This window comes from Arthrobacter sp. AG258 (genome assembly GCF_004364695.1).
Classification (GTDB): Bacteria; Actinomycetota; Actinomycetes; order Actinomycetales; family Micrococcaceae; genus Arthrobacter.
Genome location: NZ_SOBI01000007.1, coordinates 172,623 through 229,669, shown reverse-complemented (window position 1 = coordinate 229,669; position 57,047 = coordinate 172,623). Strand labels below are relative to the sequence as shown.

At 65.0% G+C, this 57,047-nt stretch carries 49 protein-coding genes, 7 tRNA genes, 2 pseudogenes and 1 riboswitch (2 of these 59 cut by a window edge); of the genes and pseudogenes, 24 read left to right on the top strand and 34 right to left on the bottom strand.

Features of this window, described 5'->3' with window-relative positions; translation table 11 throughout:
- The 7 genes from DFO47_RS16115 to DFO47_RS16085 all read left to right on the top strand — a co-directional run.
- Positions 1-962, top strand: partial view of an MFS transporter gene (locus tag DFO47_RS16115; RefSeq protein ID WP_166651737.1) — the 3' portion only. 418 nt of this gene lie to the left of the window's left edge; 962 of the gene's 1,380 nt are visible here — the last part of the coding sequence; its start codon lies off the left edge, out of view; it ends in the stop codon at positions 960-962.
- Positions 959-1,297 (top strand): nuclear transport factor 2 family protein, encoded by a 339-nt coding sequence (locus DFO47_RS16110; protein WP_056391280.1) that lies wholly within the window; start codon positions 959-961, stop codon positions 1,295-1,297. Before DFO47_RS16115 ends, DFO47_RS16110 begins: the two co-directional genes overlap by 4 nt.
- Positions 1,298-1,681: 384 nt before the next feature.
- Positions 1,682-2,551, top strand: a complete 870-nt coding sequence (locus DFO47_RS16105) for a LysR family transcriptional regulator (protein ID WP_133832282.1) — start codon at positions 1,682-1,684, stop codon at positions 2,549-2,551.
- 248 nt (positions 2,552-2,799) lie between these two features.
- Positions 2,800-4,386, top strand: a complete 1,587-nt coding sequence (gene mdlC, locus DFO47_RS16100; RefSeq protein WP_243835505.1) for a benzoylformate decarboxylase — start codon at positions 2,800-2,802, stop codon at positions 4,384-4,386.
- 159 nt (positions 4,387-4,545) lie between these two features.
- Complete coding sequence (locus tag DFO47_RS16095) at positions 4,546-5,907, top strand: aromatic acid/H+ symport family MFS transporter (protein WP_056391274.1); 1,362 nt, start codon at positions 4,546-4,548, stop codon at positions 5,905-5,907.
- Between the two features lie 34 nt (positions 5,908-5,941).
- On the top strand, positions 5,942-7,435 hold the full coding sequence (locus DFO47_RS16090) for an aldehyde dehydrogenase family protein (protein WP_082581738.1): 1,494 nt from the start codon (positions 5,942-5,944) through the stop codon (positions 7,433-7,435).
- Between the two features lie 19 nt (positions 7,436-7,454).
- A complete protein-coding gene (locus DFO47_RS16085; protein WP_056391271.1) occupies positions 7,455-8,363 on the top strand; it encodes a 2-dehydropantoate 2-reductase in 909 nt (302 codons plus the stop codon).
- A 142-nt stretch (positions 8,364-8,505) separates the two neighbouring features.
- Here DFO47_RS16085 and DFO47_RS16080 read toward each other — a convergent pair whose 3' ends face one another.
- From DFO47_RS16080 to DFO47_RS16060, 5 genes are all read right to left on the bottom strand, one after another.
- Entirely contained in the window at positions 8,506-8,772 is a 267-nt protein-coding gene (locus DFO47_RS16080; RefSeq protein ID WP_056391300.1) for an HPr family phosphocarrier protein, read from the bottom strand.
- A gap of 41 nt (positions 8,773-8,813) precedes the next feature.
- The gene (locus DFO47_RS16075) at positions 8,814-9,644 is read right to left on the bottom strand and encodes a PRD domain-containing protein (RefSeq protein ID WP_133832281.1); all 831 of its coding nucleotides are present in this window, start codon (positions 9,642-9,644) and stop codon (positions 8,814-8,816) included.
- 42 nt (positions 9,645-9,686) lie between these two features.
- Positions 9,687-11,138, bottom strand: a complete 1,452-nt coding sequence (locus tag DFO47_RS16070; protein ID WP_133832280.1) for a family 1 glycosylhydrolase — start codon at positions 11,136-11,138, stop codon at positions 9,687-9,689.
- Positions 11,125-13,011 carry a beta-glucoside-specific PTS transporter subunit IIABC gene (locus tag DFO47_RS16065; RefSeq protein WP_056391259.1) on the bottom strand — a complete coding sequence of 629 codons (1,887 nt, stop codon included), beginning with the start codon at positions 13,009-13,011 and terminating at the stop codon, positions 11,125-11,127. The genes DFO47_RS16070 and DFO47_RS16065 overlap by 14 nt, the downstream gene beginning before the upstream one ends.
- Before the next feature lie 436 nt (positions 13,012-13,447).
- On the bottom strand, positions 13,448-14,035 hold the full coding sequence (locus DFO47_RS16060; protein ID WP_082581737.1) for a TetR/AcrR family transcriptional regulator: 588 nt from the start codon (positions 14,033-14,035) through the stop codon (positions 13,448-13,450).
- A gap of 121 nt (positions 14,036-14,156) precedes the next feature.
- Here DFO47_RS16060 and DFO47_RS16055 point away from each other — a divergent pair, with 121 nt between their 5' ends.
- The 5 genes and pseudogenes from DFO47_RS16055 to DFO47_RS21350 form a co-directional block, all read left to right on the top strand.
- A complete protein-coding gene (locus tag DFO47_RS16055; RefSeq protein WP_133832279.1) occupies positions 14,157-14,510 on the top strand; it encodes a cupin domain-containing protein in 354 nt (117 codons plus the stop codon).
- 57 nt (positions 14,511-14,567) lie between these two features.
- Positions 14,568-15,872: an NAD(P)/FAD-dependent oxidoreductase gene (locus DFO47_RS16050; protein WP_133832278.1), complete on the top strand. Its 1,305-nt coding sequence runs from the start codon at positions 14,568-14,570 to the stop codon at positions 15,870-15,872.
- Between the two features lie 48 nt (positions 15,873-15,920).
- The gene (locus DFO47_RS16045) at positions 15,921-17,441 is read left to right on the top strand and encodes an APC family permease (RefSeq protein WP_056391249.1); all 1,521 of its coding nucleotides are present in this window, start codon (positions 15,921-15,923) and stop codon (positions 17,439-17,441) included.
- Between the two features lie 22 nt (positions 17,442-17,463).
- Positions 17,464-18,861: an aldehyde dehydrogenase family protein gene (locus DFO47_RS16040; RefSeq protein ID WP_133832277.1), complete on the top strand. Its 1,398-nt coding sequence runs from the start codon at positions 17,464-17,466 to the stop codon at positions 18,859-18,861.
- Positions 18,862-19,423: 562 nt separating this feature from the next.
- Positions 19,424-19,519: pseudogene (locus tag DFO47_RS21350) on the top strand (recombinase family protein); the annotation flags it as partial.
- Positions 19,520-20,075: 556 nt separating this feature from the next.
- Here DFO47_RS21350 and DFO47_RS16030 read toward each other — a convergent pair.
- Positions 20,076-20,157: transfer RNA gene (locus tag DFO47_RS16030), tRNA-Leu, on the bottom strand.
- Positions 20,158-20,360: 203 nt separating this feature from the next.
- Here DFO47_RS16030 and DFO47_RS16025 point away from each other — a divergent pair.
- Entirely contained in the window at positions 20,361-20,966 is a 606-nt protein-coding gene (locus DFO47_RS16025; RefSeq protein WP_009358190.1) for a response regulator, read from the top strand.
- A 132-nt stretch (positions 20,967-21,098) separates the two neighbouring features.
- Here the strand turns inward: DFO47_RS16025 and pyk are convergent, their stop codons facing one another.
- From pyk to hisI, 11 genes are all read right to left on the bottom strand, one after another.
- Complete coding sequence (gene pyk, locus DFO47_RS16020; protein ID WP_043423794.1) at positions 21,099-22,589, bottom strand: pyruvate kinase; 1,491 nt, start codon at positions 22,587-22,589, stop codon at positions 21,099-21,101.
- Between the two features lie 64 nt (positions 22,590-22,653).
- Positions 22,654-24,111 (bottom strand): glutamate synthase subunit beta, encoded by a 1,458-nt coding sequence (locus DFO47_RS16015; RefSeq protein ID WP_133832276.1) that lies wholly within the window; start codon positions 24,109-24,111, stop codon positions 22,654-22,656.
- Positions 24,104-28,717, bottom strand: coding sequence for a glutamate synthase large subunit (gene gltB / locus DFO47_RS16010; RefSeq protein ID WP_109863998.1), 4,614 nt, complete (start codon positions 28,715-28,717; stop codon positions 24,104-24,106). The genes DFO47_RS16015 and gltB overlap by 8 nt, the downstream gene beginning before the upstream one ends.
- A 260-nt stretch (positions 28,718-28,977) precedes the next feature.
- A complete protein-coding gene (gene lgt, locus DFO47_RS16005; protein ID WP_133832275.1) occupies positions 28,978-30,159 on the bottom strand; it encodes a prolipoprotein diacylglyceryl transferase in 1,182 nt (393 codons plus the stop codon).
- A 3-nt stretch (positions 30,160-30,162) separates the two neighbouring features.
- Positions 30,163-30,975: a tryptophan synthase subunit alpha gene (trpA, locus tag DFO47_RS16000; RefSeq protein WP_133832326.1), complete on the bottom strand. Its 813-nt coding sequence runs from the start codon at positions 30,973-30,975 to the stop codon at positions 30,163-30,165.
- Positions 30,976-30,986: 11 nt separating this feature from the next.
- Complete coding sequence (gene trpB / locus DFO47_RS15995; protein ID WP_133832274.1) at positions 30,987-32,306, bottom strand: tryptophan synthase subunit beta; 1,320 nt, start codon at positions 32,304-32,306, stop codon at positions 30,987-30,989.
- 127 nt (positions 32,307-32,433) lie between these two features.
- Entirely contained in the window at positions 32,434-33,252 is an 819-nt protein-coding gene (gene trpC / locus DFO47_RS15990; RefSeq protein WP_109864001.1) for an indole-3-glycerol phosphate synthase TrpC, read from the bottom strand.
- Positions 33,252-33,539, bottom strand: coding sequence for an HGxxPAAW family protein (locus DFO47_RS15985; RefSeq protein WP_018761156.1), 288 nt, complete (start codon positions 33,537-33,539; stop codon positions 33,252-33,254). The genes trpC and DFO47_RS15985 overlap by 1 nt, the downstream gene beginning before the upstream one ends.
- A 104-nt stretch (positions 33,540-33,643) precedes the next feature.
- Positions 33,644-34,315: a Trp biosynthesis-associated membrane protein gene (locus DFO47_RS15980; RefSeq protein ID WP_208294422.1), complete on the bottom strand. Its 672-nt coding sequence runs from the start codon at positions 34,313-34,315 to the stop codon at positions 33,644-33,646.
- Positions 34,315-35,877 (bottom strand): anthranilate synthase component I, encoded by a 1,563-nt coding sequence (locus DFO47_RS15975; RefSeq protein WP_109864003.1) that lies wholly within the window; start codon positions 35,875-35,877, stop codon positions 34,315-34,317. The genes DFO47_RS15980 and DFO47_RS15975 overlap by 1 nt, the downstream gene beginning before the upstream one ends.
- Before the next feature lie 114 nt (positions 35,878-35,991).
- Positions 35,992-36,444 (bottom strand): phosphoribosyl-AMP cyclohydrolase, encoded by a 453-nt coding sequence (hisI, locus tag DFO47_RS15970; RefSeq protein ID WP_109864004.1) that lies wholly within the window; start codon positions 36,442-36,444, stop codon positions 35,992-35,994.
- Positions 36,445-36,555: 111 nt separating this feature from the next.
- Between hisI and DFO47_RS15965 the strand changes: the two genes are divergently transcribed.
- Positions 36,556-37,200, top strand: a complete 645-nt coding sequence (locus tag DFO47_RS15965; RefSeq protein ID WP_026264411.1) for a TIGR03085 family metal-binding protein — start codon at positions 36,556-36,558, stop codon at positions 37,198-37,200.
- A gap of 67 nt (positions 37,201-37,267) precedes the next feature.
- On the opposite strand, the gene hisF is transcribed toward DFO47_RS15965, so the two are convergent.
- The 14 genes from hisF to DFO47_RS15895 form a co-directional block, all read right to left on the bottom strand.
- Positions 37,268-38,044, bottom strand: a complete 777-nt coding sequence (gene hisF / locus DFO47_RS15960; protein ID WP_109864005.1) for an imidazole glycerol phosphate synthase subunit HisF — start codon at positions 38,042-38,044, stop codon at positions 37,268-37,270.
- A 41-nt stretch (positions 38,045-38,085) separates the two neighbouring features.
- Entirely contained in the window at positions 38,086-38,946 is an 861-nt protein-coding gene (gene hisG / locus DFO47_RS15955; protein ID WP_109864006.1) for an ATP phosphoribosyltransferase, read from the bottom strand.
- An 85-nt stretch (positions 38,947-39,031) separates the two neighbouring features.
- Positions 39,032-39,295: a phosphoribosyl-ATP diphosphatase gene (locus DFO47_RS15950; protein ID WP_009358176.1), complete on the bottom strand. Its 264-nt coding sequence runs from the start codon at positions 39,293-39,295 to the stop codon at positions 39,032-39,034.
- A 105-nt stretch (positions 39,296-39,400) separates the two neighbouring features.
- Positions 39,401-39,886: a 6,7-dimethyl-8-ribityllumazine synthase gene (gene ribH / locus DFO47_RS15945; RefSeq protein WP_133832273.1), complete on the bottom strand. Its 486-nt coding sequence runs from the start codon at positions 39,884-39,886 to the stop codon at positions 39,401-39,403.
- An 18-nt stretch (positions 39,887-39,904) separates the two neighbouring features.
- Complete coding sequence (gene ribA, locus DFO47_RS15940) at positions 39,905-40,639, bottom strand: GTP cyclohydrolase II (RefSeq protein ID WP_133832272.1); 735 nt, start codon at positions 40,637-40,639, stop codon at positions 39,905-39,907.
- Complete coding sequence (ribB, locus tag DFO47_RS15935; protein ID WP_166651740.1) at positions 40,636-41,298, bottom strand: 3,4-dihydroxy-2-butanone-4-phosphate synthase; 663 nt, start codon at positions 41,296-41,298, stop codon at positions 40,636-40,638. The genes ribA and ribB overlap by 4 nt, the downstream gene beginning before the upstream one ends.
- A gap of 80 nt (positions 41,299-41,378) precedes the next feature.
- Positions 41,379-42,041 carry a riboflavin synthase gene (locus DFO47_RS15930; protein WP_133832270.1) on the bottom strand — a complete coding sequence of 221 codons (663 nt, stop codon included), beginning with the start codon at positions 42,039-42,041 and terminating at the stop codon, positions 41,379-41,381.
- Complete coding sequence (ribD, locus tag DFO47_RS15925; RefSeq protein ID WP_133832269.1) at positions 42,041-43,180, bottom strand: bifunctional diaminohydroxyphosphoribosylaminopyrimidine deaminase/5-amino-6-(5-phosphoribosylamino)uracil reductase RibD; 1,140 nt, start codon at positions 43,178-43,180, stop codon at positions 42,041-42,043. The genes DFO47_RS15930 and ribD overlap by 1 nt, the downstream gene beginning before the upstream one ends.
- A 170-nt stretch (positions 43,181-43,350) precedes the next feature.
- A riboswitch (FMN riboswitch) is annotated at positions 43,351-43,499 on the bottom strand.
- Positions 43,500-43,538: 39 nt separating this feature from the next.
- On the bottom strand, positions 43,539-44,216 hold the full coding sequence (gene rpe / locus DFO47_RS15920; RefSeq protein ID WP_133832268.1) for a ribulose-phosphate 3-epimerase: 678 nt from the start codon (positions 44,214-44,216) through the stop codon (positions 43,539-43,541).
- Between the two features lie 70 nt (positions 44,217-44,286).
- Positions 44,287-45,912 carry a transcription antitermination factor NusB gene (locus DFO47_RS15915; protein WP_133832267.1) on the bottom strand — a complete coding sequence of 542 codons (1,626 nt, stop codon included), beginning with the start codon at positions 45,910-45,912 and terminating at the stop codon, positions 44,287-44,289.
- Positions 45,909-46,829: a methionyl-tRNA formyltransferase gene (fmt, locus tag DFO47_RS15910; protein WP_133832266.1), complete on the bottom strand. Its 921-nt coding sequence runs from the start codon at positions 46,827-46,829 to the stop codon at positions 45,909-45,911. The genes DFO47_RS15915 and fmt overlap by 4 nt, the downstream gene beginning before the upstream one ends.
- On the bottom strand, positions 46,826-47,416 hold the full coding sequence (gene def / locus DFO47_RS15905; RefSeq protein ID WP_018761141.1) for a peptide deformylase: 591 nt from the start codon (positions 47,414-47,416) through the stop codon (positions 46,826-46,828). The genes fmt and def overlap by 4 nt, the downstream gene beginning before the upstream one ends.
- Positions 47,417-47,493: 77 nt before the next feature.
- Entirely contained in the window at positions 47,494-48,357 is an 864-nt protein-coding gene (locus tag DFO47_RS15900; protein WP_133832265.1) for a cytochrome, read from the bottom strand.
- Between the two features lie 104 nt (positions 48,358-48,461).
- Positions 48,462-48,533: transfer RNA gene (locus DFO47_RS15895), tRNA-Val, on the bottom strand.
- Between the two features lie 395 nt (positions 48,534-48,928).
- On the opposite strand from DFO47_RS15895, the gene DFO47_RS15890 reads away from it, so the two are divergent.
- The 7 genes from DFO47_RS15890 (at position 48,929) to DFO47_RS15860 (ending at position 51,266) form a co-directional block, all read left to right on the top strand.
- Positions 48,929-49,001 (top strand) — tRNA-Gly (locus DFO47_RS15890).
- 47 nt (positions 49,002-49,048) lie between these two features.
- Positions 49,049-49,119, top strand: a tRNA-Cys gene (locus tag DFO47_RS15885).
- Between the two features lie 37 nt (positions 49,120-49,156).
- Positions 49,157-49,228 (top strand) — tRNA-Val (locus tag DFO47_RS15880).
- A 57-nt stretch (positions 49,229-49,285) separates the two neighbouring features.
- Positions 49,286-49,358: transfer RNA gene (locus tag DFO47_RS15875), tRNA-Gly, on the top strand.
- Positions 49,359-49,389: 31 nt separating this feature from the next.
- Positions 49,390-49,461, top strand: a tRNA-Val gene (locus DFO47_RS15870).
- Positions 49,462-49,608: 147 nt separating this feature from the next.
- Positions 49,609-49,872, top strand: a complete 264-nt coding sequence (locus DFO47_RS15865) for an antitoxin (RefSeq protein ID WP_026264404.1) — start codon at positions 49,609-49,611, stop codon at positions 49,870-49,872.
- Between the two features lie 161 nt (positions 49,873-50,033).
- Positions 50,034-51,266 (top strand): benzoate/H(+) symporter BenE family transporter, encoded by a 1,233-nt coding sequence (locus DFO47_RS15860; RefSeq protein WP_208294421.1) that lies wholly within the window; start codon positions 50,034-50,036, stop codon positions 51,264-51,266.
- On the opposite strand, the gene zapE is transcribed toward DFO47_RS15860, so the two are convergent.
- Complete coding sequence (zapE, locus tag DFO47_RS15855; protein WP_133832264.1) at positions 51,263-52,300, bottom strand: cell division protein ZapE; 1,038 nt, start codon at positions 52,298-52,300, stop codon at positions 51,263-51,265. The genes DFO47_RS15860 and zapE overlap by 4 nt on opposite strands.
- 215 nt (positions 52,301-52,515) lie before the next feature.
- Between zapE and DFO47_RS15850 the strand changes: the two genes are divergently transcribed.
- The 3 genes from DFO47_RS15850 to ybaK are packed head-to-tail and all read left to right on the top strand — an operon-like array spanning position 52,516 to position 54,457.
- On the top strand, positions 52,516-53,439 hold the full coding sequence (locus tag DFO47_RS15850) for a sulfurtransferase (protein ID WP_133832263.1): 924 nt from the start codon (positions 52,516-52,518) through the stop codon (positions 53,437-53,439).
- A gap of 30 nt (positions 53,440-53,469) precedes the next feature.
- Positions 53,470-53,931, top strand: coding sequence for a SufE family protein (locus tag DFO47_RS15845; protein ID WP_133832262.1), 462 nt, complete (start codon positions 53,470-53,472; stop codon positions 53,929-53,931).
- Positions 53,932-53,944: 13 nt separating this feature from the next.
- A complete protein-coding gene (ybaK, locus tag DFO47_RS15840) occupies positions 53,945-54,457 on the top strand; it encodes a Cys-tRNA(Pro) deacylase (protein ID WP_133832261.1) in 513 nt (170 codons plus the stop codon).
- 25 nt (positions 54,458-54,482) lie between these two features.
- Here ybaK and DFO47_RS15835 read toward each other — a convergent pair whose 3' ends face one another.
- Positions 54,483-56,261, bottom strand: a complete 1,779-nt coding sequence (locus DFO47_RS15835; protein ID WP_133832260.1) for a multicopper oxidase domain-containing protein — start codon at positions 56,259-56,261, stop codon at positions 54,483-54,485.
- Positions 56,262-56,320: 59 nt separating this feature from the next.
- Positions 56,321-57,047: pseudogene (locus DFO47_RS15830) on the bottom strand (SDR family NAD(P)-dependent oxidoreductase) (its annotated part continues 8 nt past the right edge of the window); the annotation flags it as partial.

The following is a 57,047-nucleotide window of genomic DNA, read 5'->3' as shown; positions in this document are numbered from 1 at the left end:
CCCAGTGGTTCCCACGCAAACGCCTCGCCCAGGCCCTGGCACTGCTGGTTATCGCAGGGCCCATCGGCAGCATGTTCGTCGGCCCCCTCTCCGGCTGGGTCATGTCCAGCCTGGGGGGACTCGCAGGTATCGCAGGCTGGCAATGGCTCTTCGTGATCCAGGGCATTCCGGCAGCCCTCCTTGGCATTATCTTCTTCTTTGCCGTCGCCAGCACACCGAAGGACGCCGCGTGGCTCACCAATGAGGAAAAGACCGCCATTGCGGCAAGCCTCGGCCCGGCCGGCGCGCGTGAGAAAGCAACAACGCAGTTCAAGAAGGCCATCACCAACAGGCGGGTCTGGCTCCTCGGCGTCATCCTGGCAGCCAACTACATAGGCATCTACGCCGTCGTCTTCTGGATACCAACCATCATCAAGAACACCGGCGTAACGGATGTAATGACGATCGGCTATCTGTCCTCCGTCCCGTTCGCAGTCGCTGTCGTGGCGACCATCGCCCTTGGCATCTACTGCGACCGCAGCCAGGCCCACCGGCGGGTACTGGTCACGGGCATGGTACTGGCCGCACTGGGACTGGTCGCCAGTGTGGCCACCGGCGATCAACTGGTCCCCACCCTCATCGGAATATCCCTCGCAAGTGCACTCTTTACCGCCACCGGCCCCATTATTTGGGCGGTCACCAACCTCCAACTCAAGGGCATGACGGCGGCCGCCGCAGGCATCGCGTTGATCAACACCGTGGGCTCCATAGGGTCCTTCCTTGGCCCTTACGTCATGGGGCTCGGTCAGGACTGGACCGGCAATGTCATCGTCCCCCTCTTGTTCATCGCAGGCGTCGCGGTAGCCGGGGCACTCGCTGCCCTTGCCATCCCCCGCACCCCAACGAATCAGGAAAACATCGAAGAAGGGCATGACAGCGGCCTGAAAACGGCACCCCCAGGGAAAGCAGGAGCGGCGTCGTGAGCACCCTCTCCGAAACAGTCCGAACCGTGATGGCGGCCTACAACAACGGAGACGCGGAACCCCTGATCGCCACTTTCCACGACGACGTTCAATACAACATCGTCGATCTCGACAAGACATACCAAGGTCTGGAGGAAGTTAGCGCCTTGGCCCGCGAAGGGGCCGGACAAACCCGGTTTCACCTGCACGATGTCGCTTCAAGTGGGCCACTCATCGCCTTCACCTACGACCACCACAACCCTCTAGCCGGCATGAGCTACCAAGGGCCAGGACTGGCCGTCCAAAAGTACGATGCCCAAGGGCGGCTGCTCGCACAGTGGGCCTATAGAGCCTAAAGACCGAACAAGGGACGACGGCGGGATTCCCGCCGTCGTCCCTTGTTTTCCTGACCGCTGTAGTACAAGGACAATATGAGCCGATCCACAGCCCAGGGTGTGGACAATGCGACACTCTTCCTTTTGGGCAGTGACGCCCTGTTGAGGCTGACGGATTCTTCAATATCGGCTCCTGACTGAAAGCCAAGTAAGCCGCGCCTTTACGAGGCACTTCTCCGTCACCTGAGTGAGTCGAATGGTGCAGTCATGGCGTAGTCCAGTTGTACGTGAGAAATTGACGGGGGCTCCATGGATCAAATGACTGCAGAACCCGGTGTTCGCGCTTCGGCAGCAGGTTGCTACTCTGAGCCTGGAGCCCCTTATGGCTAAGGAGAGGCGTTCTTTGTGGATTTGAACCTTATCCGGGTGTTTGCGGCGGTTATCGAAGAAGGCTCAGTGACGGGAGCCGCCGAGCGGCTGAAGATTTCCCAACCATCCGTTACTCAGGGGCTAAACAGGCTTAGCCGGTTCACGGGCGCGCCACTGTTCCGGCGGGAAGGGCGCGGAATCGCTCCTACCCGCTCGGCACTGCAGCTATACGAGGAGATTGGCACGCTACCGAAGCTTGCCGATGCGGCAGTTAACAGACTCACGAGCTTTGACCCCACTACGGCACAGACCACGTTTCGAATCGCTCTGACTGACCTGGGGCAAGCGGTCTTCCTTCCGGCACTGGTATCCGGTCTTGCTGCAGCAGCCCCACACTGCAGCCTCGATGTAGCCAACCTCAATACAGAAACGGCAGGTCAGGACCTTGCCTCGGGCCAACTGGACCTTGCCGTTTCGTCAAACCTGCTTGCAGAGTCGCTGTTCACCTCGGTGATCCGTTGGGATCGATACGTCTGTGTTTCCCGCCCCAACCGATTCACCGGTGAGAAGCCAACGTTCGAGGAACTGACTGTACTTCCGCGAATCGTTGTGCGCGGGACAACAGGGCATGCCCTTATGCAGTCACTATTGCCGCCGCCGGTACCAGGTTCTGTGTATCTTTCAGGCTTTTCAGCGATTCCTGGCATCCTTTCCGCCTCGGACTTGGTCGCTTTCGTTCCGGAGGTTGTCACGCCTGACTGGATCAGTCGATGGGGCCTTGAGGTCAGGGCTTTGCCCAGCGACGAGTTCGCTGCCCCAGTCCGTGCGCATGCAGCGCTGGACAGGTCTTCATCGGCGACATCCTGGTTTGTCGACTGGGCGATCAAAAGAATGCAGGCCTCCTGACAGGAACTTAGGTCCGGAGACCGCGTCGCAAACCCATAGGTACCACCTATGAATACATGCCTGAATCTTTATTAGACCTGGGTGATTGATGTCACTTAGCCTTTCTAGTGAGGCCCGGGACCGAAACTCGGACTAGGCGAAGAGGCGGCATGTTATGCGTTGGCCTCCTGCAGATCCCGAGTCCCAATTACTGCTGGGGCTTCGCAACACATTGAAAGAGGACGCCGGTGACCCGCAAGAAGACTGTTTTGGAATCCAGCCTGGACGTTTTCCGTGCCCATGGCATGACAACCGTCTTCGGGAACCCCGGGTCAAATGAGCTCCCCTTTCTGGCGGGCCTCAACGAAGACTTCGATTTTGTCCTTGGCCTGCACGAGCAGGTGGTTGTCGGCATGGCGGAGGGCTATGCCCGGGCTACCGGCCGTCCAGCCTTGGTCAATCTTCACGCGGCTTCGGGGTCCGGCAATGCCATGGGCGCCCTGACGAACGCTCGATACGGGCACACGCCGATGGTCATCCTCGCGGGTCAGCAGGTGCGGCGAACTGTGGGCCAGGAGACGATGCTTGCCAGCGCGGATGCCGCCATGCTGCCGGCACCGCTTGTGAAGTACTCGCACGAGCCCCTCTCCCCTGCTGACGTACCGCGGACGTTGGCTCAGGCCATTTTTGAGACGTCCACCCAGCCCTGCGGGCCGGTGTACGTCTCAGTCCCGCTCGACGACTGGGCCGAGACAGCCCTTGAAGACGATGTCCTGCTGAACACCCGTTCCGTCTCGTCGGCAGGGGGCCTCACACCAGGACTAACCCAGGAACTCCTCTCCCTCGTGGATGGGGCAAAGAATCTCGCCCTCGTCGTTGGTCCCCAAGTAGACGCAGCTGCGGTCCTTGACGCCGGTGTTTTCGACGACGTTATCTCCCTCGCGGAGAAGACCGACGCTTCCGTTTACGTCGCCCCTTCCCCCTCGCGCTGTCCTTTCCCCACTACGCACCCCAACTTTGCCGGTGTCCTGGTTCCGGGCATCTGTTCCGTGCGGGAGCGCCTGGCGGATCACGATGTGGTTCTTGTTCTGGGCGCGGCGGTCTTCCGGTACCACCGTTGGGAGCCGGGACACTACCTCACTGCCGGAACACAGGTGGTCCAACTCACCCAGGACCCCCGTGAAGCAACGCGTGCGCCGTACGGCCGCGCGATCGTCGCTGACGTAGCCGAGGCGGCCAGGACTCTCTCCGAGAGCGTCAAGGACCGCGGCCGGCGGCGGGGACCGCGCGGTACCCGCGTCCTTCCACCTGCCAAAACCTCGCCGGATGGTATGACCGGCACTGAGGTCCTCGAAGTACTAAACGCCAACGCCCGCACCGACGTTGCGTACGTCAATGAGACGACAACTCTCGACCTCGAATACCTTGAGCGCATCGCCATCGACCGCCCGGGCATGTACCACTTTCCCGCCTCAGGCGGTCTCGGCTTCGGCCTCCCCGCAGCAGTAGGCATGGCATTGGGTGATCCCTCAAAGACCGTCGTGGCCACGGTGGGCGATGGTTCGGCCAACTACGGAATCACCGCCCTGTACACCGCCGCTCAACGCCAGACCCGCACGGTCTTCGTCATCGTCAACAACTCCAGCTACGGGGCCTTGGCCGCCTTCGCACAACGCATGGGCGTACCCGATGTGCCGGGCCTTCAACTTGGCAGGATCGACTTTGTCGCCATCGCCGAAGGCTACGGCGTTCCAGCAATCAGAAGTGAAACCCGGGAAGAGTTCGTACTGGCGTACAAGGAAGCCCTGGAAGGAACGGGCCCGTTCCTCATCGATACGCGAATCACTGCTGACTGAGTATCTAAACCGCCACACCCTACCGCGCCCGTGCCCACTTCCCTGGGCTCGGCTGCGACGGACCCCCGCGGGGCCCTCTCCACCCTTTCACCGCCTGCTGCAGTCCATTCGGGCTGCCATCGGGCATCTATACCTCCCAACCCCAGGTAAGGAATCGCAATGACGCACTCCACCCCCGGCTCCCTCATGGCAGGAGCACCGCTGACCAAATTCCACATGATCCTGCTTCTGTGCTGTTCGTTCATCATGTTCTTCGATGGCTACGACCTGATCGTCTACGGCTCCGTACTCCCGACCCTGATGAAGGAGTGGAACCTCGGGCCGGACCAGGCAGGATGGCTTGGAAGCGCCGCCCTGATGGGCATGATGTGTGGGGCCCTCGTTCTGGGTTCCCTTGCCGACCGGGTCGGACGACGCCCGATCATCGTCCACGGAACCCTCCTGTTCTCCCTCGCAGCGATCGCTACAGGCTTTGCCCCTAACCCGGACGTCTTCTGGGCCTTGCGTTTCATCACTGGCATCTTCCTGGGAGGCGTCATCCCCAACGTCGTTTCCCTTATGAATGAACTTTCCCCTGCCGCTAAACGGCACACCCTGACCACGATCATGTTGAGCATCTACTCGGTCGGATCGATCATCGCCACCCTTGTTGCAATGTGGATCCTCCCTCTGCTCGGCTGGAGGGCAGTGTTCTTTGTCAGCGGCATCTCCCTGCTAATCCTTCCCCTGATCTACCGTCACATGCCCGAATCCATGGCGTTCCTCATGAACCGCGGCCGTGCCGCTGAGGCCCGCAAGCTGCTGAACCGGTCAGCCCCGTCCGTTGATGCGTCCTCGGCTGACTGGTCACTGCCTGCAGCCAAAGAGCGGGAATCCGTATCTCCAGCGGCACTTTTCCGGGCCGGACGCGCACTCGGTACGCCCATGATCTGGGTCGCCTTCGGCATGTGCATGCTCATGGTTTACGGCCTGAACACCTGGCTTCCGAAAATCATGATCGCCAGCGGCTTCGACCTCGGCTCGAGCCTGCAGTTCCTGGTCGTTCTCAACATCGGGGCCACCGCCGGCGCCCTCGCCGGGGGCTGGCTCGGTGACCGGTTCGGCAACAAGAAAGTGCTGGTGGCATTCTTCGCCCTCGCAGCCATCTCCCTTCTCCTCCTCGGCATGCACCCCTCCCCCGTCCTGCTCAACGCCTTGCTCTTCTTGGCTGGAGCCACCACGGTCGGCACCCTGGCAGTTGTGCATGCCTTTGGCGCCGATTTCTACCCGGCCGCCATCCGGTCCACGGGTGTCAGCTGGTGCTCGGCCGTGGGACGTTTGGGAGCAATCGCAGGGCCGGTACTTGGAGGAAGCCTGCTGGCGATGAATCTTCCACCGGAGCAGAACTTCTTCATCTTTGCCGCCCCTGGGATCGTCGCCATCATTGCCGTCCTCCTTGTCTTCACAACGCGGACCTCCCACAAAAAAGATGCGTCGCAGCCGGGTCCGGTAGCAGCCGCGACCCACGCAGGCACCAACTAGAGACAAAACCAAACAATCCAATCAGGAGTGAAAGATGACTGTAGAAATCGAGCGCGAAACCCCCAATCAAACTTCATGGATCACCGGGAACCAGTTCATCGGTGGTCAGTGGCGCGCTGGCAACTCCCCGTCGGTGTTGAAGGTGTCCAACCCATTCAGCGGCGAACAACTGCTCGAGCTTCGGCAAGCAGACACCAGCGACCTGGACGACGCCTTCAGCAGCGCGGAAGCAGCAGGCAAAGCGTGGGCAGCCACCAGCCCCGCCGCCCGTCAAAAGGTCATGCTGAAAGCGGCACAGATAATGGAAACCCGCCGCGAGGAAATCATCTCCTGGCTCATAGCCGAATCCGGCAGCACTGTCCTCAAGGCAAATATCGAGCTCGGTGCGGCCATCGGCATCACCATCGAATCAGCTTCCTTCCCGCACCGGGTCCAGGGGCGCATCCTTGAGTCAAACACCGCCGGCAAAGAAAACCGGGTTTACCGCCGGCCGCTGGGAGTCGTCGGCGTCATCAGCCCCTGGAACTTTCCACTGCACCTCACGCAGCGGTCCATCGCCCCCGCCTTGGCCTTGGGCAACGCCGTCGTCATCAAGCCAGCCAGCGACACCCCGGTCACCGGCGGGCTCGTACTGGCGAAAGTCTTCGAAGAAGCAGGCCTGCCGGCAGGGGTCCTTAACGTCGTCATCGGGGCAGGATCAGAAATCGGTGATGCATTCGTAGAACATCCGGTTCCGTCCTTCATCTCGTTCACGGGTTCCACCCCGGTGGGACAGAACGTGGCACGCCTGGCATCCAGCAGCGAACATCTCAAGCACGTGGCGCTGGAACTTGGTGGCAACAGCCCCTTCGTGGTGCTTGCAGACGCAGACATTGACCAGGCGGTCAGGGCCGCGGCGATGGGCAAGTTCCTGCACCAGGGACAGATCTGCATGGCGATCAACAGGATCATTGTCGATGATGCAGTCCATGATGAATTCGTGGAGAAGTTCGCTGCCCGTGTGCGTAACCTGCCCGTGGGCAACCCGGCTGATCCAGCCACCATCATCGGGCCAGTAATCAACAGCAAACAGCTTCAGGGGCTGCAGGAAAAGATCCGGCTCGCCCAAGAGCAGGGTGCCCGCACGGTACTCGACGGGCAGGTGAACGGAAACGTCCTGCCCCCGCACATCTTCGCGGACGTTAATCCCGACATGGAGATAGCCCGTGAGGAAATCTTCGGACCGCTGGTAGGCATCCTCCGGGCCCGGGACGAACACCATGCGCTCCAACTGGCCAACGACAGCAGCTTCGGGCTTTCGAGCGCGGTCTTCACCGGAAGTCCCGAACGTGGAGTTGCCTTCGCAAAGGGCATCAAAGCCGGCATGACACACATCAACGACATCCCCGTCAACGACGAACCACACGTTGCCTTCGGCGGAGAGAAGAGCTCCGGGCTCGGCCGCTTCAACGGCGAGTGGGCGATCCAGGAATTCACCACAGACCACTGGGTCAGTGTCCAGAGCAGCCCCCGCCAGTACCCGTTCTAACACCGACAGGACCATACCAATGACCATTGGAATTCTCGGCGCAGGGGCAATGGGCCAGTTGTTTGGTGCCCGGTTGCAGCTTGCCGGCAACGATGTTGTGTTCATCGATGCTTCAGCGACGACCATCGAAGCCTTGAACCGTCACGGGATTAGCCTGACCACCGACGGACAGGCCGAACATGCACCAGCCAGGGCAGGCACGGCGCAGGACTTTGCCGAACCCCTTGAGCTGGTGGTGGTGTTCACCAAAGGGTTCCACAGCGCTGCGGCCATCGAATCCATCCGGCATCTCATCGATGAGCGGAGCATGGGGCTGACCCTGCAGAACGGGCTTGGCAACGCAGAAATCCTGGCGAAGGAATTTGGTGCGGAGAGAACGTGGATCGGGATCACGGACTTTCCGGCTGATCTGGAACGGCCGGGCTTTCTCAGCACAAGCTCCGGCGGGAAGGTCCGTCTCGGGCCGCTCACCGGCGGCCTGGAACGGGAAACGGATGATCTGGCGGCCAGGCTCAACACGGCGCGCCTGAATGCCACGTCCGATCCGGCCATCCATCAGGCCATCTGGGAGAAAATCGCCTTCAATGCCGCTTTGAACACGCTCAGTGCCGTGACCGGCCAAACTGTAGGGGAAATCGGTTCAAGTCCGGAAGCCCGTCGCATTGTTGATCGGGTCTTGGATGAAACCACCGCGGTCGCCCGGACCAAGGGAGTCACACTGCAGCGGGACCGCGTAGAGTCAGCTCTTGAGAATGCTTTCACCCGTCATAAGGACCATAAGACGTCCATGCTGCAGGACCGGGAAGCCGGACGACGCACCGAAATCGACTACATCGGCGGCGCTGTAGTGCGCCTCGGACAGGAGGCGGGCGTCCCCACACCCGTGCTTTGGACGCTATCGAAACTAGTCCTGTCAGCTGTATCGTAAATCGGATTCCCCGGAAATCGGGCGTCTGAGGGCGTTACCAAATAATAGAACGGTCTTCCTGCCCGCTGGACAGGAAGACCGTTCTGTTTTGCCTGTGTGGTGCGACCGGATGGGATGGATTCCGAGTCAGCAGACCGTGTAGCTAGTGGGCGTCCAGGTCCGAGGAAAGGAGCGCAGCCAGTTCGTCCGCAACCCTGCCTGCATCCTCGCCTGCTACGTCGATGACGACTTCGTCCCCGTGGGCTATGCCCAGGGTGATGATGGAGAGGAGGCTGTGGCCGTCCACGGTCTGGCCGTTGGTACTCAGGGATACGTCATGAGCGGAGTCTGCTGCTGCCCTGGCGAAAACCGCAGCCGGGCGCGCGTGCAGGCCTGCGGTGGACGCTATCGTTGCTGTTCGTTGTGTCATGGAGGTGCCTTTCGTGATGGCGAGGGTGTGCCGCGCCATTTTTATCCGTTTGATGCCCTGGCGATGTGCAAGGCGAGGAAAGCCACTTCCTCGTTGGGCAAGTCTGTGTGGTACTTCTGAGCGACAAAGGTCCGCACCCGTTCGGCTGCGGAGACTGCCTTCGGATAACGCTCGCTGAGACTGTTGAACAGGAAATCGTCATCGCTGGTAAGCAGTCGGGAGGCGAAGAACCGCTCAGCCATGTACTGAAGGTGGGTTATAAAGCGGGACGTATGGAGGTCCTGACGGTCCAGGCTCACCCCTGATACGTTCGACACGATGGTCGAAACCGCCCTGATGAGCTCGACGACCCGCATCGAATCAAGTCCGGCTTTGCCCCGTTCGGCGTTGGCTATGTGAAACGCGATGTTGGCCGCTTCGTCGTCAGGAAGGTTGAAACCGCCCTGTTGATTCATCCTCTCAACCGCGCGGGATCCCACGGCGTATTGCGTCGGATAAACGTTCCGGACCTCCCAGGCGAGCCGGTTGACAACGAAAAGTCCGCGTCTTTGGCGCTCCACGGCGAAGTGGAGGTGGTCTGTGAGCGACAGGTAGATGTGTTCGTCCAGTTCGAGGCCTTCGGCCTTCGCGTCGGCAACAATAGCCCGGGTGAACTCGGCGAACTCGCCAGGGACCTGTCCAAGCAATTCAACGAAGTTTCGATGGTTGGCATCGTCAAGGGACACAAAGACCCGGTCGACACCCGTCCCGTCCACCCAGGTGCCTGCCTTTTGGCCGTAACCAATTCCCTTGCCGAGCAGAACATGCTCAACTCCCTGTTCGTCTTCGACGAGCAGGACGCTGGAGTTGAGCACCTTTGTGATGATCTGCATGTGTTTGTCTCCGTTGACGATGCCAAGAACTTCGAAGCAGTGCTAGCTCAAGTCGGCCCCGTTGGATGCGATGACCTTTTGATACCAGAAGAACGAGTCCTTCCTGTATCTCTTACCACTTCCGCGGCCGAGATCGTCCTGGTCAACGTAGATGAAACCGTAGCGCTTTGATATCTGTGAGCTTGATGAACTGATCAGGTCGATGGGCGCCCAGCTTACGTATCCCATGAGGTCCACCCCTTCCTCTATGGCCTGGATCATTTGCTGGAAGTGTGCCCGGAAGTACTCGATCCGGTACGGGTCGTGGATCCTGCCGTCCTCCGTGAGTTCATCACGCATTCCCAAACCGTTCTCGACGATGAACAGGGGTTTTGCGTAGCGGTCGTAGAGGTCGATCAGCGCGATCCTTAGTCCGATCGGGTCGATTTGCCACCCCCACTCGGTGGATCCCAGGAAGGGGTTCTTCACGCCGAGCACGGTGTTTCCGGGCGTGCGCTCCGCGTTGGGGTCTGCCGACTCGGTCATGGAGTTGTAGTAGCTGAACGATATGAAGTCGATGGTATTTTCGGCCAACAACTCCACATCACCATCCTCAAAAGGAATCTTCACACCCCGCAATTCGAGGGCACGAAGTGCCAGACGGGGGTAGCCGCCGCCTGCCTGGACATCGGAGCAGAGGTAAAGGAGCCGTTCCTTGGCTTGGGTCGCCGCCACGTCTTCCGGCCGGCAGGTATTGGGGTAGGTCACAAGCATGGTCAGCATGCAGCCCATCTGGGCATCAGGTGAGATCTCCCGCAGCAGTCTGGTCACCGACGCAGCGGCGATGAACTGATGGTGCAGAGCCGTGTAACAGGCCTGATCCAGGCTGCCTTCAACGGTCTGGTCAATGATGCCGCCCGACGTGAACGGGTGCCGTGTTATGCCGTCGATCTCATTGAAGGTGAGCCAGAGCTTGACCAGGTGTCCAAACTCTGTGAAGCAGGTCCGGGCAAAGCGCTCGAAAAGTTCGATCGTCCGGCGCTCAACCCAGCAGTTGTTTTTCAGAGCCAGTGCCAGCGGGGGATCATAATGCGAGAGAGTCACCAGAGGCTCGATGTTCAGGCGCCGCATTTCAGTGAACAATGCCTTGTAGTAAGCGACGCCTTCGGCCAGCGGTTCAACCTCTTCGCCCGTTGGGAAGAGCCGGGTCCAGGAAATAGAAACCCGCAGCGTGGTGAAGCCCATTTCCGCGAATAATGCCAGGTCGCCGGGGTACCGGTGATAGAAATCTATGCCGCGCCGTTTGGGATACATCTGGTCGTTCTGGTCGGCCAGCGCCGCGTTGATGCCTTCCACCGTCACCTGATGGTGAACGGCGTAGTCCTTGGGATCCGCGTGAGGTTTGTAGGTTGCGACGTCGGAGACAGCCGGACCGCGGCCCCCCTCGCGCCAGGCGCCCTCTACCTGGTTTGCTGCCAGGGCGCCGCCCCATCGGAAAGTTTCAGGCAGTGGCATCGATCTTCTCCTTGATTTTTTCGTTGACGACCAGAAGCAGGTCTCCGGCCGCAATGGCGTGTGGTTCGACGGGGCTGACATCGAAGCGGGCAGAGTTGACTATGACCACGGGAGTAGTGGTGTCATAACCCGCATTCGTGATTGCGGCGAGGTCTGCTTCGAGCAGTAGTTGCCCGGCTTCGACCCTCTCACGGACTGACACGTGGGTAACGAACGCGCTGCCGCCAAGACGAACTGTGTCGATACCGACGTGGATAAGTACCTCGACACCGTCATCACCGCGAATGCCGATTGCGTGCTTCGAATCCAGAAGGGCCGTCACCACCCCTGAGATGGGAGAGCGAACCTCACCGTTAGTGGGCCGGATGGCCAGTCCCTCTCCCAGCACGCCCGTTGCGAAGACCGGATCGGACACCTCCGAGAGCGCGATGGCCTCCCCCGTGAGCGGGCTGAGGATGCGGGCTCCCTCAGGCGTCTCAACTTTCACGTCGCCGAACTGGCGGACGGTTGCGGACACATCGTCACGCCACAGGATAGCTGCCGTCACGAAGGACACCCCGACGGCCACCAGCAGTCCAATGACCGCATGCAGAAGGTTCTGGGGGTTGTCGGCGTCGATAAAGGATGTGATGCTCGCGAGCCCTGGCCCAACCGCGACGAAACCGGCCACGTGCATTATGCCCATGTAGGCTCCGGCTGACACCGCCCCTGCGACAACGGCGATGAAAGCCCTGCGGTTCTGAAGAGTGACGCCGTAAAGGGCCGGTTCAGTGATACCGAAAAGTGCCGAGATTCCGCCAGACAGAGCGGTGGCACGCAGCGCGGGACTCTTGGTGCGGACGGCAACGCCAAGGGCGGCGCCGGCCTCGCTGAGGTTGTGGGCCAGGGAGGCGGGCTGGTAAAGCGATTCCCGTCCGGTCGCGGCGATCGTTGCGATGGTCGGAGGAATAAAGGCTTTGTGCATCCCAACGGAGATGATCAGGGGCAGCACGCCTGCCAGCAGTGCGACGGCGACCCAACCCAGTGAGCCGTGCAGCCCGGTCATAGCACCGGTGAGAAGCGTTCCGAGCCAGAATCCAAGCGGCCCGAGCAGGAAGATCATCGCTGGTGCAACGATGACGATGCACATCATCGGTACGAAGAAGATCCGGATGGGAGCCCACGCCAGCTTAGTGAAGAGCGGCTCTATGACGGCGAGCAGCAGGACCGTGAGGATGGCGGGAAATACCTGGGCGGTGTAAGCCACAACCGGTACGGGAAGGCCGAAGAGTGCGGCGCCGCCCTCCTTGGTGGCCAATGCAGTGAAGGCGGGGTAGACCATCACGCCCACGAGACCGATGGCAAGAGGTATGTTGACTTTCAGTTTCCTGGCGCTGGTATACGCCACCAGCAGGGGAATGAACCCGAAGACCGCATCAGGAATGACGGCCAGCAGTTTGTAGCTATCGCTCTTAGCGTCCAGCCACCCCAGGGCAGATGCCAGAACGAGCAACGATTTGAAGATACCGGACCCCGCAATGGCCGGAATGATGGGGGTGAATACGCTGACCACAAAGTCCATGACGGTACCGCCCAGGGACTTCCAGCTGTATGGGGCCCTTTGAGATGGAGAAGTTGGCTGGCCGCCCGGTCCTCGAAGCGCCTCTATCGCCGCAAAGGTGTCAACAACCCGGTCGCCGACAACGACTTGGGTTTGGGACGACCCCTTGACGACGCCAAGGACGCCCGGAATCGCCTTGAGTGCAGCCACATCGGCCTTGCTGTCGTCGGCGAGGCTAAAGCGTAGGCGCGTTGAGCAGTGGTGCAGGTTCGTGATGTTCGCGTCGCCGCCGACATGCTCCAAAATCGCTTTCGCGTTCTCCTGGGTTGTCATGGGTCCTCCTTTGGATTCCAAGTCCATGCGCGTACGCACCGATGCGTTTCCTCGTCGTTCAGGCACAAAAAAAGGACCCAACGTACCGCTTTTTGAAAAGCGTTACATTGGATCCTGCCTGCACTACCAGTCACATGTCCGACCACCAGAGTAGCGCCTGTCACTAACTCACGCAATAGCCCCCATGGAGCGCGAACACTGTCGCACGATGTGGCTGAGCAGTATCAGGTGAAGTACACACCCAGCCTGACGGCAGAAATCGGTGCCAAAAGCGTCAGCTTAGGCCCCAATACGTAACCTTCGGCGATAAATGGCGGCGTTTTCACGACGCTACCTGACGCATGAGGTGGTTCTACAAGAGGAATGGCTTACGCCCTCGGCGGTGGAGCGGTGGCCAGTAGCGCACATGGATATACAGCTCCGGCAGTGAATCCTGCTAGTTAGCCCCGCTGACCGCGCCGGCAGTGATGTGGCCGCCTAATGCCACCCAGAGGTAGCGGATTGACCTTTCTACGCCTTGCCGGTCGACGCCGGCCAGGAGCTGCAGCACCAGTCCATCCAGTGCCGCGAAGGCAGCCTGGGCCGCACCCTCCTCCTGACCGAATCCGATTCGACGTAAACCCTCTGCGAACGCGGCAACGTAGCGTGCGTACAACTGTTGCACGGCCTCGGCGAGTTCGGGCCTTCGCCGTGATTCCAGGATCATCTCGTACTGGAAGATTTGCAGGTCGGGATTTTCGGCGATCAGCGCGAGGATGCTTTCGCAAAACTCTTCTTCCGTCGCGGGGAGTTCTTCCAGTTGCGACAGTCCGATGGATTGCTGCACCGACCAATCGAGGGCTGCCTTGATCAGCGCGTCCCGAGTGCCGAAGTGGTGGGCCACCAGGGTGTTGTTGACCCCCGCTTGCTCCGCCACGGCGCGGAAGGTCAGGCCTCTCAGGCCCTTGCGCGCCACGACGTGCACTGTCGCAACCAGCAGCGCCTCCCGGCCTGTGCCATACCCCTTGTGCCTATCCCCGTTCATGGCTTGATTCTATCGTTCTCCGAGCGTCTATTGACGTCGACACTCAGCAGGTGCTTAGATGTGATGGAGCGCACAACTAAGCGGGCGCTTAGTAATTATTCTTTCTCTCGAGGAGACAACGATGTCCACTTCCCAGGCCACCACCGGCTTCACCGTCCACGACGCCTTTGATCCGCAGAAGTACGAGCCGTTCATCCTGGGCCAGGTCCAGTGGGTCCGCAGCCCGGGCGACGGGGACCGGCCTGCGCTCTCTGCCGGTTTCTGGCACGTCACTACTGAAGAGGCTCCGGAGCCTTTCGATCTTCTGATCGAGGCCGACGAGACTCTCCACATTCTTGAGGGCCACCTCCACATTGAAGTTGAAGGCGGAGAAAGCTTCGACCTTCGTCCCGGCTGCGCGGCTTCCTTCAATAAGGGCACCCAGACCCGATGGACCGTCATTGAAGACACCACCGAGTTCTTTGTCTACTCCTGATCAACAGCCGCCAGCTGATCAATTCCCAGAATCGTTTTGAAAGCAAAAGAGCCGAACGTGACTAACACCAACCCAACCGCGGAGCAAGCGGACGTCATCATCATCGGTGCCGGCTTCGCTGGTCTCACCGCCGCCCGCGAGCTCCGCCAGGCCGGGCACTCCGTCGTTGTCCTCGAAGCACGGGACAGGATCGGAGGGCGCACCTGGCTGGACGAGCAACTGGGCCGTCCCTTAGAGATGGGCGGGACATGGGTGCACTGGACCCAGCCCTATGTCTGGTCCGAGATGAAGCGTTACGGGCTGGGTACCGTACAAAGCCCGGTCCCTGAGACGGCCTACTGGTGGGCCGGCGGTGAGCGCCACGAGGGCACCCCGGAGCAGTTGCTGGGCGATATCGACGAACCGAACCGGAAACTCATGAACGAGTCCCGAACCTACTTCCCGCAGCCGTTCAGCCCGTTCATCAGCCCGGACATCAAAAGTATTGATAATGTCTCGCTGCCCGAGAAATTCACCGAACTCGGACTCTCGCCCTACTCCCGCGACATCCTGGAATCGTTCTGGGCACTGAACTTCAACGGCCCCGTTGACCACGCAGCCTTCACCCAGGCCCTGCGGTGGGTGGCGCTGACCAACGGCGACTGGATGGTCAACTTCGAAGCCTGCGCGACGTTCAAGATCCAAGGCGGCACCGGCAAACTGATCAACAGCATCGCCGAGGGCACTGACGTACGGCTCGGAACGACGGTCGCCGCAGTCGAGTACGCCGGCGACAAGGCGTCCGTTATCACCAGCACCGGCGACACCTTCGAGGCAGGACACGCGATCTGCACCGTGCCCCTCGGCGCTCTGGGAACCATCGGTTTCCAGCCCGCACTGCCGGCTCCGGAGCAGCAGGCCATCACCGAGGGCCAGGTCTCCAAAGGCATTAAGGCCTGGATCACCGTCAAGGGCGAGGTCAAGCCCTTCGTTGCCCTCGGGGCCGCGGACTGGCCCCTGAACTACGCTCAGGCGGAATACGACCAGGATGGCAACACCATCCTGGTGGCCTTCGGCCCCGACACCGCCCGCCTCGATGCGACCGACCTCCAGCAGGTCCAGGCCGCCGTCGACCTCCTTGTGCCGGACCTTGAGGTCCTGGACGTCGCCAGCCACGACTGGACCAGCGATCCCCTCTCGGGACAGACCTGGCCTATGCACCGCACGGGATTCCTCACCGAATCCCTCCCCAGTTTCCAGCAGCCACACGGGCCCCTGCTGTTCGCAGGTTCCGATTACGCCAACGGCTGGGGTGGCTTCATCGACGGAGCCATTGAAAGCGGAATGGAAGCAGCACACACTATCAACCAGCGTCGCGCCTAAGCCTGCACGGCTACCCCAAAGAATCCTCAAAGAAGGTTGACATCCACCATGTCAAAGACAGAAACATCCACGGGTTCAACCGCGGCAACGACGCCGGGCACCGACCTGAAAAAGGGCTCCATCGGAGTCCTCGGCATCCTTTTCTTCGTCCTCTCCGCCCAAGCACCACTGACCGGAATCGCGGGGGCATCCGGCCTCACGGTGTTCCTCGGCAACGGGGCCGGGGCTCCCGGGGCCTACCTCACGGTCGGCGTCGTCATCATCATCTTCGCCGTCGGATTCATCGCCATGAGCCGCAGGATCCGCGCCAACGGCGCCTTCTACGCTTACGTCGGGGCAGGTTTGGGCCGGCATACAGGTGCCGGCGCCGCCTGGCTGGCGCTGCTGGCCTACGGCACCGTCCAGGCCTGCATGTACGGGCTCTACGGCGCCAGTCTCAGCGCCCTCGTCGCGACCTACACGGGAGTGACCATACCGTGGTGGCTGCTGGTGCTGGTCACCATGGGCGCCGTGCAGCTCCTGGGTTCAAGGAACGTTGAACTCGGAGCCAAATTCCTGGCCTTCCTCGTGGGCGCCGAAGTTGCCATCCTGCTCGCCTTCGGCATCAGCGTGCTGGCCTCAGGAGGAGGACCCGAAGGAATCAGCCTTTCCGCCAGCTTCTCACCGGCCGCGATCGCAGCAGGGGCACCGGGGGTGGCCATCATGTTCGCCGTAGCGTCCATGTTCGGCTTCGAATCAACCGCGATCTACTCCGACGAGGCGAAAGATCCACGGCGCACCGTTGCCCGGGCCACCTACCTCTCGGTCAGTGTCATTGCCATCTTCTTCGCCTTCATCACCTGGATGCTCGTCTCCTACTACGGCCCGACAGCCGTACAGGGAGCCGCCGGCGCAGCGGTCGAATCCGGCGACGCCACCTCGTTCTTCTTCGCAGCAGCCGTCGACAAACTCGGTGCCTGGGCCGGCCCGGTCGGGGGCGCCTTCCTCATCACCTCGGTCCTGGCGGGCATCATCGCCTTCCACAACGCCATCAACCGCTACCTCCACTCCCTGGCCCAACGCGGCTCCGTCCCAGCCCGCCTGGCCCGGACCAACTCCCACGGCGCACCCTACGCCGCCGCGTACGTTCAGACCGCGATGGCCCTGGTGATGACAATCCCGTTCGCGATCCTGGGGCTGGACCCGGTCCTGACCCTTTTCGCCTGGTTCGCCGGCGTCGCGGTTGTTGCGTTGCTGGTCCTCTATGTCCTGGCATCGGTGGCCGTCGTCGTCTTCTTCCGCCGCCACGGCGGGCAGGGGATCTGGCAGACACTTATCGCCCCGATCCTGGCCGTAATCCTGATGACCGCGGTGCTCTGGTCGGTGGTCAGCAACTTCACCACCCTCATTGGCGGTGACGCCGTCACAGCCAACTGGCTGCTCGTGATGGTCCCGGTCGCCTTCATTGCCGGCATGGCCCTGGAGCGCCGCAACCGAAGCGAACACACCATCGAATTCACCGACACCGCCGTCACAGCCGAACCCGCTGCGACTAGAGCACGATTCGTCCCGCCAGCTCCAAGCAACTGAATACCCAGATAAGAGGGATCTAATGAACACCACACCCGTCCTGACCGAGGGCTCCGTTGCTGCCCGGACCATCTTCAATCCCGCCACCGGTGAACCCGTCGGAGACGCCCCGGTGCATACGGTCGCGGACCTGCAGCACGCCATCGACGTGGCAGTCGCCGCCCAGCCCGGCTGGGCCGAGCTCGGCCACGAGGCACGGTCCGCTGCACTGTTGAAGGCCGCCGACGCCATCGAAGCCCGCGCCGAAGAACTCGCCCAGCTGCTTTCCCGCGAGCAGGGCAAACCGCTGAACGGCCCCAACGCCTGCTTCGAAGTCGGCGCCTGCGCCGCCTGGCTCCGCGCCGCCGCCGGGACACCGCTCGAAGCCGAAACCCTCGTCGATGACGGTGAAACACGCGCCGAACTGCATTACCGGCCCATCGGCGTCGTCGGGGCCATCGGACCGTGGAACTGGCCCATGATGATCACCGTCTGGCAGGTCGCCCCCGCCCTGAGAATGGGCAACGCCGTAGTGGTCAAACCCTCCGAACACACCCCGCTCAGCGTGCTTGCCCTCGTTGAAACCATCAACGAAGCCCTGCCCGAAGGGCTCCTCACCGTAGTCTCCGGCGGACGCGATGTAGGCGAAGCCCTCGCCTCCCACCCCGCCATCGGGAAGATCATGTTCACCGGCTCCACCGCCACCGGCAAAGCGATCATCAAATCCTCCGCGGACACCGTCAAGCGGCTCACCCTGGAACTGGGAGGTAACGACGCCGGCATCGTCCTGCCCGACGCCGACCCGAAGGCCATCGCCGAAGGCCTGTTCTGGGGCGCCTTCATCAACACCGGCCAAACCTGCGCCGCCCTGAAACGCCTCTACGTCCACGACGACATCTACGACGCCGTCTGCGACGAACTCACCAACGTGGCCAAGGCCATGCCAATGGGTAACGGCCTGGACGAAAACAACGTCCTCGGACCGCTGCAGAACAAGGCACAATACGAAATCGTCGCGAACCTCGTGGAGGCCGCCAAAGCCTCCGGAGCCCGCGTCCTCCTCGGCGGAAACCCGGACACCGACCAGCCCGGCTACTTCTACCCCACCACCCTCGTGGCCGACATCGACAACAACAACCCACTCGTCGCCGAAGAACAATTCGGCCCCGCCCTGCCCATCATCCGCTACAGCACCATCGACGAAGCAATCCAGAAAGCAAACGCCCTCGACGTCGGACTCGGCGCCTCCGTCTGGTCCTCAAACCCCGCAACAGCCCGCAACGTCGCCGCCCGCATCCAAGCCGGTACCGTCTGGATCAACAAACACGGCGCCGTCGACCCACGCATCCCCTTCGGCGGCGCAAAACAATCCGGCTACGGCCTCGAATTCGGTGCTGAAGGACTCAAACACCTCGGCGTCCCCCAGGTAATCAACGGCTAAATTTTCCCTTCTGGATAGCCCGCGTCTGGCCACCACCGATCAGGGGCGGGTTATCCATTCACATCTGCCTCTGCAAAGGATGAACATGTCAAAATCCCATCACCGAACCCATCAGGAAGTCACCGACTGGTCATCCCTTCAGCCGGGCGACGCAGTCGCTATCTCCGACGATCTCCACTGCCCGGATCCGGCATATGTTGAAATAACAGCGCCCGAGCTCGGTGTTCTATGGATTCGCCGGCCAAAGATCGGGGAACGGCGGCTGCTCCACACCGAAACCCACCGCATCTGGCGCCTAGTCCCGAACAGCCCGAGCTGAACAATAGACTTCGGCCGCGAGAAACTGCTTGTCGGATCCCTCCGACACCGGTTTCGCTGGAGAACCAACCTCTCATCTCTCATGTGTCTCGAAAAGCAAAAGCCTTCCAAGACACCCCTTTACGGCCAATCAAAGGAATAGGGTTCTGCGTCATACCGTGTTTCCTGACGTCTCGCTAAGTCGTCTCAGCGAGGGAGGTCTTAGCAGTGCCTTCAAGAGGCCTTTTCGAGCCACAGTGGCAACGTGAGACACCTTGGCTATACACGGGTCAGTTCATCCAGCCAGGACGCGCAGCTGCAGCTCGACGCGCTTGTCGCGGCCGGGGTCTGTCGCGTGGACAGGCTCGGCCTGACAACGACAATCACGCTGAGTGCCGGCAGGTCCTCTGACTCGGTTCGCAATAATCAAAGGCTCTGCGAACTAAGGCCATAGCTGTTCATGAGCTGGACGGCATGTGCAGTGATCAGAACTGTCAGGGATTACGCAAGCTCAATAACTTCGTCCTCGAAAAGCAGATATAGGTGTGGACACTGTACACATTCCGTTTGACAAGACAAAAGCACGCGGGCCACCCTTTCTACCGGTCCTTCAGACCGGCCTGCGGCAGCACAGGAGAGCAGGTGCGTAAAGGTCATGTTGTCCCACTCCCCCGCGGCATGAATAGATGTACGCCACCACGGCCAACCCACCAACATAACCGGAACGAGGAACCGCAGACCCGCACGACAGCAGGCGGAAGGCCAACCAGCCAGGGCCTTGAATCCGCTACCCCACACACCTGAAAAGGCTCCGCGGCAGCCAGGCCCACAGCCCGCGACCCAGCCGTCAGAGGGGCGGCACCACACGCCATGTCCACACGTAAAGCAAAAAGCCCCTCCGACGAGGGGATCTGCTGTGCCCGAGGTGGGACTCGAACCCACACACCTTTCGATACCGCATTTTGAGTGCGGCGCGTCTGCCAATTCCGCCACTCGGGCGCGGAATACATGGAGTGAAACGCTACGCCCACAGCTGACTGTGAGCAACGCGATCGCTTCACGTACGCGGAATTACTCTACATGCAGATAGGCTGAATTCCAGAATCGCGCCGCCGTCGCCGCAAACAAACCCTGCAAGCCAAGTACAGCCGCGGTGGCACCTAAGATAGTGATGTCCCGCCGTACCTTTTCAAGGAGATCCCGTGACTGAACAGACGGAGTCCAAGCCCACGTCCCAGCCGGCGCGCCGCGTTATTGTGGCGGAGGATGAAACCCTCATCCGCCTCGACATCATCGAGATCCTGCGCGGCGAAGGGTATGACGTTGTGGGCGAGGCGGATAACGGCGAGAAGGCCGTCCAGCTCGCCGAGGAACTGAAGCCGGACCTGGTCCTCATGGACGTCAAGATGCCCGTCATGGACGGCATTTCGGCGGCCGAGAAGATCGTCAAGGCACGCATCGCCCCCGTGGTGCTGCTGACCGCCTTCAGCCAGAAGGAACTGGTGGAGCGTGCCCGCGACGCCGGCGCCATGGCCTACGTGGTGAAGCCGTTCACGCCCGCCGACCTCATCCCGGCCCTGGAGATCGCGCTTTCCCGCCACGAGGAAATCAAGGCCCTCGAGAGCGAGGTTTCCGACCTCCAGGAGCAGTTCGCCACCCGTAAGCTCGTGGAGCGCGCCAAGAGCCTGCTGACCACCAAGATGGGCCTGACCGAGCCGGAGGCCTTCCGCTGGATCCAGAAGACCTCCATGGACCGCCGCCTCAGCATGCGCGAGGTCGCCGAAACCATCATCAACCAGGTCAACTAGCGCTCCGGCCGGGGCCGAGAGAATTACGACGGCGGCCCGGGCCCCACGCGTAAAGTCCCCTAACGCGCACAGCACCAAAGCAAAGGACCCCTGCCAACCGGCAGGGGTCCTTTGCTTTGTCCGAAGACCAGGCTAGGCCTTCTTCTTCTTTTCCGGCCAGGGGCCGAGCTTTTCTTTGTTGCTGCTGACTTCACCGGCGCGGGTGGAGTCGGCCAGGTCGCCTACCTTGTGCACCTTCAGCGAGTTGGTGGAACCGGCCTTTCCGGGAGGCGAACCGGCGGCGATGACTACCAGGTCACCATCTTCCACAAGTCCCATTTCCTCGAGGCTGCGGTCCACCTGGGCGGTCATGGCGTCCGTGTGGTCCACCATCTGCACCAGTACCGGCTGGATGCCCCAGGTGAGCGCCATCTGGTTCCAGACCTGCTCCACCGGGGTGAACGCGAAGACCGGCTTGATGGGCCGCAGGCGGGACAGGCGGCGGGCGGAGTCGCCGGACTGGGTGAACGCACAGATGTACTTGGCGTCCAGCTGGTCGGCGATTTCGACGGCGGCACGGGTGATGGCGCCGCCACGGGTCTTGGGCTTGGTCCCCAGCGGGGGGACGCGCTCCAGGCCGTGGACCTCGGTGGATTCGATGATCCGGGCCATGACCTTGACCGTTTCGATCGGGTACTTGCCCACACTGGTCTCGCCGGAGAGCATGACGGCGTCGGCACCGTCGAGGACGGCGTTGGCGCAGTCGGAGGCCTCTGCACGGGTCGGGCGCGGGTTGTCGATCATGGACTCGAGCACCTGGGTGGCCACGATGACCGGCTTCGCCCAGCGCCGGGCGAGCTCGATGGCGCGCTTCTGCACGATCGGCACTTCCTCCAGGGGAAGCTCCACACCGAGGTCGCCGCGGGCCACCATGATCGCGTCGAACGCGTCGATGATCTCCGGCAGCTGCTCGACAGCCTGCGGCTTCTCGATCTTGGCGATGACCGGCACGCGGCGGCCTTCTTCATCCATGATCTCGTGCACGCGGGTGATGTCGGACGCATCCCGGACGAAGGACAGGGCCACCAGGTCCACGCCCCGGCGCATTGCCCAGCGGAGGTCGTCCTCATCTTTTTCGCTCAGCGCGGGAACGTTGACTGCCACGCCGGGCAGGTTGATTCCCTTGTTGTTGGACACCATGCCGCCGACGGTCACCTCGGCAACCACCTTGACGTCGTCGACCTCGATGGCGCGAAGGGCCACCTTGCCGTCGTCGATCAGCAGTGCGTCTCCCACCTTGACGTCCTCGGTGAGGCTCTTCAGGGTGGTGGAGCAGATCTCCTGGGTGCCGGGGACGTCCTCGGTGGTGATGGTGAAGATGTCACCAACCGCGAGTGCGTGCGGGCCATCCACGAAACGGCCCAGGCGGATCTTGGGGCCCTGCAGGTCGGCCATGATGGCCACGGCCTTGCCCAGGTCCGCTGCCGCCTTGCGGACGTTTTCGTAGGTGTTGTCGTGCACGGTGTAATCGCCGTGGCTCATGTTCATGCGGGCGACGTCAACGCCGGCCTCCAGCACAGCCAGGGTGTTCTCGTAGCTGGCAATTGCCGGGCCAAACGTAGCCACAATTTTTGCGCGTCTCATATACCTACCCTATTGGTCTCTTGCATTGGTTAAGTTGTCGGCGAGGTGAACCCTCGATGCACCCCTAGAGGACGGCGATGGCGCGGTCCATCGGCGCGACGGGAGCGGGAAGGATAGTGCTTCCCATCAGGTACTTGTCCACGGCTGCTGCGGCGGCGCGGCCCTCGGCGATGGCCCACACGATCAGGGACTGCCCGCGGCCGGCGTCACCGGCAACGAAGACACCGTCGGTGTTGGTCATGTAGTAGCCGTCGCGGGCCACGTTGCCGCGGCCGTCGAAGTCGGCGTGCACCTGTTCGGTGATGCCGGCCGGTTCGGCTCCGGTGAACCCCAGGGACAGGAACACCAGGTCTGCGGGGATGACCCGCTCGGTGCCCGCCTTGGGGAGTCGCTTGCCGTCGACGAATTCGGTTTCGGCCACCTTGACGCCGGTGAGCTTGCCGTTCTCGCCAACGAATTCCACGGTGGACGCGAGGTAGGTGCGTTCGCCGCCTTCCTCGTGGGCGCTGGCCACTTCGAAGAGGTTGGGGAACGTGGGCCACGGCTGGTGGCTGGCACGTTCGGCCGGCGGCTGCTTGCCGATCGCCAGCGTAGTGACGGACGCTGCGCCGTGCCGGTGGGCGGTGCCGAGGCAGTCGGCCCCGGTGTCACCGCCGCCGAGGATCACCACGTGCTTGCCGTTGGCGTGGATCTGGTTTTCAATGGCTTCCCCGGCCACCACGCGGTTGGCGGGTACCAGGTAGTCCATGGCGAAGTGCACGCCTTCCAGGTCCCGGCCCGGGATGGGCAGGTCCCGCGGGACGGTGGCGCCGGTGCACACCACGACGGCGTCGTAGCGCCTGCGCAGCTGCTCCCACGTCACGTCGGTCCCCACGGCCACGCCGGTCCGGAAGCGGGTGCCTTCGGCCTTCATCTGCTCGACGCGGCGGTCCACCTGCTCTTTTTCCATCTTGAAGTCGGGGATGCCGTAGCGCAGCAGGCCGCCGATCTTGTCGTCCCGTTCGTAGACAGCGACGGTGTGGCCCACGCGGGTCAGCTGCTGGGCGACGGCCAGGCCCGCCGGCCCGGAACCCACCACGGCGACGGTCTTGCCGGTCAGGCGCGTCGGCGGCAGCGGGTTGACCCAGCCGTTCTCGAACGCCTCGTCGATGATGGAAACTTCGACCTGCTTGATGGTGACGGCGGGCTGGTTGATCCCCAGCACGCAGGAGGCTTCGCAGGGGGCGGGGCACAGCCGGCCGGTGAACTCGGGGAAGTTGTTGGTGGCGTGCAGCCGCTCAATCGCTTCCTCGCCCTTGTCCCGCCACATGAGGTCGTTCCACTCCGGAATGAGGTTCCCCAGGGGGCAGCCCTGGTGGCAGAACGGAACGCCGCAGTCCATGCAGCGGCCGGCCTGCGCCTTCAGGACGCCTTTCTCCTGCGCTTCGTAGACTTCCTTCCAGTCCATGATGCGCACGGGAACGGGACGGCGCGGCTGGGTTTCACGCTGGCGTACTTTCAGAAATCCGCGTGGATCAGCCACCGGTCACCTCCAGGATTCGAGACCATACTTCTTCGCCGTCGGGGTCAAGGCCCTCTTCGATGGCGTCAAGACGGGTTTGCAGCACGGCCGCGTAGTCGCGCGGCAGCACCTTGGTAATGCGGGCAGCGGTGTCGTCAAAGTTTTCGAGGAGCCGCGCCGCCAGCTGGGATTCGGTTTCTTCGATGTGCTTCACCAGCAGTCCATGGACAATGTCGCGGTCCTCGGCGTCGAGCTCGCGCAGCTGCAGCTCGCCGGACTCGAGGGCCTGCTTGTTGACGCGGGTGGTCCGCAGGTCCAGCACGTAGGCTGTGCCGCCGGACATGCCGGCGCCGAAGTTGCGCCCGGTGCGTCCCAGGATCAGCGTCTGGCCGCCGGTCATGTACTCGCAGCCGTGGTCCCCAATGCCTTCGACGACGGCCGTGGCACCGGAGTTGCGGACCAGGAAGCGTTCGCCCACCTGGCCGCGCAGGAACATCTCGCCGCTGGTGGCGCCGTAGCCGATGACGTTGCCGGCGATGACGTTGGTCTCCGCCTTGAAGACGTTGGTACGGTCCGGCCGGACGATGATCCGGCCACCGGACAGCCCCTTGCCCACGTAGTCGTTCGAGTCGCCGAACAGCCGCAGGGTGATGCCCGCCGGCAGGAAGGCGCCGAGCGACTGGCCGGCAGTGCCGTTCAGCGTGATGTCGATCGTGTCCGTGGCCAGCACATCGGTGCCGTAGGTCTTGGTGACGACGTGGCCCAGCATGGTGCCCACGGAACGGTCGGTATTGATGACGTCCACGTTGATCTTCACGGGGCTACGGTCCGTCAGCGCCTCGGTGGCCATGGTGATCAGCCGCTGGTCAAAGTGCTTGTCCAGCTCGTGGTTCTGGCCGGTCATGTTCCGCAGCGGCGCGTCGTCGTCGAACTCCAGGCCGTGCAGGATCGGGTCCAGGTCCAGGCCGTCGGCCTTCCAGTGGTTGACCGCGTCGCGGGCATCCAGGACTTCCGCGTGGCCTATGGCCTCTTCGAGGCTTCGGAAGCCAAGCTCGGCAAGGATTTCACGGACTTCCTCAGCCAGGAACTCGAAGAAGTTGACCACGAACTCCGGCTTGCCGCTGAAGCGGGCACGAAGCTCCGGGTTCTGGGTGGCAACGCCCACCGGGCAGGTGTCCAGGTGGCAGACGCGCATCATGATGCAGCCTTCCACCACGAGCGGGGCGGTGGCGAAGCCGAATTCCTCGCCGCCCAGCAGGGCGGCAATGACGACGTCACGGCCGGTCTTGAGCTGGCCGTCGACCTGGACCACCACGCGGTCGCGCAGGCCGTTGAGCATCAGCGTCTGCTGGGTCTCGGCCAGGCCAAGCTCCCAGGGGACACCGGCGTGTTTGAGCGAGTTCAGCGGCGAGGCGCCGGTTCCGCCGTCGTGCCCGGATACCAGGACGACGTCGGCCTTGGCCTTGGTCACGCCGGAGGCCACGGTGCCGATCCCCACTTCGGACACGAGCTTCACGTGCACCCGTGCGGACGGGTTGGCGCGCTTGGCATCGTAGATCAGCTGTGCCAGGTCCTCAATCGAGTAGATGTCGTGGTGCGGGGGCGGGGAGATGAGTCCGACGCCGGGGGTCGAGTGGCGGGTCCGGGCCACCCACGGGTAGACCTTCTGCGCCATCAACTGGCCGCCTTCGCCGGGCTTGGCGCCCTGGGCCATCTTGATCTGGATGTCGTCGGCGTTGGTCAGGTAGAGGCTGGTGACGCCGAAGCGGCCGGAGGCGATCTGCTTGACCGCGGAGCGGCGCTTGGGGTCCAGCAGGCGGTCCACGTCCTCGCCGCCTTCACCGGTGTTGGACTTGCCACCCAGCTGGTTCATGGCGATGGCCAGCGTCTCGTGGGCTTCCTGGGAGATGGAGCCGTAGCTCATGGCTCCGGTGGAGAACCGCTTGACGATGCTGGAGACCGGTTCCACTTCTTCGAGCGGAACGGAGGGGCGCTCGTTCTTGAACTTGAGCAGCCCGCGCAGGGTCATCAGGTTGGTGGATTGGTCGTCCACGCCCTTGGTGTAGGCCTTGAAGATGTCGTAGCGGCGCTCACGCGTGGCGTGCTGCAGCCGGAAGACGGTCTCCGGGTTGAACAGGTGCGGTTCGCCGTCGCGGCGCCACTGGTACTCGCCACCGCCCAGCAGGGGCCGGTGCGGCTGTTCGATGCCGCCTTCCGGGTATGCCATCTGGTGGCGTGCGGAAACTTCGGCAGCGATAACGTCCAGGCCAACGCCGCCGAGCTGGGAGTGCGTGCCGGCGAAGAATTCGTCCACCAGTTCCTGGCCCAGGCCCAGTGCCTCGAACGTCTGGGCGCCGGTGTAGGACGCAACAGTGGAGATGCCCATCTTGGACATGATCTTCAGGACGCCCTTGCCGAGGCCCTTGATCAGGTTGTAAACGCCGTCCTGCGGGGTAACCCCGGTGACGTCGCCTGCGGCAATGAGCTGTTCCACGGATTCCATGGCCAGGTAGGGGTTGACGGCGGACGCGCCGTAGCCGATCAGGACGGCCACGTGGTGCGTCTCGCGGACGTCGCCGGCCTCCACCACCAGGGCGGTCTTGGTGCGGTTGGCGCTGCGCAGCAGGTGGTGGTGCACGGCGCTGACCAGCAGCAGGGACGGGATCGGGGCCCACTGGGCGTTCGAGTCACGGTCGGAGAGCACGATGTACTGGACTCCGCGGTTGATGGCGCCGGAAACCTGCTCGCAGATCTCGGTCAGCCGGGCGCGCAGTGCGTTCTCGCCACCCTCCGGGCGGTACAGGCCGCGGACCTTCATGGCCACGCGGTTGCCGTCGGCGTCCTCGATGTTGGCGATCTTGGCGAGCTGGTCGTTGTTGATCACCGGGAACGGCAGCTGGACCTGCGGCTGGCGCACCTGCTTAGTGTCCAGCAGGTTGCCGTTGGGGCCGATGGCGCACGTCAGGGAGGTGACCAGTTCCTCGCGGATGGCGTCCAGCGGCGGGTTGGTCACCTGCGCGAAGGACTGCACGAAGTAGTCGAAGAGCAGGCGGGGGCGCTTGGACAGGACCGCAACGGGGGTGTCGGAGCCCATGGCGCCGAGGGGTTCGGCGCCGGTGCGGGCCATCGGGCCGAGCAGGATCTTCAGTTCCTCGGTGGTGTACCCGAAGGTGCGCTGGCGGATGTTCACCGACGCGGCCGTGTGCACCACGTGCTCGCGCTCTGGCAGGTCGTTGAGGTCGATCAGGTTGTCCTTGACCCACTCGGCCCACGGGTTGGCCGCGGCGACTTCGGCCTTGACCTCTTCGTCGTCGATGATGCGGCCGGCCTCGGTGTCCACCAGGAACATCTTGCCCGGGGAGACGCGGCCCTTCTTGACCACCTTGGAGGGCTCGACGTCGATCACGCCCACCTCGGAGGCGAAGACGATCAGGCCGTCTTCGGTGATCCAGAACCGGCCGGGGCGCAGGCCGTTGCGGTCAAGGGTGGCACCCACCAGGTTGCCGTCGGTGAAGGAGACGGCGGCAGGGCCGTCCCACGGTTCCATCAGCAGTGAGTGGTACTCGTAGAACGCGCGCCGTGCCGGATCCATGGTGGCGTGGTTTTCCCACGCCTCGGGGATCATCATCATGATCGAGTGCGTGATGGGGCGGCCGGAGAGCCAGAGCAGCTCGGCGACCTCGTCGAAGGACGCCGAGTCCGATGCACCCGGGGTGCAGATGGGGTACAGCTCTTCGGGAGAGTCGCCCAGCAGAGGGTTGGCCAACTGTGACTGGCGGGCACGCATCCAGTTCCGGTTGCCCTTGACGGTGTTGATCTCACCGTTGTGGGCGATGGTCCGGAACGGCTGCGCCAGGGGCCAGGACGGAAAGGTGTTGGTGGAGAAGCGTGAGTGGACGATTGCCAGCTTGGTCTTGAAACGCTTGTCCGAGAGGTCCGGGTAGAACGGCTCCAGCTGCGCGGTGGTCAGCATGCCCTTGTAGACGATGGTCCGGGAGGACAGCGAGGGGAAGTAGACGCCGAACTTGTTCTGGGCGCGCTTGCGGATCCGCCAGGCGCGGGAGTCCAGTTCGTTGCGGTCCAGTTCCTCACCATTGGCCGAGGCCAGGAAGGGCTGGGAGAAGTAAGGCATGCAGGCGCGGGCCATGGCGCCCACGAGGTCGGCGACAACAGGTACCTCACGCCAGCCGAGGACCTTCAGGCCTTCGTCGGCGGCGAGGCCCTCGATGCCGGCCTTGGCTGCGTTGGCCTCACGCTGCTCGGCAGGCAGGAATGCCGTGCCCGCCACGTACTGGCCGGGGGCAGGCAACTCGAACTCGGTCACCGCCCGGAAGAACTCGTCGGGGATCTGCATGAGCAGGCCCGCGCCGTCGCCCGTGCCCTCGTCGGCACCCACGGCACCGCGGTGTTCAAGGTTGCGCAGGGCCGTCAGGGCGGCATCGACGATGTCATATCCGGGCTCGCCGCGCAGGGTCGCGATGATGGCGAGGCCGCACGCGTCCTTTTCCTGCTCCGGGTTGTAGAGCCCGGCAGCTTCCGGCATGGCGGCGAAGCGCTTGAACGGCGACAGTGCAGTCTCAGGCTGGTCCGGTTCGGACCAGCTGGGAGTGTTAAGAGTTTGGGTCATGGGAGACGTCCTTCCTCCTGATCGTGCGTATGGAAGGGACACCGTTGGCCCCACTCGTCGGCGCCGTTGCAAGGGCACAACAAAGTGTTGATTACTGGAAATTGTAGGTCAGCGCAGCCTGCTGAACTAACGGTTACGCAGGCACCTGCCCGGGGCTTCATCCGTCAGCATCTCTTTGCTGCCAGGAGTGGCCCCATGCCACGACATTGTGGTTTCGGGCCCTTCGAGCGGTGGCTCTGCTGCCCTGCCTGGCCGGCTTCCTATTTACCGGCGCCGGCCTCCGATGCGGGTCCTGTGGCTGTGCTGCCGGATGTTCCGGAAGCCGTGGCATCCGTGCCAGGCTTGGAGCCTGCCGGAGCCGCCGCGGGTTCTTCCGTGGAATCGGAAGCATGCCGGGAACCGCTTTGGTTATCAGGGAGATTACCACGCGAATCACTATCTGAGACAACAGTGTCCGGATCACGGACCTCCTGTGCGTCGTCGGCGGCTGCCCCGGGCAGGGCTGCTTCGGCCGCGGCTCCTTCGGCCGGTTCACGGCCGGGCAGGTAAACGGTGTCCGGCTCCGGCCGGCCCTTGAGTCCCAGCAGGAGGAAAGCAAGCAGGGCGGCCAGGAACACGAAGATGCTGGTCCACACGTTGAGCCTGGTGGTGATGCCGAGGATGTTGATCTGTTCGGCGTCGTCGATGCGCAGCAGTTCGATCCAGACACGGCCCAGGGTGTAGTACATGGCGTAGAGCCAGAAGAGCCTGCTCCGGCGGAAGTGGAAGCGCCTGTCCAGGGCGAGCAGGATGAGTACCCCTGCCACATTCCAGAGCGATTCGTAGAGGAAGGTCGGGTGGAACAGGGTATCCGCCGGCAGGCCGGCCGGGAAGTTCGGGTTGTTGGCGTCGATCTGCAGCCCCCACGGCAGCGTGGTGGGGCCGCCGAACAGTTCCTGGTTGAAGTAGTTGCCCCAGCGTCCCAGGGCCTGGGCCAGGAGCAGGCCGGGTGCGGCGGCGTCGACGAAGGCGCTGAGCTTTACCCCGCTGCGGCGGCAACCGATCCAGGCACCGACGGCTCCCAGGACGACGGCGCCCCAGATTCCGAGCCCGCCGCGCTGGATCTGCGGAATCAGCGAGAGGTCGCCGGTGCCATCGAAGCCGGGGCCGAAGTAGGCATCGGGGGACGACACCACGTGGTACAGGCGCCCGCCAATGATGCCGAAGGGAATGGCCCAGATGACGATGTCCCAGACGCTGCCTTCGGGGGCCCCGCGCTTGGCCCAGCGGACGGAGGTCAGCCACAGGCCAACCACGATGCCGGCCAGGATGCACAGCGCGTAGGCGTGGATCCGCAGGCTGCCCCACGGCAGGGGGATGTCGAACCCGGACCAGCTGGGGCTGGGGATGCTGCCCGGCACCAGTGCGGGTGCCAGGGCGGCTGCCTGGATCAGTGCCTGCATGGGTTATGCCCCGTCCGTGGTGTGGCCGGCTTCCGGCGCAAGGCCGGTGCTGAGGTCCTTGGTGAGCGTAGCGACGGCATCCACTCCCCCGTCGCGGAGGGCCGCAACCAGGGCGGTGCCCACAATGACGCCTTCGGCGTAGGCGGCGATCTCGCGGACCTGGTCCGCGGTGGAAACTCCGAGGCCTACGCAGACGCGTTCCGCTCCGGCGTCGTGCGCGGCGGCAACGACGTCTTTGGCGGCGGTGCTGACGGACGTGCGGGCACCGGTGACGCCCATGATGGAAACGGCGTAGACGAACCCGCGGCTTGCATCCACGGTCCGCTGCATGCGCTCGGCGGTGGAGGACGGGGCCACCAGGAACACCCGGTCGAGGCCGTACTTGTCCGACGCTGCCATCCACTCGGCGGCCTCGTCCGGGATCAGGTCCGGCGTGATGAGCCCGGCTCCCCCGGCCTCGGCCAGGCGGCGGGAGAATTCGTCCACGCCCATGCGGACCACGGGGTTCCAGTAGGTCATGACCAGGACGGCGGCGTCGGTCTTGCTGGTGATGCCGGCGACGACGTCGAAGACCTGCTTGACGTGGAAGCCCTTGGCCAGTGCCTCGGTGGTGGCAGCCTGGATGACCTGGCCATCCATGACGGGGTCGGAATAGGGGATCCCGATCTCGATCAGGTCCGCGCCGTTCTCCGCCAGGGCGATGCCGGCGGCGATGGTGTCCTCGACGCTGGGGTAGCCGGCGGGGAGGTACCCGATCAGTGCCGAGCGGCCCTGGGCGCGGGCGCGGTCAATGGCGGCTGCCGACTTGCTGGTCATCTCTGCGCTGTTCACAGCTGCTCCCCCTCTTTGCCGATTTCCGATTCGGCGGAATCCTTGTCAAGCAGGTCAAACCATTCGGCGGCGGTGGCCACGTCCTTGTCGCCGCGGCCGGAGAGGTTCACGATGATGATCTTCTCCGCCGCGGTGGCGGGGTCTTCGGCGGCGAGCCGTTGGCCCACCTTGATGGCACCGGCCAGCGCGTGCGCGGATTCGATGGCGGGAATGATGCCCTCGGTGCGGCACAAAAGGCGGAAGGCTTCCATGGCTTCGGTGTCGGTGATGGGTTCATAGCTGACCCGTCCGATGTCCGAGAGGTAGGAGTGTTCCGGGCCGACCCCGGGGTAGTCCAGGCCGGCGGAGATGGAGTGTGATTCGATGGTCTGCCCGTCGTCGTCCTGCATCAGGTAGGAGCGGGCGCCGTGCAGGACGCCGGGCTTGCCCAGCGAAATGGTGGCGGCGTGCCGGCCGGTCTCCACACCGTCGCCGCCGGCCTCGAAGCCGTAGATCTTCACGGACGGGTCATCCAGGAAGCCGTGGAAGATGCCGATGGCGTTGGAGCCGCCGCCGATGCAGGCGCAGACGGCGTCGGGGAGCCGGCCCTCCTGCTCCAGGATCTGGGCACGGGCTTCCTCCCCGATGACCTCGTGGAAGTAGCGGACCATGGCGGGGAACGGGTGGGCTCCGGCCGCTGTCCCGAGCAGGTAGTGGGTGTTGGCGACGTTGGCCACCCAGTCCCGGAGGGCGTCGTTGATGGCGTCCTTGAGGGTCTGTGATCCGCTGGTGACCGGGATGACCTTGGCACCCAGGAGCTCCATCCGGGCAACGTTCAGCGCCTGCCGGCGGCAGTCCTCGGCGCCCATGTACACCACGCAGTCCAGCCCAAGCAGGGCAGCGGCGGTGGCGCTGGCCACGCCGTGCTGGCCAGCGCCGGTTTCGGCGATGATCCGGGTTTTGCCCATCCGCTTGGCGAGCAGCGCCTGGCCCAGGACGTTGTTGATCTTGTGCGAACCCGTGTGGTTGAGGTCCTCCCTCTTGAGGAACACCCGCACTCCCCCGGCATGCTGGGAGAACCGCTTGGCTTCGGTCAGCAGCGACGGCCGGCCGGAGTAGTTCTTGTTCAGGTCGGCAATCTGGGCCCGGAAGTCGGGGTCGTCCTTGGCCTTGTTGAAGGTTTCCTCAAGTTCGTCCAGGGCGGCGATCAGGGACTCGGGCATCCACCTGCCACCGTAGCCGCCAAAGTACGGCCCCGGCGCGTGGCGGAGGGATCCACCCTGCAGGAATGCTTCCGCGGTGTTGTTCTCAGCGTGCCCTGAGGGTGCGTCGGCCATCAGTCCCGTCCTGTTCCAAGTTGATCGGTCAAAAGTGTGCTGTTCCAGCCTGGGCCGGATCGGTGGTTGCAGGCACTGCGGTGCCGGCCCGTGCCGGCACCGCAATGCAGGGTGCGCCGGGGTGCCGTCAGCGCGCGGCGATCGCGGCGGCACCCGCGGCAGCGAATTCGGCGATTCGTTCCCGGGGAGTCGCATGGCTCACCAGGGCCTCGCCCACCAGTATGGCGTTGGCACCGTTTGCGGCGTAATGCGTGACGTCCTCGGCGTCGCGGACGCCCGATTCGGCGACCACCACTGCGTCGCCCGGGATCAGGCCCGCCAAGGAGGCGAAGACTGAACGGTCGACGTCGAGCGTCTTCAGATTGCGCACGTTGACGCCGATGATCCGGGCGTTCGCCGCCACGGCGCGCTCGATTTCCTCTTCGGTGTGGGTCTCCACGAGCACGTTCATGCCCAGTTCGGCGCTGAGGGCGCTGAACTCGGTGAGTTGGGCGTCGGAGAGTGCGGCAACGATCAGCAGGATGAGGTCGGCGCCGTGGGCACGGGCCTCCCAGACCTGGTACTCGTCAAGCGTGAAGTCCTTGCGGAGCAGCGGGACGTCGACGGCGGCGCGCACGGCGTCAAGGTCGGCGAGGGATCCGTTGAATCGGCGCTGTTCGGTGAGGACACTGATGACGGACGCGCCGCCGTCGGCGTACTGCCTGGCCAGCGACGCCGGATCCCCGATGCTGGCGAGGTCGCCCTTGGAGGGGCTGCGGCGCTTGATTTCCGCGATGACTTTCAGCTGTTCCCGGGTTGCGGAGGTGCCGCCGAGAGCCGCCCAGGCGTCGCGTGCGGGCGCGGCGGCCTGGGCCCGGTCCTTCAGCTCAGCCAGCGAAACGAGACGCTTCCTGGCCTCCATGTCCTCCCGGACACCGGCGTTAATGTCGTCGAGAACAGTTGCCATCAGTGGCCGGAGTTCTTCAGCTTGCTGCCTTCGACGCCGTAGCCTGCCTTGCGCATGACGTAACCGAGGATCAGCCCGATCACCATGACCACGGCTCCGCCGATGAAGATGGGGGTGCTGGCGATGACGAACGCGATGGCTGCGATGAGCGCGCCGACGAGCATGACGATGACGCAGGTCCAGGCGGCCGGGCTGTTGCCGTGGCCAAGTTCCTGGCTGTGGTCAATGACGCCGGGGGCCACCGTGCGGGTGCCGGACGTGGAAGCGGACGCAGGTGCTTTGCTCATGGAAATCTCCTCAGGATGGATACTGCTTACATTCTGCCATTTTTTGGTTGCCGCCCGCGTACCGTCAGGCGTCCCGCCGGTTCCGGCGCCGGCGGCGGCGCCGCTCAGGTGGGGTCGTCGCCGCGCGACAGCCGGTCCCAGCTGTCGATCTCGTCCACGGGTCCGGCCGGCGCCGAAGGCCCGGCTGCGACGGGCGCGTCATATTTGGTGCGCGCCTTCCAGTGCCGGGATGCGGGAATGATCAGCAGGGCGCCCAGGGCCAGCAGGCAGCCGGCGACGACGGCCACTGCCGGGAAAGCGGTGAGTTCAACGTGCGCCTGGCTGCCGGAGACGCCGGTGGCGGTGGCAATCGTTCCCTGCGCCGCTGCCAGCGGGTCCGCAAGGACGGTGGCGGCGGCAGTCACGATGCCGGCCGAGGCAAGGACGATGATGGCGGTGATGACCCACCGGGCGATCCTGCCGGCAATGGACGCTGCCAGCCCGCCGGCCAAGGCCACCAGGGCCAGGGCCGTGACGGTGGTGGCCGCTTTGCTCCCCTGCACGGGCAGGACGCTTTGCGCGGCGCCTGCCTGGTTGGGGTCCAAGGTGGCGGTCATCCACGTCTGGGTGGTGGTGCCGAACGCGGCCAGGGCCAGGAGGGTGATCAGCAGGACCAGCGTGGACTTGCGCGCCCACGCGGGTGTGGTCCGGCCTGCCTTGGCTTTGCCCGCTTTGCCTGCTTTTCCTGCATTGTCCGCTGTTCCCGCGCTGCCGGCAGCCACTCCGGAGTCAGCCATCAGGACTCCGTCCGGCCGGGAAGGGATTCCGCAGAGATGTTGTGCAGGGAGCCGGCGGTGTGGACCGCGCGCAGCGGGGCGGCGGCCTTGTTGACGGTTTCGAGGGCCTCCGTGGGATTCACGGAGTCGGCCACGATGCCGCCGCCGGCCTGGACGTAGGCCCGGCCTTCGCGGATCAGGGCGGACCTGATGGCGATGGCCATGTCCATGTCGCCTGCGAAATCGAGGTAGCCCACCACGCCGCCGTAGATGCCGCGGCGGTGCGGTTCGAGTTCGTCCAGCAGGCGCAGCGCCCGGGGCTTGGGCGCGCCGGAGAGGGTGCCGGCCGGGAACGTCGCTTTCAGGACGTCGTAGGCCTTGGCCTGCGGTGCCAGCCTGCCCACCACGGTGGACACCAGGTGCATGATGTGGCTGAAGCGCTCCACCTCCATGAACTGGGTGACGTCCACGGTGCCGGCCACGCAGACCTTGGAGAGGTCGTTGCGGGAGAGGTCCACCAGCATCAGGTGTTCGGCACGTTCCTTCTGGTCGGCGAGCAGTTCCTCGGCGAGGGCCTTGTCCGCTTCCACTGTCTTCCCGCGGGGACGGGATCCGGCGATCGGGTGGGTGATGACTTCCTCGCCGGTGACCGTGACCAGGGCTTCGGGCGAGGATCCGACGATGGAGTATTCGCGGCCCTCGGCGTCGGCCAGGCTGAAGATGTACATGTAGGGGCTGGGATTGGTGTTGCGCAGGACCCGGTAGACGTCCAGGGCGGACGCGTGGCATTCCATCTCGAACCGTCGCGAAATCACCACTTGGAAGACCTCGCCGTCCACGATGGCTTCCTTGCCGCGGTCCAAGGCGGCCAGGTACTCGGCCTCATCCCAGCGTTCCTGGACGCTGGACGCAAAATCCAGTGCCGCCGGTTCCAGAACGGAGACCGGCTGCGGGACGGGGGCGCTGATCTTGGCCAGGAGTTCCTTTACCCGCGCGACGGCGTCGTGCCAGGCCTCGTCCACGCGCTCGGAGCTGTTGTCGAAGTTGATGGCGTTGGCAATGAGCAGGACCGTGCCGTCAACGTTGTCGTGCACGGCCATGTCGGTGACCAGGTTCAGGGCCATCTCCGGCAGCTGCAGGTCGTCCTCGGGCGGGCTGACCAGCCGCTCCCAGTGCCGGACGGTTTCCCAGCCCAGGAACCCCACCAGGCCGGAAGTGAAGGGCGGGAGCCCCTCGAAGCGGTCGGTGCGCAGCGCGTCGATGGTGTCGCGTACGGCGTCGACGGGGCTGCCGCTGACGGGGACGCCGGCGGGCGGCTCGCCCAGCCAGTGGGCCTGTCCGTCCTTGGTGGTCAGGGTGGCGCGGGACCGGGCACCGATGAAGGAGTAGCGGGACCAGGCGCCGCCAACGGCCGCGGATTCCATCAGGAACGTTCCGGGCTGGCCCTGCGCCAGCTTGCGGTACAGGCCGATGGGTGTTTCGGCGTCGGCCAGTACCTTGAGCCTGACGGGGATGACCCGGCTGTGGCCGGCGAGTTCCCGGAATTCCTCAAGGCTTGGGCTGATGGTTCCAAGGTCCTGCATGGCTATGCTTGTCCGCCTGTTCTTCTGAAGGGCCGGCCGCGCCGGACACCTTGAGTGTGCTTGCTGGGTTGGCCGCGGCCGGCTGGGACGCCGTGGCCCGGCGGCCGGTCCGGCCTAGCGTGCGTGGCCTGTGACGACGGTGAGGTCCCTGCCGTCGAAGCAGGTGCGGGTGCCGGTGTGGCAGGCGGCACCGACCTGGTCGACGCGCACCAGGAGTGCATCGCCGTCGCAGTCCAGTGCAACCGACTTGACCCACTGGACGTGGCCGGAAGTGTCGCCCTTGCGCCAATACTCCTGGCGGGACCGCGAGTAGAACGTGACGCGTCCGGTGGTCATGGTCCGGCGCAGTGCCTCGTCATCCATCCAACCGAGCATCAGGACCTCGTTCGTGTCGAACTGCTGGACCACCGCTGCCACCAGGCCGGCGGCATCGCGCTTGAGCGCGGCTGCCACGTCCTCGGGAAGCGGTCCGGAGCCGGGTGTTGCCGGGTCGGATTCAGCGGACGACGACGGTACCTGGGATCCGTTGGATCCAGCGGTTGGGGCGGGGGTTGGCTGCTCAGACATCGGGTCAAGTCTAGTGCCTTTGGCGGCCGCCCTCCCGATGTGAACAACGGCACGCCACCGGGCGGTGGGATGCTGCCCAACTTCGCGGCTCTCGTGCTAGTTTCACAAGTGATGCATTTCGTCGAACCGTCCCGAGAAGTCCTGGCCGAGACCCTGCTTGCGGCCGGCCCTGATGCGCCCACGCTGTGCAAGGGCTGGCGCACCAGGGACCTTGCCGCGCACCTCTACCTGCGGGAGCGCAAGGCCGCCGTCGGGCTCGGTTTGATCATCAAGCGACTGGCCAAGGCCTCCGACCAGGCCACTGCCAAGCTTGCGGCCAAGCTGACCACCACCGAGGACTACGCCCGGCTGGTCAACACCTTCCGTGCCGGGCCGCCGGCCCTTTCGCCGATGAGCATCAAAGCCCTGGACGAAAGCGCCAACCTGATCGAGTACTTCGTGCACACCGAGGACGTCCGCCGGGCAGTGGACCGGTGGGCGCCGCGGGCCCTGGACGAGGCGTACTCTGATGCGCTCTGGGACGAACTGGTCAAGCGTGCCGCCATCCTGTATCGCGGCGTGGACCTCGGCATCGTGCTGGTCCGTCCGTCCGGTCCCCGCCACGTCGCCAAGCGGGCGCCTGTCTCCGTGGCCATCGTGGGCGAGCCGGGCGAACTGCTGATGCACGCCCACGGCCGCACGCGCCACGCCCTGGTCACCTTCGAAGGCCAGCCGGACGCCGTCGCCCTCCTGCAGTCAGCCGAAGTAGGCCTCTGACCGAAACTGGCTCGCAGTTGTTGCCGTTAAGAGCGTTCATAACGACAACAGCTGCGAGCCAGTCGGGTTAACGGACTTCGAAGCCGGCGTCCCGGATGGCGTCCTTGACCTGGGACATCATGTCGTCCGGGCCCCAGTGGAAAATTGACGCCGCCAGCACGGCATCCGCGCCGGCAGCAACCGCCGGCGGGAAGTGTGCGGGCTCCCCTGCGCCGCCGGAGGCGATGATCGGCACCCTGACGGCGGCCCGGACCAGCTTGATGAGTTCGAGGTCGAAGCCGTCCTTGGTGCCGTCGGCGTCGATGGAGTTGAGGAGGATCTCCCCCACGCCGCGGTCGGCGGCTTCCTTCGCCCACGCGATGGCGTCAATCCCGGTCCCGGTGCGGCCGCCGTGGGTGGTCACTTCGAATCCCGACGGCGTGGGCCGGGACCCCGGGCGGGTGCGGCGGGCGTCGACGGACAGAACGAGCACCTGGGATCCGAAGTGCCGGGTGATTTCGTCGATGACGTCCGGCCGCGCCACGGCAGCGGTGTTGATGGAGGCCTTGTCGGCGCCGTACCGGAGGAGTTTGTCCACCTCGGCGACGCCCCGGACGCCGCCGCCGACGGTGAGCGGGATGAAGACTTCCTCGGCGGTGCGGCGGACCACGTCGAAGGTGGTCTCGCGGTTTCCCGAGGAGGCCGTGACATCGAGGAAGGTCAGTTCGTCGGCGCCGGCATTGTCGTACCGGTGGGCCAGTTCCACGGGGTCCCCGGCGTCGCGGAGGCCCTCGAAGTTGACGCCCTTGACGACGCGTCCGGCGTCGACGTCGAGGCAGGGAATGACGCGTACTGCTACTGCCATGGGAACTCCTGGATATTCAGTGCTGCTGGCGGTGCCGGTGATCAGATGCGGCAGGCGTGGATGCTGCTGACCAGGATGGCGCGGGCGCCGAGGTCGTACAGTTCATCCATGATCCGGTTGGTTTCCTTCTTGGGAACCATGGACCGTACGGCGACCCAGTCCGAGTCCCGGAGCGGCGAGACCGTGGGCGATTCCAGGCCGGGGGTCAGGCCTGCGGCCTTTTCCACGAGTTCCTTGCGGATGTCGTAGTCCATCAGCACGTACTGGCGGGCCACCAGGACACCCTGGAGGCGCCGGATGAGCACCTCGATTTCCTTGGCGGTGCCGTTCGCCGCGCCGCCATTGCCGGTGCGCCGGATCAGGACGGCTTCGGACTTCAGGATGGGCTCGCCGAAAATTTCCATGCCGGCGGCCTTGAGGGTGTTCCCGGTCTCCACGACGTCGGCGATGGCATCCGCGACGCCAAGCCGGACGGAAGACTCAACGGCGCCGTCGAGCCTGACCACCTTGGCGTTGATGCCCCGTTCGGCGAGGTAGTTGCGCAGGAGGCCGTCGTAGCTGGTGGCCAGTCGCTTGCCTTCGAGCTCTGCGGCAGAGCTGAAGTCGCCCACCGGACCGGCAAAGCGGAAGGTGGAGGCGGCGAATCCAAGCGGGAGCAACTCCTCGGCTTCCACCTCGGCGTCCAGAAGGAGGTCGCGGCCGGTGATGCCGACGTCGAGCGTTCCCCGGCCGACGTAGACCGCGATGTCGCGGGGGCGGAGGAAGAAGAACTCGATGTCGTTGTCCGGGTCCACCATGACCAGTTCGCGGCTGTCGCGGCGTTGGCGGTATCCGGCTTCGGAGAGCATGGCGGAGGCGGCTTCTGACAGGGAGCCCTTATTGGGGACGGCTACTCGCAGCATGGGAAATTCTTTCTGGGGTGGAAGGTCTGGATTTTCAGGCAAATGAAGGCCACAGCGGGGCCGGCGGCAGGCGCCGGACCAGTGGCTACAGATGCTTGTAGACGTCTTCCAGGGTCAGGCCTTTGGCGAGCATCAGAACCTGCAGGTGGTACAAAAGCTGGGAAATTTCCTCTGCCGCGGCTTCATCGGATTCATATTCGGCAGCCATCCATACTTCGGCTGCTTCCTCAACGACTTTCTTGCCGATGCCGTGAACACCGGACTCCAATTCTGCGACGGTGCGGGAGCCTTCCGGACGGGTGGCTGCCTTCTCGCTGAGCTCAGCGAACAGCGTCTCGAAATTCTTCACGCCCTCCAGCCTACTTGCTGCGGCCGCACGGGCGCTTCCCGGGCCGTTGCATGACGGGCGCGATGTGAGCGAATACACACCGCGCCCGCCACCTGGACATCGGAGTCATGCGTACTGTTTCAGGACCACGGCCGTGGCCAGGGCAGCGGTGACTGCCTCATGCCCCTTGTCTTCCTTGGAGCCGGGAAGTCCTGCGCGGTCCAGGCCCTGCTGTTCGGTGTCGCAGGTGAGCACGCCGAAGCCCACCGGCACCCCGGTGGAAACGCTGACGTCGGTGAGGCCCGACGTCGCGGCCTGGCAGACGTAGTCAAAGTGCGGCGTTCCTCCGCGGATCACGACGCCGAGGGCCACCACGGCGTCGAAATGCGGGGCCAGGCGTGCGGCGGCCACCGGCAGCTCAAAACTGCCGGGAACGCGCAGGACGGTGGGTTCGCTGATGCCTGCGTCCTTCGCGGCCCGCAGGGCGCCGTCCAGGAGGCCGTCCATGATCTGCGTGTGCCAGCTGGCTGCCACGATGGCGAGCTTCAGCTGCGAAGTCTCGGCCGGGTTGAGGGTGCTGAGGTCGATGTCGGGGGCGCCGTGTCCGCTCATGGGTGTGTCGTGTTCCGTTCAGTCTTGTTCGTGGTCGTAAGGGGATTCGGAGGCCGATACGGGCACCGGTGCCACGCTGGTGTCCAGCAGGAGCCGGTGCTCCATCCGGTCCTTCTTGGTGCGCAGGTACCGGATGTTCTGTTCGCGGGAGGGGACCTCGGTGGGGACCATTTCCACCACCTTGACGCCGGCCTGGGCCAGCCTGTTCTGCTTGTCCGGGTTGTTGCTCAGCAGCCGGACCTCGTGCAGGCCCATTTCGGCGAGGATCTGGGCAGCGGCCTTGTAGCACCGCGCGTCAACCGGCAGGCCCAGCTGTTCGTTGGCTTCCACGGTGTCGAAGCCCGCTTCCTGCAGCGCGTAGGCCTTGATCTTGTTGGCGAGGCCGATGCCCCGGCCTTCCTGCCCGCGCAGGTAGAGCAGGGTGCCGCCGTTGTCGCGGATCAGTTCCAGCGCGAAGGCAAGCTGTTCCCCGCAGTCGCACCGGTAGGAACCGAAGACGTCGCCGGTGAGGCACTCGGAGTGCAGCCGTACCAGGGGTGCCTTGCCGTCAGTGGGCGCGTTGGGCGAGCTCACGGCCAGGTGCTCCACACCGGTGAGGACGTCGGTCCAGGCCTGGGCAACGAAGTCCCCGAAGGCGGTGGGCAGTTGCACAATGGGACCTCCGCTGACGGGGTAGGTCCCGGCACCGGGTACCGAGTGGTGGTCCCTGTGGCCGTCCTGGTGGCTGTCGTCTCTGGCTGCCGATGCCGTCATGGCTTCTCCTTCTCTTCGCCCGGCGTGACCCGGACCTTCTCGCGCTGGGTTCCCCCGGCCCCGGCTTCAAGATACGCCACCAGGTCCTCGATCGAGATCAGCGGGCACCCATGGTCGGCCGCAAAAGTCCTGAGGCCGTCCAGGCGCATCATTTCACCGTCGTCATACACTACTTCCGCGATCACCCCGACAGGCTCCAGGCCGGCAAGGCGGCACAAGTCCACCGCGGCCTCGGTGTGGCCCTGGCGTTCCCGCACACCTCCCTCAACCGCACGAAGCGGGAAAATATGCCCCGGCCGGGTCACAGAGGCCGGAACCGCGTGCGGGTCCGCCAGGATGCGGGCCGTCAAGGCACGGTCCGTCGCGGAAATTCCCGTGCTCACGCCGGTGGCCGCGTCGCAGGAGACCGTGTAGGCGGTGCCCTTCGCGTCCTGGTTGACGGCCGTCATCGGGGGAAGCTCCAGGGCATCGGCCCGGGCACCCGTCAGCGGCACGCAGATTACGCCCGAGCTGTAGCGGATGGTCCAGCCCATCAGCGCCGGTGTGGCGTGCTGGGCCGCGAAGATGATGTCGCCTTCGTTCTCGCGGTCCTCATTGTCGACCACCAGCACCGGCCGGCCGGCGGCCATGGCTCGCACGGCGTCCTCGATCGGGTCCAGGCCTTTGCCCGGCGCCTGGGCAAAGGCCTGGCCGGTGGCCGGGTCTCCGGCGACGGGCGTGTCCAGGTGTACCGCGGCGTTCACCGTGCACCTCCAGCGGTGGCAGCCTCGCCGGCACCGGCCGCGGAGGCCGGTTCGCGGAAGGCCAGCAGCCGTTCGGTGTACTTGGCCAGCACGTCGACTTCCAGGTTCACCCGGCTGCCGGTGTGCTTGGTGCCCAGGCCGGTCTCAGCCAGCGTCGTGGGAATGAGGCCTACCTCAAACCAGGGTTCCTGCTCGGACGCGGGGCTGACGGCAGTAACCGTGAGGGAAACGCCGTCGATGGCGATGGAGCCTTTTTCTGCAATGTAGCGGGCCAGGTTGGCGGGAACGCCGAAGCGCAGCCGCTCCCAGTTGCCTTGGGCTTCCCTTTCCAGCAGGACACCTACGCCGTCCACATGGCCTTGCACCACATGCCCGTCCAGGCGGCCGCCGGCGGGGACGCAGCGTTCCAGGTTGACGGATTCGCCGGCAACGAGTTCGCCGATGGTGCTCCGGAGCAGTGTTTCGCCCATGACGTCGACGCTGAACTCCTTGCCGTCAATGGCGGTGGCCGTGAGGCAGACCCCGTTGACGGCGATCGAACCGCCAAGTGCCAGGCCCTCCGTGGACCCGGGTGCGTGGAGCCGGACGGTGGCGCTGGTGTCGCCGTCGCGCTCAACGGACAGCACCTGCCCCTGCTCGGCGATAATTCCGGTGAACATCAGCGGCCTCCCTGGGCTTGCTCCGCGGTACCGCGGGTTGGTTGGTGGTCCAGTGCAACTCTGCGTTGCGGTCTTAGGTGAAGTCTCAGGTCCCGGCCGAGCGTCCGCACGGCGCCGCCGTCGGACTGGTCCCATTCCCATTGCTGGGCGTCGGCAAGGGTGGTGATGCCCAGCCCGTCCAGGGCCGGGGTGCCCGAGCCCAGCAAAGTGGGGGCGAGGTACATGATCAGTTCATCCACGAGCCCGGCCGAGAGGAATGAGCTGAGGATCCGTGATCCTCCCTCCACCATGATGTGGCGGGCGCCTGCGTCGTACAGCATGGACAGGGCTTCGGCGGGGTCGCGGGTGGGCAGGTGGACGGCCAGGCCGTCATCGCCGCGGATTGCTGCGTCGTCGGGAATGTCCCGGAGCCCCATGACGGCCCGTACGGGCTGTTTGGCGGCCAGCCCACCGGAGGGGTTTCGGGCGGTCAGGCGCGGGTTGTCCACCAGCACGGTCTGCGTGCCCACCAGGATGGCATCGATGCGTCCGCGGATCCCGTGGTTGTCCGCCAGCGATTCCGGGCTGGAGATCCACTGGCTGGTGCCGTCTTCGGCAGCGATCCTGGCGTCCAGGGTTTGTGCGATGTGCAGCGTGACGAAGGGCCGCTTGGCCGCGACGGCCTCAAACCATTGCCGGTTCAGGTCCAGCGCTTCCTCGGCGCCGAGGCCGCTGCGGACACTTACCCCGGCGGCGCGGAGGGTGGCTGCTCCCCCGGCGGCAGGGTCATGGGGGTCGTCGATGGCGTAGACCACGTCGGTGATCCCCGCGGCGATGATCGCTTCCGTGCACGGCCCGGTGCGGCCCACGTGGTTGCAGGGTTCGAGCGTGACCACCATGGTGCAGCCGGAGAGGTCCATGCCGACGGCGGCAGCCTGGGCTATGGCGTCGGCTTCGGCGTGGGCGGTGCCGGCACCGCGGTGGTGGCCGGTGACCAGGTGGCGGCCGTCGGGGCCGATGACGACGGCACCCACCAACGGATTGGCGCCGCGCGGACCCCGCAGGGCTGCCTCGAGGGCTTCCTCCATGGCCCGGATTTCATCCGTGCTGAAGGCTGTGACTACTCCGGCGGCTGGTTTCAGTTCAACTGCACCGCTCATGCGGCGGCCGTCGGGGAGTTGGTGCCTGCCGTGGAAGCAGCAGGACTTGTGGCGTTGAAGAGCCATCGCTGGGGGTTCATTCGTGTCGTTCCTTCCCTCTCGAACCGCGATGGCTCCGGGGATATACGACAGCAGAACGCTGCGGAGCCCAAAGGCCCGCAGATACAGCTGTACGTGCTTCTCTCATCCAGACTTTAACTGTCGGTACCGGAATTCCACCGGTTCAACCGTCTGCCGGGTCCCTGTGGAAAGGGCACCGGCTCGCGGGTCGCGGACTGTCACCGCCGGTTCGGACTTACACCGACCCCGGAGCACGTATGTGTGTTGTTATTGTGCCACAACCGGCAGGGGCAGCCGGTTATTCCGTCGCCGCACGTAACGTCCGGCTGGCCTTTGCACGGAGCAGCTCGATGGCTGCGGCCGGATCCTCCGCACCGTAGACCGCGGAGCCGGCGACGAAGACGTTGGCGCCGGCTTCGGCGGCGCGGGCGATGGTGTCCTCCGAAATACCGCCGTCCACCTGGATGGCGACTCCCAGTCCCGAACCGTCCACCGCTTCCCGGGCCCTGCGGATCTTGGGCAGCGTGATATCCAGGAAAGCCTGGCCGCCGAAGCCCGGCTCCACGGTCATGATCAGCAGCATGTCCAGTTCCGGCAGCATGTCCAGGTACGGTTCAACCGCCGTGGCCGGCCGCAAGGCCATCCCGGCCTTGGCGCCCCTGCTGCGCAGTTCCCGCGCGAGCTTGATGGGGGCGATGGAGGCCTCGGCGTGGAAGGTGACCGAGGCGAGCCCGGCGTCGGCGAACCCGGGCGCCCAGCGGTCGGCATCGGCAATCATCAGGTGCGCATCCAGCGGAACGGGGCTGACCGCCTGGATCCGCTGCACGACCGGCAGCCCAAGGGTGAGGTTGGGGACGAAGTGGTTGTCCATCACGTCCACGTGCACGGCGTCGGCGTTGCTGATCCGCTGGAGTTCGGCCTCAAGGTTGACGAAGTCGGCGGAGAGGATGCTCGGGTTGATGCAGCATTGCGCCACGGAAGTGCCTTTCGCTGAAGGTGTGGGGGTGTTGCCGGGAGTGTCCCTGCCCTGGCAGGGACACTCCCGGTCAGGATGTTTTTTTGATGAGGGCCAGGAACATGGCGTCGGTGTGGTGGACATGGGGCCAAAGCTGGGCGGTCAACTCATGTCCGGCGCGAAGGTTGCCGGTGAGGCTGACCGCGTCCAGGGCGGCGCCGGCATCAAGGAGCTCAAGGTCGTCGCGTTTCCGGAGGGCGTCAGCCACGACGGCGGTGGTTTCGGCCGGATGCGGCGAACAGGTCACGTAGGCAACGACTCCCCCGGGACGGACCGCTGCCAGCGCGGATGCAAGCAGCTCACGCTGCAGCGGGCCGAGGTCCGCGATGTCCTTGGGTGAGCGCCGCCACCGGGACTCCGGACGGCGGCGCAGCGCTCCCAGGCCCGTGCACGGGACGTCCACGAGGACGCGGTCGAAACCGCCGGGCTGCTCCGTTCCGACATCGCGGCCGTCTCCGGTGCGGACCTGCCAGCTCTCGTGCGGCACCGCGGCCAGGGCCTGGCCCACGAGCTTTGCCCGGTGCGGCGCCGGTTCGTTCGCCAGGAGCGTGGCGCCGCGCTGGTGGGCCAGGGCCCCCAGCAATGCCGCCTTCCCGCCAGGCCCCGCACAAAGATCAAGCCACGCCTCCGGGGAAACGGCCGCAGTTGGCCCGCCAGCGGCATCCGCCGCCGGGCCGAGGTCGACGGCGGCAAGCGCCCTGGCCACCAATTGGGAACCGACGTCCTGCACGCGGGTGGTTCCGGCCCGGACAGAGGCCAGGCGGCCCAGGTCCCCGCCGCTGGACAGCGCGGATCCCTCCACCAGTTCACCGGGCGTGGCACCGGTTTCCAGGGCTTCCTCCAGGCTCCCGAGCCCGGGCAGCGCCACCAGGTTGACCACGGGTGCCGCATTGTCAGCTTCGAGCAGCGCGTTGATCTCGGTGGCGGGGCGGCCGTGCGCCACCAGCGATTGCCGCATGGCCCGGACAATCCACTCCGGGTGGGCGTACCGCAGCGACGCGATCTTCGTGTCGTCGGTTTCGCCCGCCACCAGAAGGTCCAGCCATTCATCAAGGGTGCGGGCCGTGACCTTGCGCAGGACTGCATTGATCAGTGCCGAAGGGCCTGCACCGATGACGGCGCGGGCCAGTCCAACCGTTTGGTCCAATGCCGCATGGGCCGGGACCCTCATGGCCAGCAGCTGGTGGACGCCGATCCGGAGGGCGTCGAGGACGGCCGGATCAAGCTGGTCAAGCGGCCTGTCCACGCACCGGGCCAGGATGGCGTCGTAGGTGCCCTGGCTGCGCAGCGCACCGTAGCTCAACTCGGTGGCGAAGCCGGCGTCCCGCTTGTCCAGGTGGTGGTGCCGGATCCGTGCGGGCAGCACCAGGTTGGCGTAGGCATCTTCCTGTGCGACGGCGCGCAAAACCTCGAAGGCCACCAACCGTGCGGGGTCGGCGCGCCGGGTCCGCTGCGACGGCGCCTGCTCGGTGAAGCTCCGTTGCGGCCCGCGGTTGCGTTCCCGTCCCTTGGCGTTCCGCCGGCTGGCATCGCCGGAACCGCCGCTGCCTCGACCGCGGCCGCCGGAAACGCCGCTGCCGCCTTGGCCGTTCCGCCCGGCGTTCCCCCGCCCTCCGGGCCTGCCCTGGCCGCCCGGGTTTTCTCCGGAACCGCTCATTCGAACACCACGCCCTCCATAGAAGCCATCCCGCGCGCCCAGTCGGCGGCAGCCATCATTTTCTTGCCGGCGGGCTGGATCCGGGTGAGTTCCACCGCGTGCGATCCCGTTCCCACCATGACGCTCTTTCCCTGGACGGACACCGACCCTGGCGCCAGGCCGGCAACATCCGGCCGGAGCCGGACCGGCTCAAGCTTGATCCGCTGGCCATCCAGCATGGTCCAGGCTCCCGGCTCGGGGGTGACGCCGCGCGCCTGCCTGCTGATGGCAAGCGCCGGGTGGGCCCAGGTGAGTCGGGCGTCGTCCAAGGTCAGCTTCGGGGCGAGGGTGACATCGCCCGTTTGCGGCTGCGGCACCGCTTGTCCGGCGTCGATGGCGGACAGTGTCTGGGCCAGCAGGACCGCTCCGCTGCGCGACAGCCGCTCGAGCAGGTCGCCCGCGGTGTCGTTGGCGCCCACCGGCTCGGTCAGCGTCCCGAAGACGGGACCGGTATCGAGCCCCTCTTCAAGCCGGAAGGTGACGGCACCGGTGAGGTCGTCTCCGGCCATCACGGCCCGCTGCACCGGCGCTGCTCCACGCCACGCCGGCAGCAGGGAGAAGTGCAGGTTGACCCAGCCGTGGCGGGGCACGGCCAACGCGGCCGGCGGGACCAGGCCGCCGTAGGCAACGATGGCTGCCACGTCAGGCGCGGCAGCCGAGATGCGTGCGGTGGTGCCGGCGTCCACCTTGGCCGCGTGGATGATATCGATGCCCAGCTCAGCCGCGCGCCGGGCAACCGCGGAGGGCGTCAGCACGCGCTTGCGCCCCAGCGGCGCATCGGGGCGGGTCAGGACTGCGACGACCTCAAAGCCGGCGTTGACCAGGGCATCGAGCGAGGGAACGGCGACTGCCGGAGTACCGGCAAAGAGGACCCTCATTCGGCGTTGCCAAAGCTGCCGGGGGCACCAAAACTTGTGCCGCCGAAGCTGGACCCGACGCTCTTGGCGCGCTTGGCCGTGGTGCGTTCGGCGACGGCGTCGTAATTGGCATTGCGGATGGAGCGCAGCGCTGCCTTCCGGTCTTCGCCCTCCAGCCGGTCGGTGTAGAGGATGCCGTCCAAGTGGTCGTTTTCATGCTGGAAGCACCGCGCCAGCAGACCCTCGCCGTCGACCGTCACCGGATTGCCGTGCATGTCGACGCCGGTGACCCGGGTGGTGCGGAAACGGCGGACCGGGAAGCCGAGGCCGGGGATGGACAGGCAACCCTCCACCTGGTCCGGTTGGTAGTCCTCGCTGTTCTCCAACACCGGGTTGATGATGTGGCCCTCCACGCCGTCAATGCGGTAGGTGAAGACACGCTTGCTGACGCCGACCTGCGGCGCGGCAAGGCCGGCGCCTTCCACATCCTCCATGGTCTCGGTCATGTCGGCGACCAGTTTGGCAAGCTCGGGTCCGAATTCCGTCACGGGATCGGCCACGGTGCGGAGCACGGGATCGCCGATGATGCGGATATTCAGGATAGCCATGCGCAGTTATTCCTCACGGTTGGCGGCAAAGGGAACCTGTCCAGTTTAGGTGCAGTCCCCCGCCGCTCGGCTCGGTCCTAGGCGGTACGGGCGGCCTGTGCCAGCGGCGGCGGCGCGATGGGCAGCAGCGCCGTGCCGGCGCTGAGGGTGTCCGCGGACAGTTCCCACACCCGGCGCAAGGCGCAGAACTTCCACCAGTGGTGCTTGAGGACTTCGGGATTGGCACGGACCGGACGCACCTCGGTTTCACCGATGGCGACAGCCAGCAGGACCGGGTTGTCGCCGTATTTCCAGGGCTCCCAGGTTCCGGCCTCCGCATCCACCAGGCTTTCCTCCGCCTTCATGCCGGCAACCAGCTGCATGACCACCTTGTCATCGAGCGGTTTGACCAGTCCGTCGCGGGTGGTGCCCTTGGTTTTGTAGTCGATCAGGCAGACTCGTCCGTTGATCCGGGCCACCAGATCAAGGGTGCCTGCATAGCCCACCGTATTGTTCCAGACCGTGATCTCAGGGGCGATGGGCTCCACCCGGAAGAGCTCCCACCACTCGTCAAAGCGGACGGCGAAGGCTTCTTCCGCGTTCGCGGCCAGGGCCTCGCGGGCTTCCTTCATGGTGTGCGGGCGACCCAGCGCGCGGAGCGCCACCTGCTCGCAGTAGTTGTGGACCCGGTCCCCCCGCCTGGCGGCGTCGTCCCGGTAGGTCTCGGCTGCCTTCGCCGCGCGGTTGACGGCCTGCTTGATTTTCGCCGGACTCCCCAGGCAGTCCGCGAGCAGGGGGTCGTTCGCCAGGCTGCTGGCACCCATGTATCCGAACCAGCCGTCCAGGCCGTGCGGCTGCTGGCTGATGACGGTGGTGATGGACGGCACGGAAAACTGTTCAGACGTGGACCGTGCGTACATCCGGCCGTATTCAGTAGCGTGGGCAAGAAGCGGATCAGTCATACAAAAGACTCTTTCACAGGGGGCCGACAAAATCTCCGGACGCTGGATCCGAACACAAAAAAGGTCCGTCTCCGCTGCGTATGAGCGGAAACGGACCTTTGCGGTGGGCGATACTGGGTTCGAACCAGTGACCTCTTCGGTGTGAACGAAGCGCGCTACCACTGCGCCAATCGCCCCGATGCATTTGAATGATAGCCGACCTTCCGGCCATTTCAAAAATCGGCTTCCCGAGGCAGGACGCATGCCCGTGGGTCGGGGGCTGGGCACTGCTTCCGTCACCCTCGAGAGAGGCCCGGGTCGAGGTGGACGGTGGGCCCGCGGAAGCTATGCGCGGCAAACGCACCATGGTGGAGGCACCAGGGTGAGCCCCCGCGGCCGCTACCGCCGGCTCCCGGCCACGGTCGAATTACACGCTTGTAAGTCACAAAATCCGCGTCATGACGCCGAAGCGGAGCCGCATGACCATTGCCCGCCGGAGGCAATTTGGAGAATCCCGGAACCTCCTATATTGTTTTTACTCGTTGGAACGCGAGGAAATGTCGGAAACGGCAGGGAATCAAGCCTCCAAAATGCGGACGTAGCTCAGCTGGTAGAGCACCACCTTGCCAAGGTGGATGTCGCGAGTTCGAATCTCGTCGTCCGCTCGCAGGACACTGTCACAGCAAATATTCTTCGGAATTGACGCTAACACGGTGGGTTGGCCGAGAGGCGAGGCAGCGGCCTGCAAAGCCGTATACACGGGTTCGAATCCCGTACCCACCTCGGTGAAAACCATGGTTTCCGGGTTACCGGAGGCAATGGGCGATTGGCGCAGCGGTAGCGCGCTTCCCTGACACGGAAGAGGTCACTGGTTCGATCCCAGTATCGCCCACTCGGCAAGGAAACTTGCCGGCAGTACCACCGGAATATCCGGGACAAGCTGCAAAATGCGGACGTAGCTCAGCTGGTAGAGCACCACCTTGCCAAGGTGGATGTCGCGAGTTCGAATCTCGTCGTCCGCTCTCTTTTATCCCATACCGGTCTTCCGGTTCCGGGCGATTGGCGCAGCGGTAGCGCGCTTCCCTGACACGGAAGAGGTCACTGGTTCGATCCCAGTATCGCCCACACTTATGCAGCAGCTCTCCGGAGCTGCTTTTTTGTTGCCCGGGGATACGCTGCGGGCGAACGGGATTTCCTTGGCATGCCTTCCCTCCGCGGCTAGGATCGATTGCGCGAGGAGCGACCTGGCTCCGCGATCGAAGGGAGGTGCTCGTGGGTTTACTTGACGATCTAAAGGGCAAGGCTCAGGGTCTGATCCAAGGCAACGAGCAGGCCATCAAGGACGGCATCACCAAGGCCGGCGATTTCGTCGACACCAAGACCGGCGGCAAGTACGCGGGCCACGTCGACAAAATCCAGGATGGCGCTTCGAAGCTCGTTGACAAGAACGGAACTCCCGGCCAGGCACCTGCCGCCGGGCAGGTTCCGCCGGTTGCTCCTGAAACCCCGGTTCCGCCGGTTGACAGGACGCCCTAGAGGATTTGGCCAGGGGCCCTTGCCCCGGCACGTCAAGGAGGTGCAGGTCCCGCCGGGAGGCGGCACCTGCACCTTTGTCGTTTAACGGCAGGCCCTCGCTGCGACCAACCAGCGGAGCACCCAATTGCCGGTTCGCCAAGCCGCGCCGGTAACCTGCCGGTATGCCAAAGTCCGCAGCATCTCCCACAACAGCCTCCGGTGGGCGGTCCCGGCTGGACTCCCGGCCCGTGGTCGCCGGAATCGTCACCGCGCTGGTGGGCTTTACGTCGTCCTTTGCTGTGGTCCTCGCCGGCCTGAGGGCGGTGGGTGCCGATCCTGCCCAGGCTGCCTCCGGTCTGCTGGCGGTCACGCTCGCCGTCGGGCTTGGTGTGCTGCTGCTTGCCTGGCGCTCCAAAGTTCCGGTGACGCTGGCATGGTCAACGCCGGGCGCCGCTTTGCTGGCAGCTTCGGGAATGCCCGACGGCGGCTGGCCGGCCGCCGTCGGGGCCTTCCTCGTGGCGGGGGTACTGCTGGCGCTGACCGGCCTGGTGCCCGCGCTCGGCAGGCTGCTGACAGCCATCCCGCCCACGCTTGCGCAGGCGATGCTGGCAGGTGTCCTGCTTCAGTTGTGCCTGGCGCCCTTCAAGGCCTTGGGCACGGTTCCATGGTTCGTAGCCCCCGTGATCCTGTGCTGGCTGGTGATGATGAGGTTCGCTCCACGGTGGGCCGTGCCGGCCGCGCTGCTGGTCGCCCTGCTGGTGATCGGGATCCATGTCGCGGCCGGCGGGACTGCCCTCGGCGCCGCGACCCTCATCCCCACCCTGGTGTGGACCACACCCGCCTTCACCCTGCAGGCGTTGATGGGCATCGCGGTCCCGTTGTTCGTGGTGACCATGGCATCCCAGAACGTCCCCGGGGTGGCAGTCCTGCGGTCGTTCGGATATGTAACCCCGTGGCGGCCGGCCATGCTGGTGACTGGTGCGGGGACCGTCCTGGGGGCACCGTTCGGCGGCCATGCCATCAACCTTGCAGCGCTCAGCGCGGCTCTTGCCGCCGGCGAGGAGGCAGGCGCGGACCGGAGCAGGCGGTGGATCGCCGGTTTCGTGTCGGGCCCCGCGTACCTGCTGTTGGCAGCGTTTTCCGCTGCCCTCGTGGCCGTGGTGGGTGCGGCACCGGCGGGGATGCTGGAAGCAGTGGCCGGGCTCGCGCTGCTGGGGACCCTCGCCTCGGCGGTGTCGGCCGCGCTGGCGGACCCGGAAGACAGGATAGCTCCTGCGGTCACGTTCCTGATGGCGGCGTCCGGCCTGGCCTTCGCCGGAATCGGGTCCGCGTTCTGGGCGCTCCTCGCCGGCCTGGCGGTGCGGGCGCTGCTGGTTCCACGACGGCGCGCCGCCCCGGAGAGGGCCGGGACCTAGGAGGGTTCGTGGTTCTGGCCTTCACGGGCCAGCGCGGTGAGGCGGGAAACAGCGCGGAAGTACTTCTTCATGTATCCGCCGGTCATCATTTCCTCGGTGAACAGCTTGTCGAACGGGACACCGCTGGCCAGGATGGGAACGTCCTTGTCGTAGAGCCGGTCGGCCAGGACGACGAACCGCAGCGCCACGGCCTGCTCGCTGATGGTTTCCACGTTCCGCCACACCACGCCGTCGATGCCGTCGATAAGTTGCCGGTAGCGGCTGGGATGCACGCCCGCCAGGTGGTGGATCAGGGTGGCGAACTCGTCCTGCGCCACGGTCTTGCCGTCGAACTCCGCTTTCATGTGCGTGTTCAGTTCGCTGTTCTTCAGCGGTGCCGGGGCAGCGGGAAGGCCGCGGTGCCGGAAGTCCTCACCGTCGATGCGGATGACCTCGAACTGGTCCGCAAGCACCTGGATCTCGCGCTGGAAGTCGACCGCCGCGAAACGGCCGTCGCCCAGGGAACCGGGGAGGGTGTTGGACGTGGCAGCGAGCTTGACGCCGGCGTCGGCCAGTTCCCGCATGAGCCGGGACATCAGGACGGTGTCGCCCGGATCGTCAAGTTCGAATTCGTCGATGCAGACCAGCTTGTAGCTGCTCAGCGCTTCCACGGTCTTGCGGAACGACAGGGCGCCCACCAGGTTGGTGTACTCCACGAAGGTACCGAAGGCCTTGGGACCGGGCGCAGCGTGCCAGAGCGATGCGAGCAGGTGGGTCTTGCCCACGCCGAATCCGCCGTCGAGGTAGATGCCTGCCCTGGATTCGTCCTTCTTGCCGAACAGCTTCTTGAACAGCCCGCCCCCATTGCCCGCTCCCACGCCGCCGGCAAATTCCTCAAGGGCGCGCACTGCTGCGGCCTGGCTTGGCTGCTTGGGGTCCGGGCGGTAGCTCGAAAAGGAAACCTCCCCGAACCGCGGCGATGGGTAGAAGCCCTTGAGGAGCTCGTCCACCGAAACTGCCGGCGTACGGGCGGCAAGCTGTTCGATCTGTACCAAGGTGGTCCGTTCTGCTCGTGGTTGGTCCCCAGAAAGGATACCGGCAACCGGGACCGCACCCGGGGTTGGCGGTATCTCCGGCACGCCCGCGTGACCAAGCAAACATTTCGCCCTGTTAACGGAATACGGACAACGCCGGGGGCGCTGGCTAGGGTGGGAACAGGTTCCAATGCCGGTCCCACGGTTTTCCGTGCCCTTAGTGAAAGGCCAACGCCATGCCCTACCCGGTTGAACAGAATGAGAAGTTCGCAGCCTACGCCCACCCCGAACGGCTTGTATCCACGGAGTGGCTGGCCGCCGCCATCGAAGCCGGCGCGATAGCCAACGGCGAGCTCATCGTGGTCGAATCCGACGAGGACGTGCTCCTTTACGAAACCGGGCATATCCCCGGTGCCGTGAAGATCGACTGGCACACGGACCTGAACGACGACGTCTCCCGCGACTACGTCAACGGCGCAGCTTTCGCCGAGCTCGCGGCGTCGAAGGGGATTTCCCGGGACAGCACCGTGGTGATCTACGGCGACAAGTCCAACTGGTGGGCCGCGTACGCCCTGTGGGTGTTCACGCTGTTCGGCCACCAGGACGTCCGGCTGCTCGACGGCGGCCGGGACAAGTGGATTGCCGAAGGCCGCGAACTGACCAGGGACAAGCCCTCCCCCGCACCCGGCAGCTACCCGGTGGTTGAGCGCGAGGATGCGCCCATTCGCGCGTTCAAGGACGACGTCCTGGCGCACTTGGGCAAGCCCCTGATCGATGTCCGCTCCCCCGAGGAATACACCGGCCAGCGCACGCACATGCCGGCCTACCCGGAGGAGGGCGCCCTGCGCGGCGGCCACATCCCCACTGCCGCATCCATCCCATGGGCCCGTGCGGCCGCCGAGGACGGGACGTTCCGCAGCCGCGAGGAACTCGAAGCCATCTACCTTGGCGAGGCCGGGCTGACGGAGGGCGACGACGTGGTGGCGTACTGCCGGATCGGCGAGCGGTCCAGCCACACCTGGTTCGCCCTGAAGTACCTCCTGGGCTTCGAGACCGTCCGCAACTACGACGGTTCCTGGACGGAATGGGGCAACGCCGTCCGCGTGCCGATCGTCAAGGGCGCCGAGCGCGGTTCCGTTCCGGTCGGCGTCGGGGCCTGACGCCCGGCGTGCCCGCGTAGACTTGGAACGATGAGTACTCAAGCGTTGCCCACCGCCCTGGCGGCGATCGTGGACGATTTCCAGGCCCTGTCCGAACCCGAGCGGCTCCAGCTGTTGCTGGAGTTCTCGGAGGGGTTGCCGGAATTGCCCGACCGCCTCAAGGACCACCCTGAACTCCTTGAGCAGGTGGTGGAGTGCCAGTCACCGCTGTTCCTCACCATCGAGACGGAGAAGAACGACGACGGCCCGGCCGGCGTGGTGCACCTCTACTTCAAGGCCCCGGCCGAGGCTCCCACCACGCGGGGTTTCGCCGGTGTGCTGTACGAGGGCCTGGATGGCTTGTCCGCCGGGGAAATCCTGTCCGTCCCCGATGACATGCCGGAACTGCTGGGCCTCACCCGGGCCATTACCCCGCTCCGCATGCGGGGCATGACGGCCATGCTGGGCCGGATCAAGCGCAAGGTGGCCGCCGCTTCACGCGTCCACAGCTGAGAGCGTCCACCCGATGGCGCGCAAGAATGCTTTCCAGGGAACCCCGGCCACGGCGGCATTGACCGCGGCCGGGGTTCCTTTCGTGCTGCACCCGTACATCCATGACCCGGGCGCCGGCAGCTACGGCGCAGAGGCAGCCGCCGCCCTGGGAATCGATCCGTCCAAGGTTTTCAAGACCCTGATGGTGGACGTGGAGGGGAGGCTTGCTGTCGGCATCGTGCCGGTCAGCGGCACCCTTGACCTCAAGGCAATGGCCGCGGCGCTCGGGGCAAAGAAAGCGTCCATGGCTGATCCCGCTGTCGCCCAGCGGCGCACCGGCTATGTCGTGGGCGGCATCTCGCCCCTCGGCCAGCGCCTGCCCTCCCCCACGGTCCTGGATTCCTCCGCGTTGCGGCTGGAGACCCTGCTGGTCTCCGGGGGCAGGCGCGGACTGGACATCGAACTGGCGCCAGCGGACCTGATCCGGCTCACGGACGCTGTTTCGGCGCCCATTGGTTCGCCGGCTGCGGGCAGCTCCCGTCCCTAGCAGTGCAGGGGCTGGGAGCCCCCGGCTACTCGATCAGGTACCGCTGCATCATGTCGTTGTCCTCGTGCTCCAGGATGTGGCAGTGCCAGACGTATTCACCCGTGAAGGATGTGCCCATGGCCAATGGGGCTCCTCCTGCCGCGGCCGCACCGAAGGGCACGCGGATCCGCGTTACTTCGCCAGGCATCGCCACCACGGTGTCCTTCCATCCCTGTTCATTGGCCGGCGCGGCCTTGGGACGGCCGATCAGGAAGGGCTTGACCGGTACAGCGCACCCCCTTCCGGGAGTGACGAGTCCGGTTTTGGGGTCCACGAAGCCCGAGGCCTCAAGGTAGGAGTCGGCATCAAACTTTTGCCGGTTGAGCACCTGGAACTGGGTGAAGTGAAGGTGGATCGGGTGGGCGTCCACGGTGGTGTTGATGAGCTCCCACTGCTCAAGTGTGTCTTGCTTCACTACCGTGATGTCGGGGCTGTCGAACATCCTGTTGTTCAGCAGCGCCATGATGGGAACGTCATCCGCGTTCGCCACTTCCACCAATGCCATGGACCTGGTGGCCACGGTGGGCAGTTCCACGAGCCGGGTGAGAGGCTCGGACCGCAGCTGGGCCGGCAGCGGCACCGTGTAGCCGGACTGCGCCAGCACGGTGAACTGCATGATCTGTGGGAGCGGGATGGCGCCGCGCTGGACAGATTCCGGCCCGTTCGGGAAGGGCACCCGGGCGCTGTTGGCCAGGACCACCTTCGAACCTGGCTTCAGCCCGGCGAAGTCCACCACAATGTCTGCCCGCTCACCGGGTCCCATCACCAGCCTGTTGAGCCTGACCGGGACGCCCAGCAGGCCGCCGTCGGACCCTATCTGGTGGAAAGTGGCCGCGTTGCCGTCCGCGATGAATGTGAAGTCGTAGAACCGCGCGTTGGAGCCGTTGAACATCCGGAAGCGGTACTTGCCGCGGGCCACGTCCAGGTTGGGCCGGCATTTTCCGTTGACCGTGGCAACGTCGCCGAAGAACTCAGGGGCCCAGGGCCGGGCCGTGCCGTCTGCGCCCACCAGATCGGGGTTGGGCGGGTAGGCAAACGAGCCGTCCTGGTTGAACATGCGGTCCTGGATGACCAGCGGCAATTCATATGGCGGCGGTGGAAGATGTGTCCCGTCGCCGGTGTCGATGCCCGTGCTGCGGGTGTCCCGGAGCAGGTAGCCACCAGCCAGCCCGGCGTAGACATTCAGGCGGGTGAGGCCCAGCGCGTGGTCGTGGTACCAGAGGCCGGCCGCATCCTGGCTGTTGCCATAGTGGTAGGTGTACGAGGCGCCGGGCCGGAAAGTCTGTCCAGGGCCGCCGTCGGACGTTGGTGCAGTGTTGCCGCCGTGGAGGTGGACAGCCGTCCTGGGAGATCGGGCGTCGTTGCTGCCGGGCGGGACCAGCTCGGGGTCGATGGCGAAGGCTAGGGGATGCCGCCCAATATCGTTGTGGACGGTGAGGCTCAGGGGCGTACCCTTCCGGGCAATGATGACCGGCCCGAGGTAACTCCTGGATGATGCAGCGTCCTGGTACGTCAGCGTGTCGGTAAGGCCCATTTCGGCCTGGAAGCGGTGGCGGGAGTTGCGGGCCCACAACTCAAGGTTGCCGCCGGACCGCATGTCGATAACCCCCAGGTCGGCGAGCGTGGGAAGCTGCTCCGTAAAGGTGCCGGGCGGGGAACCAGGGGCCGCCAGTCCCGGGCTGGCCCCGGATCCATAAGCCTGGGTCAGAACACCTGCACCGGCCACAGCGCCGGCCTGCAGCAGTTGTCGTCGTGTGATGCGCATTTTGGGGCCCCATTTCTTCGCAGCGGTATCCCCCTTGGGCAGCAGGATAAACCTGTGCTTTAGTCCGTCATAGGGTCCCGGGTCCCCTCTGTAAGGGGGTGGGCCACCCCGGTATTCCCTCCAGTCCGCCCCGCGGCCCGGCCGGTGAAATGGTCCATGGTTTGGTTGACCCCCAACACGTCCATGACCCGGTCGAAGACGCCAACCGGAAGGATCCGCAGCACGGGCAGCAGGTTGACGACCGGCGGCAGGAGCAGCTTGCGGCGGCCGGCCTCGACGGCGTCAAGGACGCGGCTCGCCACCTGCTCTTCGTGCAGGATGGGCAGGAGCCGCGGCCACCGGGTCCTGACGCCGTCGAACATCCCGGTGTCAATGTAATAGGGGCAGACCACCAGGGTGTTGACCGGCGTGTGCGCGGCCCGGAGCTCGGCGCGGAGGGACTCGTCGAAGCCGAACGCGGCGAACTTGCTGGCAGAGTAGTCCGTCTGCCGGGCGACTCCCACCAGGGCCGCAGCGCTGGCGATGGTCACCACGGTTCCACGGCGCCGGCTCACCATGCCGCCAAGGAACGCGCGCGTGACCCAGTACAGGGACAGGACGTTGACCTGCATGGTCCGTTCGATGTCCTGCTCCGCGGCCTCCAGGAGCCTCCTGCCGCTGACCACGCCGGCGTTGTTGACCACAATGTCCACGGGCCCTGCCAGTTCTGCGGCAGCCTTGACGGACTGGTTGTCGGTGACATCCACGGCTTGTGAATCGGCGGCGCCGCCGGCGGCGCGTATTTCG

Excerpts from the sequence above, each read along its gene's own strand:
- DFO47_RS16065 (WP_056391259.1), bottom strand. The coding sequence starts at position 13,011 with ATGACAACCCAGGAGAACGCGAAAGCGATTTTGGAGCATGTCGGCGGC.
- DFO47_RS15835 (WP_133832260.1), bottom strand. The coding sequence starts at position 56,261 with ATGCGCATCACACGACGACAACTGCTGCAGGCCGGCGCTGTGGCCGGT.
- gltB (WP_109863998.1), bottom strand. The coding sequence starts at position 28,717 with ATGACCCAAACTCTTAACACTCCCAGCTGGTCCGAACCGGACCAGCCT.
- DFO47_RS16080 (WP_056391300.1), bottom strand. The coding sequence starts at position 8,772 with ATGACACAACGAACAGCAACGATAGCGTCCACCGCAGGCCTGCACGCG.
- ybaK (WP_133832261.1), top strand. The coding sequence starts at position 53,945 with ATGGCGCGCAAGAATGCTTTCCAGGGAACCCCGGCCACGGCGGCATTG.
- fmt (WP_133832266.1), bottom strand. The coding sequence starts at position 46,829 with ATGAGGGTCCTCTTTGCCGGTACTCCGGCAGTCGCCGTTCCCTCGCTC.
- trpC (WP_109864001.1), bottom strand. The coding sequence starts at position 33,252 with ATGGCAACTGTTCTCGACGACATTAACGCCGGTGTCCGGGAGGACATG.
- DFO47_RS15980 (WP_208294422.1), bottom strand. The coding sequence starts at position 34,315 with ATGGCTGACTCCGGAGTGGCTGCCGGCAGCGCGGGAACAGCGGACAAT.
- DFO47_RS15845 (WP_133832262.1), top strand. The coding sequence starts at position 53,470 with ATGAGTACTCAAGCGTTGCCCACCGCCCTGGCGGCGATCGTGGACGAT.
- hisI (WP_109864004.1), bottom strand. The coding sequence starts at position 36,444 with ATGTCTGAGCAGCCAACCCCCGCCCCAACCGCTGGATCCAACGGATCC.
- lgt (WP_133832275.1), bottom strand. The coding sequence starts at position 30,159 with ATGCAGGCACTGATCCAGGCAGCCGCCCTGGCACCCGCACTGGTGCCG.
- ribH (WP_133832273.1), bottom strand. The coding sequence starts at position 39,886 with ATGAGCGGACACGGCGCCCCCGACATCGACCTCAGCACCCTCAACCCG.
- DFO47_RS15860 (WP_208294421.1), top strand. The coding sequence starts at position 50,034 with ATGCCAAAGTCCGCAGCATCTCCCACAACAGCCTCCGGTGGGCGGTCC.
- DFO47_RS16070 (WP_133832280.1), bottom strand. The coding sequence starts at position 11,138 with ATGCCACTGCCTGAAACTTTCCGATGGGGCGGCGCCCTGGCAGCAAAC.
- hisF (WP_109864005.1), bottom strand. The coding sequence starts at position 38,044 with ATGGCAGTAGCAGTACGCGTCATTCCCTGCCTCGACGTCGACGCCGGA.
- def (WP_018761141.1), bottom strand. The coding sequence starts at position 47,416 with ATGGCTATCCTGAATATCCGCATCATCGGCGATCCCGTGCTCCGCACC.
- DFO47_RS15985 (WP_018761156.1), bottom strand. The coding sequence starts at position 33,539 with ATGAGCAAAGCACCTGCGTCCGCTTCCACGTCCGGCACCCGCACGGTG.
- DFO47_RS15850 (WP_133832263.1), top strand. The coding sequence starts at position 52,516 with ATGCCCTACCCGGTTGAACAGAATGAGAAGTTCGCAGCCTACGCCCAC.
- DFO47_RS15900 (WP_133832265.1), bottom strand. The coding sequence starts at position 48,357 with ATGACTGATCCGCTTCTTGCCCACGCTACTGAATACGGCCGGATGTAC.
- ribD (WP_133832269.1), bottom strand. The coding sequence starts at position 43,180 with ATGAGCGGTGCAGTTGAACTGAAACCAGCCGCCGGAGTAGTCACAGCC.
- hisG (WP_109864006.1), bottom strand. The coding sequence starts at position 38,946 with ATGCTGCGAGTAGCCGTCCCCAATAAGGGCTCCCTGTCAGAAGCCGCC.
- DFO47_RS15965 (WP_026264411.1), top strand. The coding sequence starts at position 36,556 with ATGCATTTCGTCGAACCGTCCCGAGAAGTCCTGGCCGAGACCCTGCTT.
- DFO47_RS16040 (WP_133832277.1), top strand. The coding sequence starts at position 17,464 with ATGAACACCACACCCGTCCTGACCGAGGGCTCCGTTGCTGCCCGGACC.
- trpA (WP_133832326.1), bottom strand. The coding sequence starts at position 30,975 with ATGACCAGCAAGTCGGCAGCCGCCATTGACCGCGCCCGCGCCCAGGGC.
- DFO47_RS15975 (WP_109864003.1), bottom strand. The coding sequence starts at position 35,877 with ATGCAGGACCTTGGAACCATCAGCCCAAGCCTTGAGGAATTCCGGGAA.
- DFO47_RS16075 (WP_133832281.1), bottom strand. The coding sequence starts at position 9,644 with ATGCAGATCATCACAAAGGTGCTCAACTCCAGCGTCCTGCTCGTCGAA.
- DFO47_RS16045 (WP_056391249.1), top strand. The coding sequence starts at position 15,921 with ATGTCAAAGACAGAAACATCCACGGGTTCAACCGCGGCAACGACGCCG.
- trpB (WP_133832274.1), bottom strand. The coding sequence starts at position 32,306 with ATGGCCGACGCACCCTCAGGGCACGCTGAGAACAACACCGCGGAAGCA.
- DFO47_RS16060 (WP_082581737.1), bottom strand. The coding sequence starts at position 14,035 with ATGAACGGGGATAGGCACAAGGGGTATGGCACAGGCCGGGAGGCGCTG.
- DFO47_RS16085 (WP_056391271.1), top strand. The coding sequence starts at position 7,455 with ATGACCATTGGAATTCTCGGCGCAGGGGCAATGGGCCAGTTGTTTGGT.
- DFO47_RS16055 (WP_133832279.1), top strand. The coding sequence starts at position 14,157 with ATGTCCACTTCCCAGGCCACCACCGGCTTCACCGTCCACGACGCCTTT.
- DFO47_RS16095 (WP_056391274.1), top strand. The coding sequence starts at position 4,546 with ATGACGCACTCCACCCCCGGCTCCCTCATGGCAGGAGCACCGCTGACC.
- pyk (WP_043423794.1), bottom strand. The coding sequence starts at position 22,589 with ATGAGACGCGCAAAAATTGTGGCTACGTTTGGCCCGGCAATTGCCAGC.
- DFO47_RS15930 (WP_133832270.1), bottom strand. The coding sequence starts at position 42,041 with ATGTTCACCGGAATTATCGCCGAGCAGGGGCAGGTGCTGTCCGTTGAG.
- DFO47_RS15915 (WP_133832267.1), bottom strand. The coding sequence starts at position 45,912 with ATGAGCGGTTCCGGAGAAAACCCGGGCGGCCAGGGCAGGCCCGGAGGG.
- ribA (WP_133832272.1), bottom strand. The coding sequence starts at position 40,639 with ATGACGGCATCGGCAGCCAGAGACGACAGCCACCAGGACGGCCACAGG.
- DFO47_RS16090 (WP_082581738.1), top strand. The coding sequence starts at position 5,942 with ATGACTGTAGAAATCGAGCGCGAAACCCCCAATCAAACTTCATGGATC.